The sequence below is a fragment of the Bradyrhizobium sp. 25ACV genome, assembly GCF_054863005.1.
In genome coordinates this window covers 56,943-114,613 of record NZ_JAVAYO010000001.1, presented here as the reverse complement: position 1 = coordinate 114,613, position 57,671 = coordinate 56,943, and the positions used below count along the sequence as shown (strand labels likewise).

50 protein-coding genes and 2 riboswitches (2 of these 52 cut by a window edge) are annotated in these 57,671 nt (G+C 65.1%); of the genes, 33 read left to right on the top strand and 17 right to left on the bottom strand.

The genetic code is table 11. The annotated features are described in order from the left end of the window. From cobA to cobT, 4 genes are all read left to right on the top strand, one after another. A protein-coding gene (gene cobA / locus RAD04_RS00505) for a uroporphyrinogen-III C-methyltransferase (protein WP_461622193.1) crosses the window boundary here: on the top strand, nt 1-288 show its 3' portion. 444 nt of this gene lie to the left of the window's left edge; only the last 288 of its 732 coding nucleotides appear in the window; its start codon lies off the left edge, out of view; the stop codon is at nt 286-288. 45 nt (nt 289-333) lie between these two features. Then, nucleotides 334-552, top strand: a riboswitch (cobalamin riboswitch). Between the two features lie 37 nt (nt 553-589). Further along, nucleotides 590-1,267: an energy-coupling factor ABC transporter permease gene (locus RAD04_RS00500; protein WP_461622192.1), complete on the top strand. Its 678-nt coding sequence runs from the start codon at nt 590-592 to the stop codon at nt 1,265-1,267. A gap of 46 nt (nt 1,268-1,313) precedes the next feature. Then, entirely contained in the window at nt 1,314-2,063 is a 750-nt protein-coding gene (gene cobF / locus RAD04_RS00495) for a precorrin-6A synthase (deacetylating) (RefSeq protein ID WP_461622191.1), read from the top strand. 10 nt (nt 2,064-2,073) lie between these two features. Continuing rightward, nucleotides 2,074-3,126, top strand: coding sequence for a nicotinate-nucleotide--dimethylbenzimidazole phosphoribosyltransferase (cobT, locus tag RAD04_RS00490; protein WP_461622190.1), 1,053 nt, complete (start codon nt 2,074-2,076; stop codon nt 3,124-3,126). Here cobT and RAD04_RS00485 read toward each other — a convergent pair. Next, nucleotides 3,119-3,691: a histidine phosphatase family protein gene (locus tag RAD04_RS00485; protein WP_461622189.1), complete on the bottom strand. Its 573-nt coding sequence runs from the start codon at nt 3,689-3,691 to the stop codon at nt 3,119-3,121. The two genes, cobT and RAD04_RS00485, sit on opposite strands and share 8 nt — an antisense overlap. Nucleotides 3,692-3,763: 72 nt before the next feature. After that, a riboswitch (cobalamin riboswitch) is annotated at nt 3,764-3,965 on the top strand. 117 nt (nt 3,966-4,082) lie between these two features. On the opposite strand from RAD04_RS00485, the gene RAD04_RS00480 reads away from it, so the two are divergent. The 8 genes from RAD04_RS00480 (at nt 4,083) to RAD04_RS00445 (ending at nt 15,332) form a co-directional block, all read left to right on the top strand. Continuing rightward, a complete protein-coding gene (locus RAD04_RS00480; protein ID WP_461622188.1) occupies nt 4,083-6,431 on the top strand; it encodes a TonB-dependent receptor in 2,349 nt (782 codons plus the stop codon). 12 nt (nt 6,432-6,443) lie between these two features. Next, nucleotides 6,444-7,865 (top strand): PepSY domain-containing protein, encoded by a 1,422-nt coding sequence (locus RAD04_RS00475; RefSeq protein ID WP_461622187.1) that lies wholly within the window; start codon nt 6,444-6,446, stop codon nt 7,863-7,865. Between the two features lie 103 nt (nt 7,866-7,968). Further along, nucleotides 7,969-8,115, top strand: coding sequence for a hypothetical protein (locus RAD04_RS00470; RefSeq protein WP_461622186.1), 147 nt, complete (start codon nt 7,969-7,971; stop codon nt 8,113-8,115). 596 nt (nt 8,116-8,711) lie between these two features. After that, the gene (locus RAD04_RS00465; protein WP_461622185.1) at nt 8,712-10,721 is read left to right on the top strand and encodes a hydantoinase/oxoprolinase family protein; all 2,010 of its coding nucleotides are present in this window, start codon (nt 8,712-8,714) and stop codon (nt 10,719-10,721) included. Then, nucleotides 10,718-12,298, top strand: a complete 1,581-nt coding sequence (locus RAD04_RS00460) for a hydantoinase B/oxoprolinase family protein (protein WP_461622184.1) — start codon at nt 10,718-10,720, stop codon at nt 12,296-12,298. The genes RAD04_RS00465 and RAD04_RS00460 overlap by 4 nt, the downstream gene beginning before the upstream one ends. A 10-nt stretch (nt 12,299-12,308) precedes the next feature. Then, nucleotides 12,309-13,604: an aminotransferase class III-fold pyridoxal phosphate-dependent enzyme gene (locus RAD04_RS00455; protein WP_461622183.1), complete on the top strand. Its 1,296-nt coding sequence runs from the start codon at nt 12,309-12,311 to the stop codon at nt 13,602-13,604. Between the two features lie 130 nt (nt 13,605-13,734). Then, nucleotides 13,735-14,667, top strand: coding sequence for an N-carbamoyl-D-amino-acid hydrolase (locus RAD04_RS00450; protein ID WP_461622182.1), 933 nt, complete (start codon nt 13,735-13,737; stop codon nt 14,665-14,667). Continuing rightward, entirely contained in the window at nt 14,664-15,332 is a 669-nt protein-coding gene (locus RAD04_RS00445) for a flavin reductase family protein (RefSeq protein ID WP_091952755.1), read from the top strand. Before RAD04_RS00450 ends, RAD04_RS00445 begins: the two co-directional genes overlap by 4 nt. Here RAD04_RS00445 and RAD04_RS00440 read toward each other — a convergent pair. Continuing rightward, nucleotides 15,329-15,991 (bottom strand): aspartate/glutamate racemase family protein, encoded by a 663-nt coding sequence (locus RAD04_RS00440; RefSeq protein ID WP_461622181.1) that lies wholly within the window; start codon nt 15,989-15,991, stop codon nt 15,329-15,331. The genes RAD04_RS00445 and RAD04_RS00440 overlap by 4 nt on opposite strands. Nucleotides 15,992-16,046: 55 nt before the next feature. On the opposite strand from RAD04_RS00440, the gene hydA reads away from it, so the two are divergent. The 13 genes from hydA (at nt 16,047) to RAD04_RS00375 (ending at nt 31,620) form a co-directional block, all read left to right on the top strand. Next, nucleotides 16,047-17,516: a dihydropyrimidinase gene (gene hydA, locus RAD04_RS00435; protein ID WP_461622180.1), complete on the top strand. Its 1,470-nt coding sequence runs from the start codon at nt 16,047-16,049 to the stop codon at nt 17,514-17,516. 16 nt (nt 17,517-17,532) lie between these two features. After that, nucleotides 17,533-18,507 carry an NAD-dependent epimerase/dehydratase family protein gene (locus RAD04_RS00430; protein WP_461622179.1) on the top strand — a complete coding sequence of 325 codons (975 nt, stop codon included), beginning with the start codon at nt 17,533-17,535 and terminating at the stop codon, nt 18,505-18,507. 1 nt (nt 18,508) lies between these two features. Continuing rightward, the gene (locus tag RAD04_RS00425) at nt 18,509-19,258 is read left to right on the top strand and encodes an SDR family oxidoreductase (RefSeq protein WP_461622178.1); all 750 of its coding nucleotides are present in this window, start codon (nt 18,509-18,511) and stop codon (nt 19,256-19,258) included. Further along, nucleotides 19,255-20,691: an NAD(P)-binding domain-containing protein gene (locus RAD04_RS00420; protein ID WP_461622177.1), complete on the top strand. Its 1,437-nt coding sequence runs from the start codon at nt 19,255-19,257 to the stop codon at nt 20,689-20,691. The genes RAD04_RS00425 and RAD04_RS00420 overlap by 4 nt, the downstream gene beginning before the upstream one ends. A 118-nt stretch (nt 20,692-20,809) precedes the next feature. Beyond that, entirely contained in the window at nt 20,810-22,429 is a 1,620-nt protein-coding gene (locus RAD04_RS00415) for an ABC transporter substrate-binding protein (RefSeq protein ID WP_461622176.1), read from the top strand. 28 nt (nt 22,430-22,457) lie between these two features. Further along, complete coding sequence (locus RAD04_RS00410; protein ID WP_461622175.1) at nt 22,458-23,492, top strand: ABC transporter permease; 1,035 nt, start codon at nt 22,458-22,460, stop codon at nt 23,490-23,492. Then, nucleotides 23,489-24,337, top strand: coding sequence for an ABC transporter permease (locus RAD04_RS00405; protein ID WP_018315991.1), 849 nt, complete (start codon nt 23,489-23,491; stop codon nt 24,335-24,337). Before RAD04_RS00410 ends, RAD04_RS00405 begins: the two co-directional genes overlap by 4 nt. Continuing rightward, nucleotides 24,334-26,004 carry a nickel ABC transporter ATP-binding protein NikE gene (gene nikE / locus RAD04_RS00400; protein WP_461622174.1) on the top strand — a complete coding sequence of 557 codons (1,671 nt, stop codon included), beginning with the start codon at nt 24,334-24,336 and terminating at the stop codon, nt 26,002-26,004. Before RAD04_RS00405 ends, nikE begins: the two co-directional genes overlap by 4 nt. Before the next feature lie 141 nt (nt 26,005-26,145). Beyond that, a complete protein-coding gene (locus RAD04_RS00395; protein ID WP_461622173.1) occupies nt 26,146-27,747 on the top strand; it encodes an ABC transporter substrate-binding protein in 1,602 nt (533 codons plus the stop codon). A gap of 17 nt (nt 27,748-27,764) precedes the next feature. Beyond that, complete coding sequence (locus RAD04_RS00390; protein WP_152103203.1) at nt 27,765-28,706, top strand: ABC transporter permease; 942 nt, start codon at nt 27,765-27,767, stop codon at nt 28,704-28,706. Then, nucleotides 28,703-29,626, top strand: a complete 924-nt coding sequence (locus RAD04_RS00385; RefSeq protein ID WP_461619036.1) for an ABC transporter permease — start codon at nt 28,703-28,705, stop codon at nt 29,624-29,626. Before RAD04_RS00390 ends, RAD04_RS00385 begins: the two co-directional genes overlap by 4 nt. A 15-nt stretch (nt 29,627-29,641) precedes the next feature. Beyond that, nucleotides 29,642-30,631: an ABC transporter ATP-binding protein gene (locus tag RAD04_RS00380; RefSeq protein WP_461622172.1), complete on the top strand. Its 990-nt coding sequence runs from the start codon at nt 29,642-29,644 to the stop codon at nt 30,629-30,631. Beyond that, entirely contained in the window at nt 30,628-31,620 is a 993-nt protein-coding gene (locus RAD04_RS00375) for an ABC transporter ATP-binding protein (protein ID WP_461622171.1), read from the top strand. The genes RAD04_RS00380 and RAD04_RS00375 overlap by 4 nt, the downstream gene beginning before the upstream one ends. A 90-nt stretch (nt 31,621-31,710) precedes the next feature. On the opposite strand, the gene RAD04_RS00370 is transcribed toward RAD04_RS00375, so the two are convergent. The 11 genes from RAD04_RS00370 to RAD04_RS00320 all read right to left on the bottom strand — a co-directional run bounded on the left by RAD04_RS00370 (nt 31,711) and on the right by RAD04_RS00320 (nt 42,588). Further along, the gene (locus RAD04_RS00370; protein ID WP_461622170.1) at nt 31,711-31,998 is read right to left on the bottom strand and encodes a YciI family protein; all 288 of its coding nucleotides are present in this window, start codon (nt 31,996-31,998) and stop codon (nt 31,711-31,713) included. 73 nt (nt 31,999-32,071) lie between these two features. Further along, complete coding sequence (locus RAD04_RS00365) at nt 32,072-33,046, bottom strand: sugar ABC transporter substrate-binding protein (protein ID WP_461622169.1); 975 nt, start codon at nt 33,044-33,046, stop codon at nt 32,072-32,074. A gap of 44 nt (nt 33,047-33,090) precedes the next feature. Continuing rightward, nucleotides 33,091-34,068 carry an ABC transporter permease gene (locus tag RAD04_RS00360; protein WP_461622168.1) on the bottom strand — a complete coding sequence of 326 codons (978 nt, stop codon included), beginning with the start codon at nt 34,066-34,068 and terminating at the stop codon, nt 33,091-33,093. Continuing rightward, the gene (locus tag RAD04_RS00355) at nt 34,065-35,015 is read right to left on the bottom strand and encodes an ABC transporter permease (protein ID WP_461622167.1); all 951 of its coding nucleotides are present in this window, start codon (nt 35,013-35,015) and stop codon (nt 34,065-34,067) included. The genes RAD04_RS00360 and RAD04_RS00355 overlap by 4 nt, the downstream gene beginning before the upstream one ends. Beyond that, complete coding sequence (locus RAD04_RS00350) at nt 35,008-36,531, bottom strand: sugar ABC transporter ATP-binding protein (RefSeq protein ID WP_461622166.1); 1,524 nt, start codon at nt 36,529-36,531, stop codon at nt 35,008-35,010. The genes RAD04_RS00355 and RAD04_RS00350 overlap by 8 nt, the downstream gene beginning before the upstream one ends. A gap of 10 nt (nt 36,532-36,541) precedes the next feature. Continuing rightward, nucleotides 36,542-37,936, bottom strand: coding sequence for an FAD-linked oxidase C-terminal domain-containing protein (locus RAD04_RS00345; protein ID WP_461622165.1), 1,395 nt, complete (start codon nt 37,934-37,936; stop codon nt 36,542-36,544). Between the two features lie 58 nt (nt 37,937-37,994). Continuing rightward, nucleotides 37,995-38,879 (bottom strand): intradiol ring-cleavage dioxygenase, encoded by an 885-nt coding sequence (locus RAD04_RS00340; protein WP_461622164.1) that lies wholly within the window; start codon nt 38,877-38,879, stop codon nt 37,995-37,997. A gap of 16 nt (nt 38,880-38,895) precedes the next feature. After that, on the bottom strand, nt 38,896-39,798 hold the full coding sequence (locus RAD04_RS00335) for an NAD(P)-dependent oxidoreductase (RefSeq protein WP_461622163.1): 903 nt from the start codon (nt 39,796-39,798) through the stop codon (nt 38,896-38,898). Between the two features lie 21 nt (nt 39,799-39,819). Then, nucleotides 39,820-41,184 (bottom strand): amidohydrolase family protein, encoded by a 1,365-nt coding sequence (locus RAD04_RS00330; protein ID WP_461622162.1) that lies wholly within the window; start codon nt 41,182-41,184, stop codon nt 39,820-39,822. Nucleotides 41,185-41,188: 4 nt separating this feature from the next. After that, the gene (locus RAD04_RS00325; RefSeq protein WP_461622161.1) at nt 41,189-42,268 is read right to left on the bottom strand and encodes a maleylacetate reductase; all 1,080 of its coding nucleotides are present in this window, start codon (nt 42,266-42,268) and stop codon (nt 41,189-41,191) included. Beyond that, a complete protein-coding gene (locus tag RAD04_RS00320) occupies nt 42,265-42,588 on the bottom strand; it encodes a Dabb family protein (protein ID WP_018316008.1) in 324 nt (107 codons plus the stop codon). Before RAD04_RS00320 ends, RAD04_RS00325 begins: the two co-directional genes overlap by 4 nt. A gap of 107 nt (nt 42,589-42,695) precedes the next feature. On the opposite strand from RAD04_RS00320, the gene RAD04_RS00315 reads away from it, so the two are divergent. The 7 genes from RAD04_RS00315 to RAD04_RS00285 all read left to right on the top strand — a co-directional run bounded on the left by RAD04_RS00315 (nt 42,696) and on the right by RAD04_RS00285 (nt 51,194). Then, nucleotides 42,696-43,619, top strand: a complete 924-nt coding sequence (locus RAD04_RS00315; RefSeq protein WP_461622160.1) for a LysR family transcriptional regulator — start codon at nt 42,696-42,698, stop codon at nt 43,617-43,619. Between the two features lie 12 nt (nt 43,620-43,631). After that, on the top strand, nt 43,632-45,077 hold the full coding sequence (gene xylB / locus RAD04_RS00310) for a xylulokinase (RefSeq protein WP_461622159.1): 1,446 nt from the start codon (nt 43,632-43,634) through the stop codon (nt 45,075-45,077). A gap of 130 nt (nt 45,078-45,207) precedes the next feature. Further along, nucleotides 45,208-46,731 (top strand): sugar ABC transporter ATP-binding protein, encoded by a 1,524-nt coding sequence (locus tag RAD04_RS00305; RefSeq protein ID WP_461622158.1) that lies wholly within the window; start codon nt 45,208-45,210, stop codon nt 46,729-46,731. After that, nucleotides 46,724-47,764 carry an ABC transporter permease subunit gene (locus tag RAD04_RS00300; RefSeq protein WP_461619022.1) on the top strand — a complete coding sequence of 347 codons (1,041 nt, stop codon included), beginning with the start codon at nt 46,724-46,726 and terminating at the stop codon, nt 47,762-47,764. The genes RAD04_RS00305 and RAD04_RS00300 overlap by 8 nt, the downstream gene beginning before the upstream one ends. A gap of 63 nt (nt 47,765-47,827) precedes the next feature. Next, nucleotides 47,828-48,775: an ABC transporter substrate-binding protein gene (locus RAD04_RS00295; RefSeq protein ID WP_104460935.1), complete on the top strand. Its 948-nt coding sequence runs from the start codon at nt 47,828-47,830 to the stop codon at nt 48,773-48,775. A 171-nt stretch (nt 48,776-48,946) separates the two neighbouring features. Beyond that, nucleotides 48,947-49,426 (top strand): MarR family winged helix-turn-helix transcriptional regulator, encoded by a 480-nt coding sequence (locus RAD04_RS00290; RefSeq protein WP_461622157.1) that lies wholly within the window; start codon nt 48,947-48,949, stop codon nt 49,424-49,426. Nucleotides 49,427-49,493: 67 nt separating this feature from the next. After that, the gene (locus RAD04_RS00285; RefSeq protein WP_461622156.1) at nt 49,494-51,194 is read left to right on the top strand and encodes an FAD-dependent oxidoreductase; all 1,701 of its coding nucleotides are present in this window, start codon (nt 49,494-49,496) and stop codon (nt 51,192-51,194) included. Here the strand turns inward: RAD04_RS00285 and RAD04_RS00280 are convergent. From RAD04_RS00280 to RAD04_RS00270, 3 genes are all read right to left on the bottom strand, one after another. Beyond that, nucleotides 51,177-52,712 carry a glucosamine inositolphosphorylceramide transferase family protein gene (locus RAD04_RS00280; RefSeq protein WP_461622155.1) on the bottom strand — a complete coding sequence of 512 codons (1,536 nt, stop codon included), beginning with the start codon at nt 52,710-52,712 and terminating at the stop codon, nt 51,177-51,179. The two genes, RAD04_RS00285 and RAD04_RS00280, sit on opposite strands and share 18 nt — an antisense overlap. A 29-nt stretch (nt 52,713-52,741) precedes the next feature. Continuing rightward, nucleotides 52,742-53,917 carry a glycosyltransferase family 4 protein gene (locus RAD04_RS00275; RefSeq protein WP_461622154.1) on the bottom strand — a complete coding sequence of 392 codons (1,176 nt, stop codon included), beginning with the start codon at nt 53,915-53,917 and terminating at the stop codon, nt 52,742-52,744. A 238-nt stretch (nt 53,918-54,155) separates the two neighbouring features. Then, nucleotides 54,156-55,502, bottom strand: a complete 1,347-nt coding sequence (locus RAD04_RS00270) for a lipopolysaccharide biosynthesis protein (protein ID WP_461622686.1) — start codon at nt 55,500-55,502, stop codon at nt 54,156-54,158. A 468-nt stretch (nt 55,503-55,970) separates the two neighbouring features. On the opposite strand from RAD04_RS00270, the gene RAD04_RS00265 reads away from it, so the two are divergent. Continuing rightward, nucleotides 55,971-57,194, top strand: coding sequence for an FAD-dependent oxidoreductase (locus RAD04_RS00265; RefSeq protein WP_461622153.1), 1,224 nt, complete (start codon nt 55,971-55,973; stop codon nt 57,192-57,194). A 27-nt stretch (nt 57,195-57,221) separates the two neighbouring features. Here RAD04_RS00265 and RAD04_RS00260 read toward each other — a convergent pair whose 3' ends face one another. Further along, nucleotides 57,222-57,671: the 3' end of a GNAT family N-acetyltransferase gene (locus RAD04_RS00260; protein WP_461622152.1), read on the bottom strand. 687 nt of this gene lie beyond the right edge of the window; 450 of the gene's 1,137 nt are visible here — the last part of the coding sequence; the start codon falls outside the window, past its right edge; its stop codon occupies nt 57,222-57,224.

Below are 57,671 nucleotides of genomic sequence, written 5' to 3'. Positions count from 1 at the left end.
ACCGGCGAGCTGCCGCCCAACCTGAACTGGGCGGCACTGGCCGACCCGGAAGCGACGACTGTGGTCTATATGGGCCGGCGCACCTTCCCGGCGCTTGTCGCAAACTTGATCGCGCACGGGCTCGCTGCGGATACCCCCGCGCTGTTCGCCGAATCCCTCGGACGCCCCGACGAACGGCTGGTCCGCACCACCATCGCCGAGCTTGCCGAGCAGCTTGCGCGCGGCGGCGCCGCCTCGACGGCCGCCGTGATCCTGTTTGGGGCGCTGGCGGGGGATTATCCGTCATGACGGCCTTGGCCGCCGTTCGCCCCTTGACGCAGGCTCAGCGAAAGGGGCACACAAGAGAGGCATGGTGCTCGACGCGGCGCAAAGCGCCGGAGCATAATCGGGAATGGGGGTGGGCGGACCCAGTTGCGGCGCCCAAAACCCCAGCCGCCCCCGCGACTGTAAGCGGTGAGGGACTCCGATCAGCCACTGGGCCGCAAGGTCCGGGAAGGCCGGAAATCCCGGGGAACCGCGAGCCAGGAGACCGGCCCTGCACGTTTTGAGGCCAAGGCCGTCGGGTGTGACGGCAGGAAGGAATTGAGCCATGCATATCGAACCCGGCATAGTGACGGGCGCCAAGCTCGTGTTGAGTTACGCAACCGGCATCGCCGCAGGCGGCGTTGCGCTGAAGCTCGCGGTGGAGACCGTGCGTGAGCAAGGCATCACGTCGTTCGCGGCGCGGACGCTCGCCACCACAGTCCTTGTCTTCACCTTCTTCGAGATCCTGCCGCACTTCCCGGTCGGCGTCTCCGAGGTGCACTTCATTCTCGGCTCGACACTGTTCCTGCTGTTCGGTGCGGCGCCCGCGGCCTTCGGCCTTGCGTTCGGTCTGCTGCTCCAGGGCGTGTTCTTCGAGCCCGCCGACATCCCGCAATACGGCATGAACGTCACCACGCTGCTGGTGCCGCTGTTCGCGATCCAGGCGATCGCCACACGGATCATTTCGCGCAACACCGCCTATGTCGATTTGAAGTATCGGCAGGCGTTGGCGCTCTCGACGACCTACCAGGCCGGCGTGATCGCCTGGGTGGCGTTCTGGGCGCTCTATGGCTCCGGTTTTGCCATGACCAATCTCGCCAACATCGCGACGTTCGCGGCGTCCTATGCGCTGGTCATCGTGATCGAGCCGCTCGCCGATCTCGCGGTGCTGGCGCTGGCGAAGTCGTTGCGCGGCGTCACCGCGCCCGGCCTCGTCACCCCGCGCCTGCATAACGCGGCCTGAGAGACAAGCGAACGGGCGGCCTGCAGGGCCGTCCGTCGCGTTCGCGATGCTCACGCTCTCTTTGATAGGCATCGGTTGCGGCGATCCCGACCAGCTCACGCGCGCCGCTGTTCAAGCGATCAATGCCGCCGATCTCATCCTGATCCCGCGCAAGGGGACGGCGAAGTCCGATCTCGCCGATCTCAGGCGGACGATCTGCGCCGATGTGCTCACCAGCGACAAGACAGCGATCGCCGAATTCGACCTTCCCGTGCGCGACGCAGCTGAAGCTGATTACCGCAAGGGCGTGGACCATTGGCACGATGCGGTTGCCGCGACTTGGTCGAAAGCGATCGCAAAGCATCTCGAAGGTGAGGGCAGGGTTGCGCTGCTGATCTGGGGCGATCCCTCGCTCTATGATTCCTCGTTGCGGATTGCGCGGCGGCTCAATCCGTTGCCGACGATCGAAGTCGTGCCCGGCATCACCTCGATCCAGGCGCTGTGCGCGGCCCATGCGCTGCCGCTCAACGACATCGGCGAGCCCTTTCTGGTCACGACCGGGCGGCGCTTGCGTGAAGGCGGCTGGCCGGCAGGTGTGAATACCGTTGTTGTAATGCTCGACGGCGGCACGGCGTTCCAGTCGCTCGATCCGGAAGGCTTTCAGATCTGGTGGGGCGCCTATCTCGGCATGCCCGACCAGATCGTCATGTCAGGCGTGCTCGCCGAGGTCGGCACTCGCATCGTTGCCACGAGACAAGAGGCGCGCGAGCGGCACGGTTGGATCATGGACAGCTACATTCTCAAGCGCAGGCCGTAAGCGAGGCAGCATGCTCCCCGAATGGGTCACCCAAAATTGCCCCGATGTCTCCGTAGTGCATCGCGAGGCGGCCATCGCGCGGCAGGCGCAATTGACAAAGCCGACCGGTGCACTCGGCCGGCTGGAGCAGCTCGCAATCGAGCTTGCGGGCCTGCAGGCGACCGAGCAGCCGCGTGCCGCGCGGGTGCCGATCATCATCTTCGCCGGCGACCACGGCATCGTCGCGCAGGGCGTCTCGGCCTATCCGCAAGCCGTGACCATCGCGATGATGGCGAATTTCGCCTCCGGCGGTGCCGCGATCTCGGTGCTGGCGCGTGAGCTTGGCTCGAGCCTGGACGTCGTCGATGCCGGCACGCTGGCGCAGGACGAGATGGCAGGTATCGTCACCGACAAGCCGCGCCATGGCACGCGCGATTTCAGCGTGGACGCCGCGCTGACGCCTGCGGAGCTGGCGTTCGCCTTCGAGGCTGGCCAGAGCGCCGTCGCACGTGCGGCGGCCCATCAGCCCGATCTTCTGATCTTCGGCGAGATGGGGATCGGCAACACGACGACTTCGGCGGCGATCGCGGCGAGCCTGCTTGGCATCAGCGCCGAGGAGATCGCCGGCAGCGGCACCGGCGTCGATGCGGCGGGTCGCGCGCACAAGGCCCGTGTCATCGATGCTGCGATCGCGCGTCACGGCGTTGGCGGCGCTTCGCCGGAAAAAATCCTATGCGCCGTTGGCGGCCTGGAGATCGCGGCGATCTCAGGTGCGATCATCGCGGCCGCGCAGCGCCGCATCCCTGTATTGATCGATGGCTTCATCGTATCGGTGGCAGCGCTCGCAGCAGTGCGGCTTAATCCGTCGTGCCAGCCGTTCCTGCTGCCGTCGCATCAATCGGCGGAGCAGGGGCATCGGCTGGTGTTGCGCGCGCTGAACGTGCAGCCGTTGATCAGCCTCGATCTCAGGCTCGGTGAGGGGTCGGGTGCTGCCATCGCGCTGCCGCTGGTACGGCTCGCCTGCAGCCTTCACAACGGCATGGCGACGTTTGCGCAGGCCAATGTGCCTGACAGACCTAACTGATCCGCTGATTGACGCAGACGACGCGCCAGCCGCTCGCAAGGCGATCAATCCGGGTCAGCGACAGCGGATCGACCACGAAGCGCAAGGCGGCCTGCGGCGTCAGATCCAGCGCGATGCAGAGCGCGGCGCGAATGGTGCCGGAATGCACGACGAGCGTGGCCGATCCGGCTGCGATCCGCGACAGGCCCAGCCGGACACGCGCGACCTGATCCGCAAAGCTTTCGCCGCCCGGCGGCCGTCCGCCAGCCGGATCGCTCCAGAACTGCGCATAGGCCTCGCCGCCGGTGGCAGCGAGCTCGTCATGGCGATGGCCGGTCCAGTCACCGAAATCCTGCTCGCGGAATTCACTGACCAGCTTCGGTTCGAGCCCCAGCGCGCGTGCCGTCTCGACCGTGCGCCGCGACGGGCTGGCATAGCTGGCGGCATCCCGCGGCAGACGCCGCCGCAGAGCGTCCAATTGCACGCGATCGCTGAGATCGGCCGGCGCGTCGGCGGCATGGATGGTGCCTGTGACGCCCGCGACGGGCGCGTGCCGTATCAACCAGAGGAAGGTCTCGCCTTCCATGCTCATCTCCAAGGAAGTTGGTCGTTGTGGCCATAACGCCGCAACTGGCACATTGACTCTGTCTTGATGGTAATCCTAGATGCTTGCGACGGTTTCCCCGAGAGGGGATGAAAAGGGAATACGGTGCGGGGACATTGTCCCCAACGCCGTGGCTGCCCCCGCAACTGTGAGCGGATAATCCTTCGTCAGAAGCCACTGGGTCCTCGGTCCCGGGAAGGCGACGAAGCGGTGATGACCCGCGAGCCAGGAGACCTGCCGTCAGCCGTGGTCACACGCGAAGATGTCGGTCGGGGAGTACAGACATTCGGCTTCATCGGACGGCTGAAGAGCCAAAAGGTGAGACCTCGTTCGCTGTGACGTGCCACTGACGTCATACCGAGGTCCGAAAACCGTGTCTTCCATCCGTATCTTACGACCGCGACAATTCCTGCTCGCCTCCGCGGCACTCACATCCTTTGCCGCTCTCGATCCGCCCGCTGCGCTGGCGCAGCAGGCCCGTGAACCCCTGCCGCCGGTCGAGGTGTCGCCGGCCCAATCCCGCAAGCAGGCCAATCCTGCCGGCCGGGAGGCGCAGAGCACGCGCCGCGCAGCAGCGCGCAGGTCGGCGGCCGCAGCAGCGATGCCGAAGCCCGTCGTGCCGACTGCGCCACCCCCGACGCCGCTTAACAGCAATGCCGTCGCCGAAAGCGCCTCGCGGCTCGGCTTGACGGTGCGCGAGACGCCCGCGACCGTCGAGGTGATCTCGGCCGAGACCATGCGCGAGCAGGGCTATCGCACCGTGTCCGACGTGGCGCAGGGGGCGGTCGGCGTCACCTCCGGCGATAATCCGGCCGAGCCTTCCGCCTTCTCGATGCGCGGCTTCACCAACAGCCAGATCAACACGCTCTACAACGGCATCAAGATCGGTCCGCAGAACATGACCTCGCGGATCATGGACACCGCCAATCTGGAGGCCGTGGAGTTCCTGAAGGGCCCGGCCTCGCTGATCTCGGGCGAGGGCGCCGCCGGCGGCGCGATCAACTTCGTCACCAGGCAGCCGCACACGGGACCGATCCGGAACGAAGCTGATTTCTCCTGGGATTCGCTCAACTCGTTCCGCGCGCATTACGGCTCGGGCGGCAGCACCAATGTGCAAGGCCTCGACTACCGCTTCGACATCAGCCGTTCCGCGCTCAACGGCTTTGCCGACGACACCAATACAAAGATGCTCGATGTGTCGGGCCAGCTCAACTATCGCATCTCCGACAGTCTCAAGATCTGGGGCGCGATCGAGTATCGCGAGGACCGCTCGAAAGCCTATTGGGGCGCGCCGCTGGTGCCGATCGCCTTCAGCGGCTCGCACGCGACGACGGGGATCGTTTCCGGCAACTACTTCAACAGGACCGACCTGGGCGCGGTCACGATCGACGACCGCACCTTCAACACCAACTACAATGTCCTCGACAACCGCAATGTCGCTCAGGAGGTGTGGCTGCGCGGCGGTTTCGAGCTGAAGCTGGCGCCGAACCTGACGCTGAAGAGTCAGGCCTATGGTTACGGCGCCGAGCGCACCTGGTTCAACAACGAGATCGAGGCGTTCGATTCCACCAACAACCAGGTGTATCGCGAGCGCTTCTTTGTCGCGCACAGCCAGCGGCTGGTCGGCAACATCACCGATTTGATCTGGGACGCGAATATCGCGGGCTTCGACAATCGCCTGGTCACGACGCTGTCGTCGAGCTATCTTGATTTCGTCAGGCCGGGCGCGGCAAACTTCCCGAACGATTATGTCTCGCTGGTCGATCCCAACCGCGGCTTCTACGGTCTGCTCACGACCAAGCAGCAGACCGCGCGTATCGACAACGAGGCGCTGTCGTTCGAGGACCGGCTGAAGCTGACGCGGACCTTCGCGCTGATCGGCGGCCTGCGCATCGAGCACATCGGGCTCGATCGCAACTCGACCGATACCGCCGGCCTGGTGAACGCGGGCTTTCCGTTCACGAAAGACTGGGCGCCGGTGACGGGCCGCATCGGTTACACCTGGGAGGCCGTGCCCGGCCTGACCTTCTTCAGCCAGTACGCCACCGGCGCCGACGTCTCCGCGAACACCAGTTTCCTGTTGTTGCCGACCCAACCGCTCGACCTGACGACCTCGCGGACCTACGAGACCGGCGTCAAGCATCTGTTCTGGGACAACAGGGCCGAGTGGTCGTTCTCGGCCTACGACATCGTGCGCAAAAACGTCTATGCCGCGGCCGGCGGCATGGCGCTCAACATCGCCGGGCGACAGGAGTCGAAGGGCGTCGAGCTTGCGGCGTCGGTCCGTCCGATCGAACCGCTGCGGCTGTGGGGCAACATCGCCTATGTCGACGCCCGCTATGCCGACTACAATTTCGCCGGCGGTTCGTTCTCCGGCAATACGCCGCCGAACGTGCCGCGCATCGTGGCGAATGCCGGCGCGTCCTGGCGGTTCTTCACCCCCTGGCCGGTGGAGCTCGGCATCACCGGCCGCCATGTCGGCGATCGCTACAATACCGATGCCAATGTGGTGACGATGAAGGCGTATACCGTCGCCGACGTCTACGCGTTCGTCGACATCCCGAAGACGGTGTTCAATGCGGTCGACCAGGCCCGCCTGACCTTCCGTGTGCGCAACATCACCGATAAGCGCTATGCGATCTGGGGCGATCCATTCTATCCCGACCAGATCCTGCTCGGCGCGCCCAGGACCTACGAGCTTTCGGCCGCGTTCAAATGGTAGGGCGCTGAACGGATGATGGGCGCGATCGTCCTGGTGCACCGCTGGCTCGGGATCGCGTTCTGCCTGCTGTTCGCGATGTGGTTCGCGACGGGGATCGTCATGCACTTCGTTCCGTTTCCGTCGCTGACGGAAGCGGAACGGTTTGCCGGCCTTGCGCCGGTGGATCGCGGAGCGGCGAGGATCCCGCTTGCGGAGGCGGTCGCGGCGAGCGGGGTCGCGGACGCCGTGCGCGTCCGGCTGATCCAGCGGAGCGATGCAGCGGTCTACATCGTGTCGGGACCAGCGCATTCGCGCGCGGTCCGCGTCTCCGACGGAGCGGATGCGTCGGTCGCAATGGCCGATACCGCGCTTGCCATCGCGCGGGAGCACGGGCGCAATCGCGGGCTCGATGCCGCGCAGGCCGCGGTCGTTGCGTTCTCGGACCATGATCAGTGGAGCGTGCCGAACGGCTTCGATCGCCACCGGCCGCTGTTTCGCGTGGCCCTCGGCGATGCTGCCGGGACGGAAGTCTATGTCTCCTCGGCCACCGGCGAGATCGTCCTGGACACGAGGCGGCGCGACCGGGGCTGGAATTGGGCCGGCAGTGTGCTGCACTGGATTTACCCGACGGTCCTGAGAAGCAACTGGTCACTGTGGGATCGCGTCGTCTGGACGCTGTCATTGCTGGCCTTGATCGCGGCGATGCTTGGTGCGGTGCTCGGGATCGCGCGGGTGCAGCTGCGACGGCGCCGGATGTCCTCGCCCTATCGTGGCTGGCACGCGTTGCACCACGTCATTGGCCTCACGGCAACAATGTTCGTGCTGACATGGAGTCTCAGCGGCTGGCTCTCCATGGATCACGGCCGGCTGTTCTCGCGCGGACAATTGACCGCGGCCGAATCCGGCGTGATGAACGCGTTGCCTGATTGGGCGGCTGCCTCATGGCTCGATCGGCAGCCGATATCACCCTCGGCCCGGGAGATCGAATGGTTTGCCTTCAACGGCGACGTCTATCGCCGCGATCGGGTGAGCCTTGACCATCAGGTCTTGATCAAGGCAGGGGACGCGTCCCGCGACGGACCAACGGAATTTCTGGACGTGCATGAGATCCAGAATCTGGTGGCGCGCCTCGCCGCCGGCTGCGGCGCGCCGTCCGTTCTTGCTGGCAACGACGACTACCCCGCGCAATCGGCTATTCCGGGTGCGCCCGTCTACCGCTCGCGCTGCGGCGACCTCTGGTTCGATATCGACGGTGCCGATGGCAGTGTGGTGCAAAGGCTGGATGCCTCGCGGCGGGCCTATCGCTGGTTCTACAGCGCGCTCCACACGCTCGATTTTCCGGTCCTGCTGGCGCATCCGCGTCTGCGCGATGTCCTGATCGTCGGACTGTGTGCGTTGGGATTGATGTTCTCCGTCACCGGGATCGCGATTGGCTGGCGGCGTCTACGGTCCTGACCGAGATCGGCGCATCCTGACCAACGGCCGGCGGTTACATCGGCTCTTCTTTAGTCCAGGCCGGTCTTCCCCGGTGCCCAATAGGCTTTTGCCCTGATCCGCGATGGACGGCCAGCTCCATGCCCTTGGTGACCATGTGGCCCCCGAAAGCGGCGACAGCGCGCGGCACGGTTTCTGGATCGAAATCCCCGAGATCATCGGGGTTCATATGGCCGTCGTTGAGCCGGAAGAAGGGCATGGCAGGCGATAGTCGATCCGAACATGACTGGCGGGTTCAGGAAATATCTGGCCCGCGATCGCGACTTTCAACGCAGGACGTCCGAATCTCGATGGTTTCTAACGAACTCGTCCCAATGGATGGCTGCGCTGTCGTCCATCGATCGGACCGGACGATATCCTCGCTTACTGACCGTACAATAAAGAAAGGCTGAGCCGCCTGCCGTGCATAGCTCATAGGCATCCGGACCTCACGCAGCGCTCTCCGATCGCCTGCAAATTAGACAGACGATTTTAGACGTTCGGATTGCAGTGCAACGGACGTGACGGTTTGCGCCGAAAAATCCGTGGTGCGATGCACTCTGCTGGCGTCCAGCAGTCCACATCTGCATGCTCTCCGCGCGGGCACAGCTGCACCAAAACGTGCAGCCGAATTTGCGGCTCGCGGAGCTGACCCGATGGTTTGCGACAACTCTGGCTCTATCCCGACCTGACCGCTCTGTCGCACACTCGCGGACAATGGCAAGACAAGGGATGCATGATGAGCGCTCTCGGTTGGGCATTGGATGTCGCGATGGACGGTAACAGCCCGGCGTCCGGTTCGGACCTCATCTGTCGCCGCCCCCGCACATGAGCTCCTCCGAATATCATTGGGAGGTGGGCACCGATATCGGCGGCACCTTCACCGATATCATCGCGATCCGGCGCGATTCATCGGAGGCACGGATCGCAAAGGTGCCGTCGCGCCCCGCCGCTCCGGTTCAGGCGATGCTGGAGGCGATCGAGGCGGTGGGCCTGCGCAGAAGCGAGGTCAAGCGCTTCGTCCACGGCACCACGCGCGTGACCAACGCTATCGTCGAGGGCCGGCTGCCGAAGGTGGCGCTGGTCGCGACCGAGGGATTTGCCGATGTGCTCGAGATTGCGCGTTATCGCCGTCGCGATCTCTACCGTCTCGACATTCCGCCGAAATCGGCGCCGCTCGTGCCGCCTGAGCGCTGCTTCGGGCTTGCCGAGCGCCTCGATCACGAGGGGCGTGTGCTCAAGCCGCTGGAGCAAGCGGAGATCGAGCGCCTGGTGGCCTGGCTGAAAGAGACCGGCGTTCAGAGCGTCGCGGTGGCTCTCCTTCACGCCTATGCCAATCCCGTGCACGAAAAAATGCTCGGCGAGCGCCTCAAGGACGTCGTCGCCCATGTCTCGCTGTCGCATGAGGTCAACCCCGAGGCACGCGAGTATGAGCGGACCTCGGCGACCGTGTTCAACGCGGCCGCGATGCCTATTGCGGTCGAGTATCTGAGCGAGCTGGAGCAACGCCTGCCGATTGGCCCCGGCCTGCAGGTGTTCCATTCCGCCGGCGCCATGATCCCGATCTCCGCGGTGAAACGTCGCCCGCTTGTGATGGCAATGTCGGGCCCGGCCGCTGGCGTCTCGGCGTCGGTCAGCATCGCGCGCCAGCTCGGCACGCCGCGCATGCTGACCTTCGACATGGGCGGCACCACGACGGACGTGTGCCTGATCGTCGACGGCCAAGCCGAGATGACCGACGGCCGCATGCTCGGCGACAAGCCGCTGCGCCAGCCGATGCTCGCGGTTCACTCCATCGGGGCGGGCGGCGGATCGATCGTGCGCAGCGGCCCGGGTGGCCTGACGGTCGGGCCGGAGAGTGCCGGTTCCGAGCCGGGTCCGGCCTGCTATGGCCGCGGCGGCGCCGAGCCAACCATCGCCGACGCCAACGCCGTGCTCGGCTATCTCAATCCCGAAACGAAGCTTGGCGACCGCATCGGCATCGACGTCCAGGCGGCCAGGCGCGTCATCGCGCCGATCGCGCGGGCGTTGGGGCTGAGCCTCACCGAAACGGCGCTCGGCATCATCAAGGTCGCCAACGCGACGATGGCCCGCGCGCTGCGCCGCGTCACGGTCGAGCGCGGCATCGACGGGCGCGACTGCACGCTGCTCGCCTTCGGCGGCGGCGGCCCCATGCATGCCGCGGGGCTCGCCGATCTCTATGGGATTGCAGAGGTCGTCGTGCCCAGCGCATCGAGCGCGTTCTCGGCGCTGGGCTGTCTCACCGCCGATTTCAGCTTCCTGCAGCAGCAGACCTTGCGCGCTGGCCTCGACGGCATCGATCTCGTACGCGTATCGGAGCGCATTGGGGCGCTCATTGACGATGCGTCGGCGCCCCTGATCGCCAACGGTGTCGCGCAGGCGGAGATCGAGGTCGAGCTGGTGGCGCTGATGCGTTACGCGGCGCAGAACGACGCCATTCCAGTCCCGCTCGCACTGCCCCTCGACGTGATCAGCCTCAAGAAGGATTTTCTGGCGCGGCATCACGAACTCTTCGGCTACGCGACGAGCGAGCCCTGCGTCATCGAATCCGTGCGGGTACAGGCGCGCCGGCCGTCGACGACGGTGGTGAGCCGGCCGGCGACGGCGGCGAGGGCGCTGTCGTCAGGTACGCGCCTCTGCTCGTTCGATGGCTTCCACGACATCGCGACAGGGATCATCGACCGTGCCTCGCTGGCCGACACCGTTCGCGGCCCGGCCATCATCGAAGACGCCTGGTCCACCGTGGTGGTGCCGCCGGGCTGGCAGGCGAGGCCGGACGTTTCAGGCAATCTGTTCCTGACGCGGAGGGCAACATGAAGCTCGATCCGTTCGTCGTCGAAGTCATCAGGCACGGGCTCTCCGCCGCGGCCGAGGAGATGAGCCTGGTGATGACGCGCTCGGCGCGCTCGCCGCTGCTGCGCGAGGCCGGCGATTTGTCGTCGGCGATCACGGACGGCCATGGCGGCCTGGTCGGACAGGGCCGCGACATCCCGATCCATCTCGGCGCGATGGCTTACACGGTCCCCGAACTGCTGAAGGTGGTGCCGCGCGACAGCCTGAATGACGGCGACGTCGTGATCTACAATGTCGGCGCGCTCGGCGGCAATCATCTCAACGACGTCAAGGTCGTGCGCCCCGTCTTCGTCGATGGCGAGATCGTGGCGTTCGCGGTCAGCCTCGCGCACTGGCCGGATATCGGCGGCACTTGGCCAGGCAGTTATTTTGCAAAAGCCATCGACACGTTCCAGGAGGCAATGCGGATTCCGCCGGTGCTGATCGCAACCTCGGCCGGCGTCAATGCGCCGATCGTGCAGCTGCTCAAGGCCAATATCCGCGACCCCGAATCCGGCGAGGGCGATCTGCTTGCGCAGATCGCGGCGACCAAGGCCGGCGAGCGGCGCATCGTCGATCTCTGCCGCGAGCACGGCAAGGCGGTGTTCACGGCGACGCAGTCGCGCCTGCATGACCTCTCCGAAATCGAGATGCGCGAAGCGTTGCGCGCCTTGCCGGATGGCGTCTACGAGGGCGAAGATCATCTCGACGACGGCAGCGTGAACGACGCGCCCGCGCGTATCCACGTCAAGATTACCATTGCCGGTGACGAGGCGACCTTCGACCTTTCCGGGAGCTGTGACCGCGTTTCGAATTTCTGCAACACGACGCCGTTCATGGCGCGCTCGGCTGTCGCCTATGCCGCGCGCATCATGAGTGGGCGCGACATGCAGCAGAATGCCGGCGCGCTCCGTCCCCTGACCATTATCACCCGCCCGGGCTCGATCCTGGAGCCGGGTTGGTCGGCCTCCGTCGCCGCCGGCAACCACGAGACGTCGATGCGCATCGTCGATGCGATCTTCCGCGCCATGCAAGACACCATCCCCGAACGATTGTCCGCGGGCGGCGCGACCACCGCGGGCGTCCTGTTCTTTGCGCAGCCGCGGCAGGACGGTTCCTGGAAGATGCTCTATGAGGTCCACGGCGGCGGCGAAGGCGCGCGTCATGACCGGGCCGGCATCTCGGCAACCCGGGTGCATCTGTCCAACACCTCGAACACGCCGGTCGAGGTGATCGAGGCGAACTACGCGATCCGCCTCGAGCAGCAGGCCATCCGCCGGCAATCCGGCGGCGCCGGCGCCTTCCGCGGCGGCGATGGCGTCGTACGCGCTTACCGCATTCTGGCTCCGTCGATGCATCTGACCACCTGCATCGAGCGGATGGTGATTCCGCCGTTCGGCATGCAGGGCGGTGAACCCGGCAAGGCCTGTCGCATCTCGCTTGTCAGGCAGGGCGCAAGCGTCGCGATCGACGGCAAATCTAACCTCGTGCTGCAGCACGGCGATCTCGTCACCGTCGAGACTTGCGGCGGCGGCGGCTACGGCGCTGAAGCTGCGGAGTGAAGGGATTGCGATGAGCAAATTGTTGCGAACCAGGCTGAACGCGGGCGACAGCGCGCCCATGGCCGTGGTCGGCGGCGAGGGCGTCTATTTTCATCTTGCGGACGGCCGCAAGCTCATCGACGGCAGCAACACCGGTGGCGGTCTCGGTCACCGTCATCCCGCGATGGTGGAGGCGATCCGCCGCGCGGCGGATACGCCCGTCGTCAACGAGGGCTGGACCTGGGTCGGCCGCGAGCAGGCCGCCGACGACCTGATGGCGATGGCGTTCGTCGGCGAAGAGGAATGGGTCGGCGCGGTGCGCTTCTGCATCAGCGGCAGCGAGGCCAACGACATGGCGCTGTCGCTCTGCCAGGCCTTGACGCAGCGCTCGGCGCTGGCGACGCGCGAGCGTGCCTATCACGGCATCACGGGCCTGTCGCGCAGCATGACCGTGCAGCCGCAATGGCATGGCGGCCTTGCGGTGTACTCCGGCGGCTCCAGGCTGCCGGCGCCGATGGCGCCGGTGCGAATCCTGCCGGCGCCGGAGGGCGCGATCTACGGTGGGCCGGCCAGCAACAAGCCGCCGAGCGAATATCTGGCCGACGCCACGCGTCTGCTGTCGGATACCGCGGCGACGATCATCGACTACACCCAGGGCGGCATCTATTACGACGGCGCCTATCAGGACGAAGTAGCGCGCTGCGCGCGACAGGCCGGTTCATACTGGATCGCCGACGAGGTCGTCACCGGGGCGGGGCGCGCCGGGCGCTGGTTCGCGTTTCAGGGCGCCGAAAGTCGCCCCGATATCGTGACGCTCGGAAAGTCGCTCGGCGGCGGTGCGGCCGCGGTGGCGGCGGTCGTGGTGTCGAAAGAGATCGTCGAGCGGTTGAATGGCACGAGCTGGCAGAATTACGGCACCTTGCGGGGCCACCCGATCAGCATGGCCGCCGTCAGCGCCTACCTGAAGGTCATCAGCGACGAGAAGATTCTCGAGCATGTTAAGAGCCTCGAAGAGCTGTTCAGCCGCCGCCTGCTCGCGATCGCGCAGAAACATCCCAGCGTGCAGCGCGTGGCGGGGCAGGGGATGCACTGGACGGTGGAGCTGCACGGACCGGACTGGCGCTCCTGGCACGCCGACACCACCGAAGTGCCGATCGCCTCGCGCGTCGCGACGCGGGCGCTGGAAGCCGGCGCGGTGATCGGAACCAGCGGCGAGCAGGTTTCGCTGTTCCTGGCACCGCCGCTCGTCATGTCCGAACGTGAGGCCGACCAGCTTCTGGACGCGCTCGACTACGGCCTCGATGTTGCCGATGAGGAGCACGGATGAGCGCCGATCACGCTACAAAAACTGTCCAGCCCATCCGGCTGGAAACCTTCGGCGGTGCCGCGTTATGCTGCACGCGCCGGCAATTCGTTGAAGCTTTCACTTCCTCCAAGAGATCACCGGGAAATCGCTGATGCGTATCGTCAATGTTGCCGCCGCCCAGATGGGTCCGATCCAGAAGGCCGATAGTCGCGAGGCCGTAGTCAAGCGCATGATCGCGCTGATGGACGAAGCCAAGAGCAAGGGCGCCGATTTGATCGTCTATCCGGAACTGGCGCTGACGACATTCTTTCCGCGCTGGTACGCGGAGGACCGCGCCGAGTTCGACATCTGGTTCGAGCGCGAGATGCCGAACGCGGCGACGAAGCCGCTGTTCGAGCGCGCGGCGCAGCACCAGATGGCGATGAACTTCGGCTATGCGGAGCTGACGCCGGACGGCCATCACTTCAACACGGCGATCCTGACCGACAAGTCCGGCAAGATCGTCGGCAAATATCGCAAGGTCCATCTGCCGGGCCATGTGGACTACGACACCAAGCGCTCGCACCAGCATCTGGAGAAACGCTATTTCGAGCCCGGCGATCTCGGCTTCAACGTCTGGCGCGAGCTGGGCGGCATCATCGGTATGGCCATCTGCAACGACCGGCGCTGGCCCGAGACCTATCGCGTGATGGGCCTGCAGGGCGTCGAGATGGTGCTGATCGGCTACAACACGCCCTCCGTCAATGCGGAGCGAAGCGAGGAGGGCGTCGAGAAGCGCCTGTTTCACAACCGTCTTTCGGTGCAGGCCGGCGCCTATCAGAATTCGACCTGGGTGGTCGCGGTGGCCAAGGCCGGCAATGAGGATGGCCATCCGCTGTTCGGCGGCAGCCTGATCGTCGATCCCAACGGCGAGATCGTCGCGGAAGCCAGCACGGAGGACGACGAGCTTCTGGTCCATCCCTGTGATCTCGACGCCACAAATTTCGGCAAGACCACGATCTTCAATTTCGCGCAGCATCGCCGGATCGAGCATTACGGCCTGATCACCAGCCAAACCGGCGCGGTGCCGCCGCCGGAGAAATGACGCCGATGTCGGATCATGGCATTTCCTTGCGCGAGCTTGATCCGCGCGATCGCTACAAGCTGCTCTGCGGCGTAATCGTGCCGCGCCCGATCGCGCTGGTGACGACGTTGGACGAGAACGGGGCGGTCAATGCGGCCCCGTTCAGCTTCTTCAACGTGTTCTCCGAGAGCCCCGCGCTGATCGTGCTCGGTCTTCAGCACAGGCCGGATCACAGCCCGAAGGACACCACCCGCAACATCCATCGCGACGGCGAGTTCGTCGTGCACATGGTGGATGAGGCGCTGTCGGTGACGATGAACGACTGCGCGGTCGATTTCCCCTCCGGCGACAGCGAGGTCGCCGCGACCGGGCTTGCAACGCTTCCGTCCGTCGATGTGAAAGTGCCGCGCCTCGCCGCCGCACCCTTCGCGCTCGAATGCCGGCGCCACGTGGTGCTCACCTTCTCGCCCGATCGCGAATTGCTGGTCGGCGAGGTACTCAGGGTTCACGCCCGCGAGGGCCTGGTGGATGAGGCCAACATGTATGTCGATCTTGACGCCTACCGGCCGATCGGCCGCATGTTCGGCAATCTCTACACCACCCAGCGGGATGTTTTTTCGCTGACGCGCGAGAGCCACGCGCAATGGCGCGCGCGGCAGGACGCCAAAGAGCTGAAGGACGCCTAGTGAGCCGAGAACTGCACCGTACCCAGCGCCATGGTGACCGCCGCCTGTGTCGGGTCGATCACGGGAATGCCGAGCGCGTCTTCGAGCGGACGGCGATGACGCGCCATGCCGGCGCAGCCCATCACGATGGTGCGAGCGCCATCTTCGTCGCGCAGCGCGCGGCCGATTTCGATCATCTTCGCCAGTGTGCCTTCGCCCGAGGCGGTCTCCGCGACGCTCATGTTGAGCGGCCGTTCGCCGGCGAGGCGATCGGTCAGTCCCATCTGCCTGAGATAGCGCATGTGCCGCGGGATCGAGCGCTGCGCGATGGCGATGACGCCAAAGGTCTCGGCGCGGGCGAGCGCCGTCAGCACGCCGCACTCGGCAATGCCGAACACGGGCCGTTCGGTGCCTTCGCGGCAGACCTGAAGACCGGGATCGCTGTAGCAGGCGATGACGAAGGCAGCCGAGCTGTTGTCACCTTCCACCAGCCGTCGCAGCGGCATCGCGACGCTGTCGACGTCCGCCTGGCTTTCGATGCCGAAGGGACCTTCGGCCAGCGTCTGGCAGACGAGTTCCGGCCCGCCCTCGAAACCGAGCGGCTTCAACGCATCCTCCAGCCCTTGCGTGACCGCAGGATTGGAGTTCGGGTTGATGACGAGAATGCGCGGCCGGGACATGATGGTCTTCCTGCGAAATGGAGATCATTTGCCCAAGCCTATCACGGAGTGCCTCATGACTGAACCCACTTACGATCTGATCATCCGCGGCGGACGCGTCGCCACCACGACCGACGTGTTCGAGGCCGACGTCGCCATCTCAGGCGAGACCATCGCAGCCATCGGCCGCGGGCTTCCGGCGGCCAGGCGCGAGATCGATGCGCGCGGCAAGCTGGTGCTGCCGGGCGGCGTCGACAGCCACGCCCATATCGAGCAGCTGTCCGCCGCTGGCATCATGAACGCCGACACGTTCGAGAGCGCGACGGTGTCCGCCGCTTTCGGCGGCACCACCACGGTGATCCCGTTCGCCGCCCAGCATGTCGGCATGAAGCTGCCGCAGGTGGTGGAGGATTATCACGCGCTGGCGAAGAAGGGCGCCGTGATTGACTACGCCTTTCACATGATCATCGCGGACGCGACCAAGGAGACGGTCGAGGAGCACATTCCGGCGCTGGTGAAGCAGGGCCACGCCTCGATCAAGATCTTCATGACCTATGACCGGCTCAAGGTCGACGACGAGCCATTGCTCGACATCCTGCTCGCCGCGCGCCAGTCCGGCGCGATGCTGTGCGCCCATGCCGAAAATCACGGCATCATCGCCTGGATGGTCAAGCGCCTGCTCGCGCGCGGCTACACGATGCCGAAATACCACGCCGTCAGTCATGCCCGTGTGTCGGAAGCGGAAGCCTTCACCCGGCTGATCGGAATGGCCGCGCTGATCGACCAGCCGATCATGATCTTCCACGTCTCGACCGCCGAAGGCGCCAGGGTGATCCGCGACTCCCGCGGGCAGGGGCTCAAGGTCTTCGCCGAAACCTGTCCGCAATATCTGTTCCTCACCGCCGCCGATCTCGACAAGCCCGGCGCGGAGGGCGCCAAGTGGATGTGCAGCCCGCCGCCGCGCACGCATGCAGACCAGGAGGCGCTGTGGCAGGCGCTGTCGCTCGGCGACCTCCAGACCATCTCGTCGGATCATGCGCCTTATCGGTTCGACGAGACCGGCAAGCTGCGCGCCGGCCCCAATCCCAATTTCAAGCAGGTCGCGAACGGCCTGCCCGGACTGGAGCTGCGGCTGCCGCTGCTGTTCGACGCGATGGTGTCGAAGGGGCGGCTGGGCCTGGAAAAGTTCGTCGAGCTGACGTCGACCGCGCCCGCCAAGATCTACAATCTGCACCCGCGCAAGGGCTCGATCGCGGTCGGCGCCGATGCCGATATCGCGATCTGGGATCCGAACCGCGAGGTCACGATTGCGGACGAGATGATGCACGATCTCACGGGCTATACGCCGTTCGCGGGCCGCAAGCTGAAGGGCTGGCCGGTGTCGGTGCTGTCGCGCGGCCGGGTCATCATCGACGGCAACAAGTGCCTCGCGGATGCCGGCAGCGGAAAATTCCTGGCGCGCAGCGGTGGCGAGGCAGCCAAGCCCACCGGCCGTCTCGTCGCCGACATGGACCCGGAACGCAATTTCGGGGCAAAACTGCTGTGATGGTGGATCGCGCGCGATGAGGATCGTCGTCTTCGGCGGCACCGGCTTTGTCGGCCTCAACCTGGCAGAGGTGCTGCTCGCGCGCGGGCATGAGGTGACGCTGTATGACCGGGCGGATCTGCCGCCAGCTGCGCAGCGATCGCTGGTCGATTATCGCGAGCGGCTCAAGGTCGTTCAGGGCGACATCACCGATGCGGATGGCATCGATGCTCTCATTGCCGGGGGCTGCGATGCGATTGTGCTGGGCGCGGCAGTTACGGCCGGTGAAGAGCTCGAGCGGGTGTCGCCGGCGCGCGTTCTCGAGATCAACGTGATGGCGCAGATTCCGATCCTGCAAGCCGCGATCCGCCATGGTGTTCGCCGTGTCGTCAATCTCTCGTCGGCGTCGGCTTACGGCGCTGCGGGCCAACGCTGTCAGGTGCTCGACGAGGAAACGCCCTGCGATCCCGTCTCGTTCTACGCCATCAGCAAGTTCACCTCGGAGCGCTCCGTGGCACGCCATGCCGAGCTCTTTGGCGGCGACTTTTTCAGCGTCCGCTTGAGTGCGGTGTTCGGTCCATGGGAGCGGCCCGGCTCCGTGCGGGACACGCCGAGTCTCCAGTTCCAGATTCTCGCCGAGTTCTTCCGCGGTGAGCCGGCGCTCCTTCCCGCGCCGGGCACGAAGGACTGGACCTATGCGCCGGACGCCGCGGAGGCCGTGGCATTGCTGATCGAAGCCGAGCGGCCGCGCCACCGGCTCTACAACATCTCCAGCGGTGCGGCCTGGTCGGCGCTGCAATGGGGCGAGGCGTTTGCGGCCTTGCATCCCGGGCTGGTGTGTCGGCTCGCGTCTCCCGGAGAGAAGACCTTCATCAAGCTCCACGGCGGGGATCGGGCGCCGATGTCGGTTAAGCGGATGGCCGATGAGTTTGGCTGGCGCGCCCGGTTCGGCTGCGCGGAGTCGGCCGCTGCGATGAGCGCTTGGTGGATGCAGCACAAGGACGGGATCTGACATGCGGCTGCACGGGCGCACGGCCATCATCACCGGAGCGGGCTCGGGCATCGGCCGGGCCAGCGCAAAGCTGTTCGCGGAGGAGGGCGCGCGTCTCGCTCTGGTCGACCGCGATGCCGCGGGACTTGAAGAGACGTTGCGCTTGGTGGGCGAGGCCGCGACGCATATCGGCGACGTCGGCAAAGCCAGCTTCGCCGAGACCGTCGTCAGCGACATCGTGTCCCGGCACGGCCGGCTCGATATCCTGATGACGGCGGCCGGATTTTCCGTCGGCGGCACGGTGCTGACGACGAGCGTGGACGACTGGGACGCCGTGTTCCGTACCAATGTCGATGGCACCTGGCTGTGGGCGCGGGCCGCAGTGCCGCAGATGCAGCGACAGAGCAGCGGCTCGATCATCACGCTGGCGTCGCAACTTGCGATCGCGGGCGGCAAGGGCAACAGCGCCTACATCGCCGCCAAGGGCGCCATCGTCAGCCTGACGCGCACGATGGCGGTGGATTTCGCCGCGGACGGCATCCGCGTCAACGCGATCGCGCCGGGCGCAATCGATACGCCGATGCTTCGCCGCAGCTTTGCCCGGCACGCCAACGCGGACGAGGTGCGCGAAGCCTCACGCAACCGCCATGCCATGAAGCGGTTCGGTGTGGCCGAGGAGATCGCGCAGACCGCGCTGCATCTGGCGAGCGATGCATCCTCGTTCACGACCGGCACGGTGATGGTGGTCGACGGAGGTTGGCTCGCGGCATGAGTGATGCGCTGACAGAACTCGAAGCGGGCATTCGCGGCGATCTCGCCAGGATCGCGCATCCCGGCGCCGCCTGGCTCGAACCGAAGATGGGCCCGGACGGCAAGCCTGCGCTGGACGTGCTCATCGTCGGCGCCGGCCAGTCCGGCGTGGCCATCGGCTTCGGCCTGATGCGCTCCCGCGTCAGCAACATCCTGCTGCTCGACAAGGCCGCGGAGGGCAAAGAGGGCCCGTGGCTGACCTATGCCCGCATGCCGACCTTGCGCAGCCCGAAGGATTATACGGGGCCCGACCTCGATATCCCGAGCCTGACTTATCAGTCCTGGCATGAAGCTCGCTTCGGCAAGGAGAGCTGGCAGGGGCTTGGCCTGATCGAGCGCGAGCATTGGGCGGACTATCTGCTCTGGCTGCGGCGCACGATCGCGTTGCCGGTGCGCAATGGCTGCGCGCTTCTGAAGATTGCGCCAGCGGCCGACGGCCTGCTGGCTGCCGTCGTGAAAAGTGCCGATGGCGTCGAGACGCTCCATGCGCGCAAGATCGTGCTGGCGACGGGACAGGAGGGCATGGGCGGCTGGATGATCCCGGAGCCGCTGCGCGATTTGCCGGCACGCTCGGTCGCGACCGTCGCCGACGAGATCGATTTCGAAAACCTTCGCGGCAAGCGCGTCGCCGTGATCGGTGCCGGCGCATCAGCGTTCGACAATGCGGCAACCGCGCTGGAGGCAGGCGCGGCCGAAGTGCACCTGCTGTGTCGCCGCGCGCAGATCCAGGTGATCCAGCCCTATCGCTGGCTGACCTTCCGCGGCTTCCTGCGCCACCTCAGCGATCTCGATGATGCCTGGCGTTGGCGCTTCATGCGCACCATCCTCGAAATGCGGGAAGGATTTCCGCAGGCGACCTACGACCGCTGCGCGCGCCACGCCAATTTCACACTGCACGAGGGCGCGCCGATCGAAGCCGCGCGCGCGACCGGAAAAGGCATTGAATTGCACACGCCGCTTGGCGCCATCGCGGCGGACTTCGTCATATGCGGCACCGGTATCGACATGACCTTTGCCGCGCGCGGCGAGCTCAGCCGATTTGCCGGCAATATCGCGACCTGGGCCGACCGTTACCTGCCGCCGGACAACGAGCGCAACGCGCGGCTCGGCCGCTTCCCCTATCTCGCCGACGACTACGCCTTCACCGAGCGCGTGCCGGGTGAGACGCCCTGGATTTCCGACATCCATCTGTTCGCTATCGCCTCGACCATGAGTTTCGGCCCGTCGGGTTCATCGATCAACGCGATGACGACCGCGGTGCCAAAGCTGGTCCACGGCCTGACGCGTAGCCTTTTCCGCGCCGATGTTGCGCGGCACTGGGCCTCGCTCAGCGCCTATGACGTGCCGCAGGCCGTGGTCACGCGGCCAGCGCGAAACAGTGGGGAATTGCGATGATCATCCATGCGCCACCGCGACGAAGCGTCCGCGACAGCGCTCCATGAGACTGGCGCGCAACTTGCTTCTTTCTTAACCTGCCTTGTTGACGTTGTTGTCGAAATCTTGGGGAAAACGAATGCGTTTTGTGTCTTTCAGGCCGGCGTCCTCCGTGCTCGCCGCCACTGCGCTGTTGCTCATCGCCACCGCGCCTTCGCAGGCGCAAACCCGGGCGGAGACGCTGCGCTATGTCACCGGTGCATCCGTCAATACGCTCGATCCCAACATCCCCGGTTCGACGCGCGAGTCCTTCGCACTGAGCATGAGCACGTACGACCGGCTGGTGGCCTTCGGCCGCAAGCAGCTCAACGGCAAATGGGTGTTCGATCTCGACAAGATCACCGGCGAGCTCGCCGAATCCTACGACGTCAGTCCCGACGGGTTGAAGCTCACCTTCCGCCTGCGCAAGGACGCGAAGTTCCAGGACGGCTCGCCGGTCACCGCCGAGGACGTGAAATGGTCGCTCGATCGTTGCGTCACCGCGCCGATCCTCGGCAAGGCGCAGCTGCTCACGGGCTCCCTGACGTCGGCCGATCAGTTCAAGGTGATCGATCCCATCACGATCGAGGTGACGTTGCCGAAGCCCGACAAGCTCGCGCTGCCAAACTTGGCCACCGTCTATCCCATGATCATCAATTCGAAGGTGGCGAAGGAGCACGCCACCGCGGATGATCCCTGGGCCACCGCCTGGCTGAAGGAGCACACCGCCGGCAGCGGCGCTTACATGATCGAGACGTTCAAGCCGGGCGAGCAGGTGATCGTCAAGCGCAACGAGGCCTGGAATCGCGGCTCGCCCGACAAGCCGGCGTTCTTCAAGCGCGTGATCATCCAGTCGGTGCCGGAGCCGGCGACCCGCGCCAATCTGGTCGAGCGTGGCGATGCCGATCTCGTCGTCGATCTCCAGGCCAGCGACGTGCAGTCGTTGGAGGCCAAGGGCAAGTTGAAGGTGATCTCGACGCCGCAATACAATTCGATCACCTTCGTCTCGATGAACAACCAGATCCCGCCCTTCGACAACGTCAATGTCCGCCGCGCCGTCGCCTTTGCGCTGCCCTATGACGACATGTTCAAGGCCGCTCTGTTCGGTCGCGGCGCGCCGCTGTTCGGTGCGAGCTGGCCGGACGGCAAGCCGCTGAACGGGATCTATCCGTTCCAGCAGCCCGTCAAGATCGATCTCGACAAGGCTAGGGAATATCTCAAGGCCGCGGGGCTCCCCGAAGGCTTCTCGACCACCTTCAGCTTCAATGTCGGCCAGGCCTCGACCGCCGAGCCGATGGCGGCGCTGGTCAAGGAGTCGCTCGGCAAGATCGGGATCAAGGTCGACATCCAGAAGCTGCCGGATGCGCAGATGTCGACGCAGATCAACGAGAAGAAGCTGCCCTTCTACACTGAAGGCATCGTCGCCTGGTTACCGTCCACGGACTATTTCTACCGCAACTTCTACACCGGCAATCAGCGCTGGAATTACAGCTCGATCAACAACCCGGACCTTGCCGCGATCGCGCAGGAAGCCCGCTTCGAGCCGGATAAGGCGAAGTACGAGGAAGCAGGCCGCAAGCTCAACGCGATGCACTTCGATCTGATGCCGCAAATCATGCTGTGGCAGCCAAACCAGGATGCGGTGATGGCGTCGTCGATCGAGGGCTACACCTACGAGTTCCACCGCCAGGTCGACTATCGCGATGTCAGCCGCAAGTGATAGCGTCAGACCAAAGGAGCTCTAGAAGGTGAGGACCGGTCTTGGCGCAACGATGGTGCGGGCGGGCAGGCGGCTTCTGTCGTCGCTGCCGGCGCTGTTCGGCGTGCTGGTCTTCACCTTTTTGCTGATGCGCGTCCTGCCCGGTGATCCCGCGGTGTTCTTCGCCTCGGGGCCCAATGCCGGAAAGGAGGAGATCGAGCAGATCCGCAAGCAGATGGGGCTCGACAAATCGGTGCCGGAGCAGCTCGTGTTCTATCTCTCCGACATCGGCCGCGGCAATCTCGGCCGCTCCATGATGACCGGGCAGCCGGTGTTGAAGGATCTGCGCGAGCGGTTGCCGGCCTCGCTCGAGCTCACCTTCACCGCGCTCCTGATTGCACTGATCGCCGCGGTGCCGCTCGGCGTGGTCGCGGCCTTGAGGCCGGGCTCCGTCGTCGATCACGGCGTCCGGCTGTTCTGTGCGCTCGGCGTATGCGTGCCGACCTTCGTGTCAGGCCTGCTGCTGATCTATGTCTTCTACTATCTGCTCGGCCTTGCACCCGATCCGACAGGGCGGATCGACGTCTTCACGTCGCTGCCGCCGCAGCGCACCGGGTTTCTCTCGATCGACTTTCTGCTCGCCGGCGATTTCGAGGGCTGGTGGGCGGCCTGCAAGCAATTGATCCTGCCGGCGGTGAGCATGGCGCTGTTCGTGATCGCACCGCTGGCGCGGATCACGCGTGCCTCGATGCTGGTCTCGCTCGGCAGCGACTTCGTGCGCACCGCGCGCTCGGTCGGGTTGTCGTGGCGCAAGGTGGTCGTGACCTACGCGCTGCGCAATGCGATCCTGCCCGTCATCACCATCGCCGGCATCGTGTTCTCGACCATGCTGGGCGCCAATGTGCTGGTGGAGAAAGTGTTCTCCTGGCCCGGCGTCGCCTCCTACGCGCTCGATGCTCTGCTGTCCTCCGACTATGCGCCGGTGCAGGGCTTTGTGCTGCTGATGGCCAGCCTGTTCGTGCTGGTCAACCTGGTCGTGGACATCTGCTACGGCATTGCCGATCCCAGGGTGTCGATCGGATGACCAGCGCAACCCTCCGCCATTCGGTCTGGATCCTGCGCGGCAACCCGCTCACCGCCGTTGCCGCCACCGGCGTGTTGCTATTCGTGCTGGTCGCGATCTTCGGACCGTGGATCGTGCCTTACGATCCCGTGGCCTCGAATGTCTCGGAGGCATTGCTGCCGCCGAGCGCGGCGCACATCGCCGGCACCGACCAACTCGGACGCGACGTGTTCAGCCGTCTCATCATTGCCGCGCGGCTTGATCTTGCCATTGCGGTCTCCGCCGTCGGCATCTCCTTCGCGATCGGTGCTGTGGTCGGTTCGTTCTGTGGCTATGCCGGTGGTCGGCTCGATCGCGGCGTCGGCCGCTTCGTCGACGTGATGATGGCCTTTCCGCTGTTCGTGCTGGCGATGGCCATGGTCGCAGCCCTCGGCAACCGGATCGAGAACATCGTGATCGCGACCGCGATCATCAATCTTCCCTTTTACATCCGCTTCGCGCGGGCCGAGGTTAATGTCCGCCGGAATGTCGGTTGGGTGGAGGCGGCGCGCGCCTGCGGCGAGAGCCATTTCTCGGTAGTGCTGCGCTTCCTGCTGCCGAACATCCTGCCGGCGATGGCGGTGCAGATCTCGCTCAACCTCGGCTGGGCCATTCTCAACGCCGCGGGCCTGTCCTTCATCGGTCTGGGCGTCAAGCCGCCGACACCCGAATGGGGCATCATGGTCGCGGAAGGTGCCCGCTTCATCTCGACCGGGCGGTGGTGGCTGGTCGCATTTCCGGGGCTGGCGCTGATGATGGCCGTGCTGTGCTTCAATCTCCTTGGGGACGGGATGCGGGACATTCTCGACCCCCGCATGCGCACATGAGCGAGGCGCTGCTCAGCATCGACGACCTCCACGTCGCATTCTCGACGCGCCGCGGCATGGTCGAGGCCGTGCGCGGCGTGACGCTCACGGTCGAGAAGGGCGAGATGCTCGGCCTCGTCGGCGAGAGCGGCTCGGGCAAGTCGGTGACGGGCTTTGCCACGACGCGGCTGCTCGACGCGGCGGGGCGCGTCACCGGCGGCAAGATCCTGTTTCGCGGACAGGACGTGACAAAACTCAGGGGCGACGACCTTCGTCAGCTCCAGGGCGCCGCGATGTCAATGATCTTCCAGAACCCGCGGGCGGCGCTCAATCCGATCCGGGCCATCGGCCTGCAGATCGCGGATGCGATCCTCACCCACAAGCGCATCTCGAAAGAGGCCGCGCGGAGCGAGGCGCTGGACTTGCTGCGCGCCGTGCAGATCCGCGAGCCCGAGGCGCGGATGAACGCCTATCCGCACGAGCTCTCCGGTGGCATGTGCCAGCGCGTCATGATCGCGATCGCGATCTCCTGCAATCCCGCGCTGCTGATCGCGGACGAGCCGACCACCGGCCTCGACGTCACCACGCAGAAGGTGGTGATGGATCTCCTGGCGGATATCGCCGCCGCGCGCGGCATGGCCACGATCCTGATCACGCACGATCTCGGGCTCGCCGCACGCTATTGCCGCCGCATCGCCGTGATGGAACGCGGCCGCATCATCGAGGAGGCGAGTCCCAGGACACTCTTCAGCGCGCCGCAGCACGCTTATACCAGGCGCCTGGTCGCGGCATCGCCGACCGCGACGTCCCGTATTGAAGACCTTGTGACGGAAGAGGAGAGGGAGCGCTACGCGGCTGTCGTCAGCAGGCCCCGAGCGGAACTCGTACACGGCACGCCGCCGCTGCTGGAAGTGCGAAAACTGGCAAAACGCTTCGACCAGGGCTCTGCTGCGGTGGCCGACTTCTCGATGACGATGGCCGGCGGCGAGAGCGTCGGTCTCGTCGGCGAGTCCGGGTCCGGCAAGAGCACGACGTCGCGGATGATCTGCCGCCTGATCGACCCGAGCGAAGGCGACATCGTGTTCGACGGGCATTCGATCGGTCACGTGGCCTCGCGCGACTTTCACCGCTCGCCCTTGCGCAAAGACATCCAGATGGTGTTTCAGGATCCGAACGAGAGCCTCAACCCGCGCTTTACGGCGTTCGATTGTATCGCCCACCCTCTGATGCGGCTCGATGGCATGCGTGCGGGTGAGGCGCTGCGCGAACGGGTCGAGGAATCTGCCGTGCGGGTTGGATTGCCGCTGGATCTGTTGCCGCGGTTTCCGCACCAGCTCTCCGGCGGCCAGAAGGCCCGCGTCGGCATCGCCCGCGCCATCGCCTGCCGGCCGCGGCTCCTGGTGCTGGACGAGCCGACCGCCGCGCTCGACGTCTCGGTGCAGGCGGTTGTGCTGCAACTGCTCGATCGCCTCAGGCGCGAGAACGACATCGCGCTGCTGTTCGTCAGCCACGATCTCAACGTGGTGCGCATGCTCTGCGACCGCACCATCGTGCTGCGCAATGGCGGAATCGTCGAGCAGGGCGAGAGCCGGGCGCTGTTCGACAATCCGAAGACGGACTACACGCGCAAGCTGGTCGAGGCCATCCCGCATATCGAGACCGGCGAGATGCTGGCGGCAGCTCTGTGAGGCCTGGGCCGGTCCAAAAGACGTTGAGATCGCGCTGGCAAGGGTCCGGTCAGTGGCATACCATTTGCACGCCAACGGGTTCTGGTTTCACCTGCTCTTGGCCAACGATGGCCGGCATCACGGCATTACTGGGAGGACTTCATGGATCGCAGGACCGTATTGAAGGGACTGGCTGGCGCGGGCGGTCTGGCATTGACGGGCCTCTCGGCCCCCGCGATCGCGCAAGGCGCTTCAGCCCGCACCCTCCGCTTCGTGCCGCAAGCCAATCTCGCCAATTTCGATCCGATCTGGGGCACGCAATATGTCGTGCGCAATGCCGCCGCGCTGGTCTGGGACACGCTTTACGGCATCGACGCGCAGTTGCAGCCGCAGCGGCAGATGATCGAGTCCGAGGAGACTTCCGACGACGGCAAGACCTGGACGTTCCGCTTGAGGCCCGGTCTCAAGTTCCACGACGGCGAGCCCGTGCTGGCCAAGGACGTCGTTGCGAGCCTGTCGCGCTGGGTTGCGCGCGATCCGATGGGGCTGATGATCATTTCGATCCAGCAGGAATTGACCGCCATCGACGACCGCACCTTCAAATGGGTCTTGAAACAGCCCTTCCCGAAGATGCTCTACGCGCTCGCCAAGAACAACGCGCCGTGCTCCTTCATCATGCCCGAGCGTATCGCCAAGACCGATCCGTTCAAGCAGATCACCGAATATGTCGGCTCGGGTCCGATGAAATTCGCCAAGGGCGAATGGGTCCCCGGCGCCAAGGCTGTGTTCGAGAAATTCGCCGATTACGTGCCGCGGCAGGAGAAGGCCTCCTGGCTTGCCGGCGGCAAGCAGATCCTGGTCGATCGCGTGGAGTGGATCGTGATGCCGGATCCGGCCACCGCGGCGGCCGCATTGCAAAACGGTGAAGTCGACTGGTGGGAGAATCCGATCGCCGATCTCGTGCCCGTGCTGAAGAAGAACAAGAACATCAGCGTCGACATCGGCGATCCCCTCGGCAATATCGGCTCGTTCCGAATGAACCATCTGTTCGCGCCCTTCAACGACGTGCGGGCGCGACGCGCGGTGCTGGTGGCGCTCAGCCAGGAAGATTATATGCGCGCGATCGTCGGCGACGACAACGCATTGTGGAAATCGCTGCCTGGCTTCTTCACGCCGGATACGCCGCTCTACAGCGAGTTGGGCGGCGAGATCCTGAAGGGCAAGCGCGATTTCGACGCGGCCAAGAAGCTGCTGGCCGAAAGCGGCTATTCCGGCCAGCCGGTGACTTGTCTGGTGGCGCAGGATCAGCCGATCACGAAGGCGCAAGGCGACGTCACCGCGGATCTCTTGAAGCGGCTCGGCATGAATGTCGACTTCGTCGCGACCGATTGGGGCACGGTCGGCTCCCGCCGGGCGCAGAAGACCCCGCCCGGGCAGGGCGGCTGGAACATGTTCCACAGCTGGCATGCCGGCGCCGACTGCATCACGCCCGCCGCCTACACCGCCATCCGCGCCAATGGCGAAAAGGCCTGGTTCGGCTGGCCCAATAGTCCGAACACCGAGAAGGAGATCACGACCTGGTTCGACGCCAAGAATCTCGAGGAAGAGAAGGCGGCGATCGGGCGGGTCAACAAGGCGGCGCTCGAGGATGTCGTCTATGCGCCGACCGGGTTCTTCCTGACCTACACGGCCTGGCGCAAGAACGTCTCCGGCATCACCAAGGGGCCGCTGCCGTTCTTCTGGGGCGTGTCGAAGTCTGCATGATCGTGCGTTGAGGCCAGATGCTCTCCTACATCCTCCGTCGCATCGTCGCGACCCTGCCGGTCATGGCAATCGTCGCGCTGTTCGTGTTCAGCCTGCTCTACATTGCGCCGGGTGATCCCGCCGTGGTGATCGCGGGCGACCAGGCGAGCCCGGAGGATGTGGAGCGCATCCGCCAGAGCCTCGGTCTCGATCGTCCCTTCCTGGTCCAGTTCGGAGGCTGGGTCTGGCGCATCCTGCACGGCGATCTCGGCACGTCGATCTTCACCAACCTGCCGGTGTCGGCGATGATCGGACAGCGCCTCGGACCGACGCTGTCGCTGATGATCGTCACGCTGCTGCTCACGATCGTGGTGGCAGTGCCGCTCGGCGTGGTGGCGGCCTGGAAGGCCGGCAGCCTGATCGACCGCGTCATCATGGGCTTTGCCGTGTTCGGCTTCTCGCTGCCTGTCTTCGTGGTCGGCTACATGCTCGCCTACATCTTCGCGCTCGAACTCGAATGGCTGCCGGTGCAGGGCTATACGCCGCTCAACCAAGGCTTCTGGCCGTGGCTCGAGAACCTGATCCTGCCCGCGATCGCGCTCGGCTGCGTCTATATCGCCCTGGTCGCGCGCATCACGCGCGCCGCGATGCTCGAAGTCCTGCAGCAGGACTATATTCGCACTGCCCGTGCCAAGGGCCTCGGGCAGGGCGGCATCCTGTTCATTCACGCGCTGAAGAACGCGGCGGTACCGATCGTCACCGTGATCGGGATCGGCATCGCGCTGCTAATAGGCGGCGCGGTGGTGACCGAGAGCGTGTTCGCGATTCCCGGCCTCGGCCGGCTCACGATCGACGCCATCCTGCGCCGTGACTATCCCGTCATTCAGGGCATCGTCCTGCTGTTCAGCTTCGTCTACGTCCTCGTCAATCTGATGATCGACGTCATTTATACGCTCGTTGACCCGAGGATCCGCTATTGACCGACACGACCGTCAATCCGCAATCGCTCCCGGCCGGCCTCGTCCTTGCGCCACAACTCCCTGAAATCCTGCGGCCGGTCACGATCCGGCGTGGCTTCATCGGGTTCTTGCGTGGCCATCCGACGGTCGCGATCGGCGGCGCGCTGCTGCTGGCGCTCGTCCTGATCGCGATCTTTGCGCCCTATCTCTGGACGGTCGATCCGACAGCGCTCGCCCCCGCCAAGCGCACCCGGGCGCCGTCGGCCGATTTCTGGTTCGGCACCGACGTGCTCGGCCGCGATATCTATTCACGCGTGCTGTTCGGTGCGCGGGTCTCGCTCACGGTCGGCCTGTCGGTCGCGATCTTCGCATCGGTGGCCGGCTTGGCCATCGGCATGGTCTCCGGCTTCATCCGCTGGGCCGACGGCATCCTGATGCGCTTCATGGACGGCTTGATGTCGATCCCGCCGATCCTGCTGGCGATTGCGCTGATGGCGCTCACGCGCGGCAGCGTCGGCAACGTCATCCTCGCCATCACCGTCGCCGAGATCCCGCGCGTCTCGCGCCTCGTACGAAGCGTGGTGCTGTCGCTGCGCGAGCAGCCCTATGTGGATGCCGCGGTCGCCTGCGGCACGCGCACGCCGATGATCATCCTGCGACACATCCTGCCCAATACGCTCGCGCCCATGCTGGTCCAGGCGACCTATATCTGCGCCAGCGCCATGATCACCGAGGCGATCCTGTCCTTCATCGGCGCCGGCACGCCGCCCACCATTCCATCCTGGGGCAACATCATGGCCGAGGGCCGCGCGCTGTGGCAGGTCAAGCCCTACATCGTGTTCTTTCCGGCAGCGTTCCTCTCGGTCACCGTGCTAGCGGTGAATCTGCTCGGCGACGGTCTCCGCGATGCGCTCGATCCGCGCATGGCCAAGCGTCTCTGACCGGGGTTGATCGCGATGGCGCTGCTCGAAGTCGATAACCTCCAGACTCATTTCCGCACCCCTGGCGGCATCAACCGCGCGGTGGACGGGGTGTCCTTCCATGTCAACGAGGGCGAGACGCTCGCTATCGTCGGTGAATCCGGCTGCGGCAAGTCGGTGACGTCGATGTCGCTGATGCGGCTGATCCCGGAGCCGCCGGGCAGGATCGCAGGTGCGATCCGCTTTGCGGGCAGGGACCTGTTGCAACTCTCCGATCGCGAGATGCGCGCGATCCGCGGCAACGACATCTCGATGATCTTTCAGGAGCCGATGACCAGTCTTAATCCGGTTCTGACCGTCGGCCGCCAGATCCGCGAGACGCTGATGATCCATCAGGGCCTGGACAAACAGGCCGCCGAGGCGCAGGCGATCGAGATGTTGATGCTGGTCGGCATCCCCGAGCCGAAACGGCGCGTGCGCGAATATCCGCACCAGCTCTCCGGCGGCATGCGCCAGCGCGTGATGATCGCCATTGCGCTGGCCTGCAATCCCAAGCTTCTCATTGCCGACGAGCCGACCACCGCTCTCGACGTGACGATCCAGGCGCAGATCCTGAAGCTGATGCTGGACCTCAAGCGGCGGGTCGGCGCGGCCATCATCCTGATCACCCACGACCTCGGCGTCGTCGCCGAGATCGCCGAGCGCGTCATGGTGATGTATGCGGGCCGCAAGGTCGAGGAGGCACCGGTCGCGGAACTGTTCCGCTCGCCGCGTCATCCCTACACGCAGGGCCTGTTAGGCGCGGTGCCGCGGCTCGGCTCGTCGCTCACGGGCACGGCAAGACGGCTCGCCGAAATTCCCGGGCAGGTGCCCGATCTCAGAAAGCCGATCACCGGCTGCGTCTTTGCCGGCCGCTGCGCGCTTGCGACCGATCTCTGTCGTCAATATGCGCCGGGGCTCGAAGAGAAGGGCCCTCGTCACGTCGCCGCCTGCCACTACGCGGCCAAGGGAGCCGTCGCGGCATGAGCCCTCCGCTGCTCCAGGTCAACGACCTCAAGAAGCACTTTCCGGTCAAGTCCGGCCTGTTCGGCCGCAAGTCCGAGTTCGTCTATGCGGTCGACGGCGTCTCCTTCGAGATCGCACGCGGCGAGACGCTGTCGCTGGTCGGTGAGTCCGGCTGCGGCAAGTCGACGGTCGGGCGCGCCATTTTGCGGCTGTTCGACATCACCGCAGGCCAGGTCATCCTCGACGGCCAGCGTATCGACGACGCACATCCGGGCACGATGCGCCAGATGCGCCGGCGCGTGCAGGTGGTGTTCCAGGATCCATTCTCCAGCCTCAATCCGCGAATGCGGGTGCGTGACATCCTGGCCGAGCCGATCCGGAATTTCGGCCTCGCCAAATCCGCCGAGGATCTCGAAGTCCGCGTCACCTCCCTGATGGACACCGTGCGCCTGCCGCGCGAGGCGCTGAACCGCCGGCCGCACGAATTCTCCGGCGGCCAGCGCCAGCGCATCGGCATCGCCCGCGCGCTCGCGGCCGAGCCCGAGCTGATCGTGTGCGACGAGGCGGTCTCGGCGCTCGACGTCTCGGTCAAGGCGCAGATCGTCAATTTGCTGCAGGATCTCCAGAGCGAGTTCGGCCTCGCGTTACTGTTCATCAGCCACGACCTCGCGATCGTCGAGCACATGACCCACCGCGTGGCCGTCATGTATCTCGGCAAAATCGTCGAGATAGCGCCGCGCCGAGAGATCTTTGCCGCGCCAAGGCATCCCTACACCAGAGCGCTACTGTCCGCGGTGCCGCTCCCCGAGCCCGGCGCCCAGCGCAATCCCATCATCCTTAGGGGTGACGTGCCGAGCCCGATCAATCCACCGAAGGGATGCCGCTTCCACACCCGCTGTCCGTTGGTGTTCGATCGCTGCCGGCTCGAAGAGCCGGTGCTTCGCGCAGTTGGGACCGAGCAGTGGGTGGCCTGTCATCTCGAAGACGGAGCGACGGCGACGAGCGGCTGAAGGGGGAGATTCGCGCCGGAAATTCGTCAGCAAAAACAACCCCATTCTACTGTGCATGGGGTTGTTTTCGCATTTTTGATTTGGCCGGCCTCAACCCTGCCGGCGCAGGAAGCCCGTGATCGTGACCTTCTCCCAGATGCCGGCCGCGGCAAAGGGATCGGCGCGGTTGAAGGCCTCGACGTCGCCACGGCCCGGCGCCTCGATCAGGAACAGGCTGCCGATCATCGTTTGACCATCGTCGGAGACGAGCGGCCCCGACATCACGATCTTGACGCCGAAGCGCGAGGTGTCGCTCAGGAACGTCTTGTGGGCATCGTAATTGGCAAGCCGGGTCGGCAGCGCGCCGGTGCGGTCGACGGCGTGAATGGCGAACAGCATGGTGGTCTCCGTTTCCTAGCTCAGTTCTTGGGACGGCCGCCGCGACGGCCGTCCGAGATTGTCGTGAATGCGCTTACTTCGCGCTGAGCTTGCCGGCTTCCTCGAAAGTCGGGCAGGTCCGCTGCTCCAGCGGCACGTCGAACGGCCCGAAATTGTCCCTGGTGATGACGGTCGGCTTCAGCACGATCTCGGCGATGACAGGCTGATTGCGCAGGGACCGGATCGCCATCATGGTGCCGAGGCAGCCTTGCGCAAATCCGTTGTAGTCGCCGCTGGCGAGCAGCTTGCCGGACTTGATCGCGTCGATCGCCTCCTTGGTTCCGTTGATGCCGATCACCTGGGCCTTGCGGTTCGCGCCGTCGAGCGCCTCGATCGCACCGACCGCCATGGCGTCGTTGGCCGCCAGCACGCCGTCGATCTGCGAATTCGACTGCATCAGATTCTCCATGACCTGGAGCGCCTGGAGCCGCTGGTAGTTGCCGGGCTGCGAGGCCAGGAGTTTCGCACCGGGGGTCTCCTTCAGCGCGTCGTTGAAGCCGCGGACACGGTCGACATTGGTCAGCGAGCCCTTGACGCCCTCGATGATGACGATGTTGCCCTTGCCGCCCAGCGTCTTGAGCAGGTAGCGCGCGGTCTCCAGGCCAAGGCTGTAATCGTCGGCGCCGACGAAGGACAGGAACTTGCCGCCGGCAGAGCGGTCGGTGATGTTAACGACGGGGATCTTGGCTTCGTTGATCTTCTCGACCCCGGGCACCATCGCCTTGTAGTCGACCGGCGTGAACACGATCGCGCTCGGCTTCTTCACCACCACGTCCTCGATCTGGCTCAGCTGCTCGGGGATGCTGTCGGGCTTGGTCGGGATGTATTGCAGCGTCTTGGCGTTCAGCGTCTTCGCCATGTTGTCGGCGCCGACCCGCACCGTCTGGAAGAACGGGTTGGTCTGGTTTTTGGTGAAGACGGCGATGGTCTCGCCGTCGGCACGCACCTCGCTGGTGAGCGCAGCCGCCATCAGCAGCGGCAGCGCCAGATAGCCCAGTTTCTGTCTCATATTGCCTCCATCCCTCGTTTTGCTTGTTGGATATCGAAAAACACTTACTGCGCGCGGCGGCGGGTCTTCATGTCGAGCCAGACCGCGAGAATGACGATGATGCCTGTCACCAACGGCTGCCAGTTGGCGCTGACCGAGAGCAGGTTCATGCCGTTCAGCACCAGCGTCAGGATCAGCGCGCCGATGAAGGTGCCGAACACGGTGCCGACGCCGCCGAACAGCGAGGTGCCGCCGATCAGCACGGCCGCGATCGCCGGCAGCGTCAGGCTTTCGCCGATGTCGGCCTCGGCCGAATTGAGCCGCGACAGGAAGATGATCGATGCAAGTCCCGCCATGGTGCCCGAAACCGCATAGACCAGCAGCAGGCGGCGCGCGACGGGAATGCCTGATAGCCGCGCCGCGACCGGATTGGCGCCGATCGCATAGATCTCCTGGCCCCAGATCGTCCGCTGCGCAAACAGTGTCCCGATCCCGAGGAACACCAGCAGCAGATAGACCGGGATGGGAAGGCCGAACAGATAGCCGCTACCGATCTGGCGGAAGCCTGCCGGGAAACCGTGAAGGGTCTCGCCCGCCATGTACCAATAGGTGAGGCCGTTCAGCACCCAGAGCATGCCATAGGTGGCGATGAAGGAGGGGATGCGCAGCGCGGTGACCATGATGCCGTTGAGCAGGCCAACGATGCCGCCGCAGGCAAGCCCGGTGAGGATACCGAGCGCGGGCGAACCGGTCTTGTGGATCACGGTGCCGGCGATGCAGGCCGATAGCGCAACATTGGCGCCGACGGAGAGATCAAGGCCGGCCGTCAGCACCACCAGCGTCAGGCCGGAGGCGATGAAGAAGGTCAGGCTCGCCTGCCGGAGCACGTTGAGGATGTTGCCGAGACTCAGGAAGGAGTCGCTGAGCACGGCGAGCACCGCGCAGATCAAGAGGGCTGCGAGCAGGCGATAGAACATCTGGATCGCATCCTGCGACAGGAAGGAACGGGGCGGCATCATCGCCTCTTTGGTGATATCGGTCATGCGCGGCTCCTGAGGCCATCGAGGAACAGCGCGACGATGACGAGGACGCCGACGCTTGCGACCTGCACCGAGGACGGCAGCGAGATCAGGTTCAACCCGTTACGCAACACGCCGACCGAGAGGACGCCGAGCAGGGTGCCGAGCAGCCAGCCATTGCCGCGCTCGAACGAGGTGCCGCCGACGGCAACGGCGGCGATGGCGTCGAATTCAAGTCCGAGACCGGCGGTGGGGTGGCCGGAATTCATCCGCGCGGTCATCAACAGGCCCGCGATGCCCGCCATGGCGCCGCCGATCGCGTAGACCGCGATCAAGAGCCGGTTCGGCGAGAGCCCAGCATAGCGCAGCGCCTCGCGGTTGCCGCCGAGTGCGAAAATGTAGGTGCCGAAGCGGGTATGATAGAGCAGGCCGTGAAACGCGGCGTAAGTCACGAGCGCCATCACGATCGGCACGGGCACGCCCAGCAGCGTCGCCGAATAGATGTCGCGGACGCTGTGGGGGATGCCGACCACGCTCTGGCCGTCGCTGACGATCAGCGACAGGCCCTGCGCCATGCCGAGCGTACCGAGCGTGGCAACGAAGGGAGGAATGCCCAGGATCGCCACTAGCCAGCCGTTGGCGACGCCGAAGGCCGCGCCGACCAGCAGGCCGGCGCCTAAACCGAGCAGCATCGATTTGGTCGCGAGCGACACGATCGCGACGCAGAGGGATGTGAGGGTCAGCACTGCGCCCATCGACAGGTCCAGCCCCTCGGTCATGATGATCAGCGTCATCGGCAGCGCGAGCATGGTCAGGATGGTCGACTGCACCAGCACGTTGGAGAGGTTGGCGACCGACAGGAAGCCGGGGGCGATCGCGCTGAACAGCGTGATCAGGAGCACCAGCACGATGGCAACGCCGGGAATGCGTTGCAACGGATTGGGCTGTGAAACGACCGCGGCCTCACGCATGATGCATCCCCAGTCGCACGATGTTCTCCTCGGTCAGTTCGTTGCGGTTCAGATGGCCGGCGATGCGCCCCTCGCGCATCACATAGGCGCGGTCGCAGACATGGCAGATCTCGACCTGCTCGGACGAGATCATCAATGCCGCCGCGCCTTCCGCGACCAGGCGGTCGATCAGCGCAAAAATCTCAGACTTGGCGCCGATGTCGATGCCGCGCGTCGGCTCGTCGAAGATGAAGAGCTTTGAGCCGGCCGCTAGCCATTTGCCGATCACGACCTTCTGCTGGTTGCCGCCCGAGAGCAGGCCGACGGTTTGGCGGGCGCTGGGCGTCGCAATGCGCAGCTGCCGGATTAGACCATCGGAGGTGCGCTGCGCACCGCGCTGGTCGAACAGCCCGCTCGGGAACAGTTTTCGCAGCGCCGACACCACGAGATTGTCGCTCACCGAGCGCAATAGCGCGAGGCCTTCGCTCTTGCGGCTCTCTGGGATCAGCGCGATGCCGCGGCGGGCGGCAAGGTCCGGCTCGCCGGAAATGGTCTTGCCGTCGAAGATGATTTCGCCGGCGCTGACGGGATCGGCGCCGAAGATGGCGCGTGCGACTTCGCTGCGGCCGGAGCCGACCAGGCCACACAGGCCGACGATCTCGCCCCGGCGCACCTCGATGTTGATGTCGGAGATGCCGGTCGAGGCGGTCAGGCCCTTGACCTCGAGCAGCAGCTCGCCGGGCTTGTCGGCAAAGTTGCGCGGATAGGTCATGTCGACGTTGCGGCCGACCATCATGCGGACGAGCTGGTCCGGCGTGACGTCGGCGGGCCGGACGCCGTCGATGCGGCGGCCGTCGCGCAGAACGGTGATGCGATCGCCGAGTGCGAACACTTCGGCCATGCGGTGCGAGATGTAGACGATCGAGACGCCGTCGGCCTTCAGCCGTGCGATCAGGGCAAACAGCAGCTCGGTCTCGCGGTCGGACAGCGCGGCGGTCGGCTCGTCCATGACGAGGATGCGGGCGTCCTGGCTGATCGCCTTGGCGATCTCGACCATCTGCTGCTGCGCGACGCCGAGCTTATCGACGATGGTGGAGGGATCGATGTCGAAGCCGATGGTGTCGAGCACGCGCTTTGCGTCGGCCAGGATCTTGCGGCGGTCGATGGTGCCGGGGATGTGGCCTTTCGGCTCGCGGCCGAGGAAGATGTTCTGTGCGATATCGAGATAGGGGACCAGCGAGAATTCCTGGAAGATCACGGCAATGCCGAGCTTCTGCGCATCTGCCGTCGAGGAGATCGCGACCTTCTCGCCCTTGTAGTAGAACTCGCCGGCGTCGGCGCGGTAGGCGCCGCACAGCACCTTCATCAGGCTCGACTTGCCGGCGCCGTTTTCGCCCAGCAGCATGTGGACTTCGCCGGGGAAGACGGCAAAGGACACGTCATCCAGCGCCTTGACGCCGGGAAACTCCTTGCTGATGCCGCGCAGCTCCAGCAGCGGGGTGGGCGAGGTGACCTCGATCGGAAGCGCGTCGCTCATGCCTTGTCACTCATGCCTTGGCTCCGCTCGCAAAGATCTTTCCGGGGTTCATCAGACCATTCGGATCGAGCGCGGTCTTGATGGATCGCATCACATCGACGGCTTCGCCGAGCTCGTCGGTGAGATAGTCGATCTTGCCGAGCCCGATGCCATGCTCGCCGGTGCAGCTGCCGTCCATGGCGATGGCGCGGGCGACCATGCGGGCCTGAAGCGCCTTGGCGCCTTCGGCCTCCTCCGGCTTTGTCGGATCGATCAGGATCAGCATGTGGAAATTGCCGTCGCCGACATGGCCGACGATCGGCGCGGTGAAGCCGTGCTCGTCGGCGTCGCGCCGCGTCTCGGTGAGGCATTCCGCCAGCCGCGAGATCGGCACACAGACATCGGTGATCACGGCGCGCGCGCCGGGCCGGAGGCCGAGGCCGGCATAGAGCGTGTTGTCGCGGGCGTGCCAGAGCCGGCTGCGGTCTTCCTGTGCCTTGGCCCAGGCAAAGCCATGGCCGCCATGGTCGGCCGCGATCGCCTGTGCCGCCTCGGCCTGCTCGGCGACGGATGTCTCGGAGCCGTGGAATTCGAAGAACAGGGTGGGTGCTTCGCGGTAGCCGAGCTTGGCGTAGGCATTGATGCCGCGCATCATGACGTCGTCGAGAAGCTCGATGCGCGCCACGGGGATCGCGGACTGGATCACGGAGATCGCGGTATCGACGGCGTCGTGCAGAGCGTCGAAGCTGCAGACCGCGGCCGAGATCGCCTGCGGAACGGGATGCACCTTCAGCGTGATCTCGGTGATGATTCCGAGCGTGCCCTCCGCGCCGACGAACATGCGAGTGAGGTCATAACCGGCGGCCGACTTCCGCGCACGCTTCGCGGTCCGGATCACGCGGCCGTCGGCCAGCACCACCTCCAGCGCCATGACATTGTCCTTCATCGTGCCGTAGCGCACCGCCATAGTGCCGGAGGCGCGCGTGGAGGTCATGCCGCCAATCGAGGCGTCGGCGCCGGGGTCGATCGGGAAGAACAGGCCGGTATTGCGCAGCTCCGCATTCAGCTGCTTGCGGGTGATGCCGGGCTGCACCACGACATCCATGTCGCTGTCGTGCACGCTGAGCACCTTGTTCATGCGCGCGAAGTCGAAGCAGACGCCGCCCGCGACCGAGGCCGCATTGCCTTCGAGCGAGGTGCCGGCGCCGAACGGGACGATCGGCATGCCCGCGCTCGCGCACAGCTTGACGATCTCCGCGACCTCCTGCGTGGTCTCAGGGAAGACGACGATGTCAGGCGGCAAATTGCGATAATGCGACTCGCTCTGCCCGTGCTGATCGAGTACGCCGCGCGCAACGCTCGCGCGCGGGCCGATCATGCCCGTGAGGCGCTCGGCCAAGATGCTCGTGCTGACCCGCGGTCCCATCCTCAGCTCCCGTCTGCTCCCTGTTGCCGGACTCTTGCTGGTCCGTCGCCGCTCTAGCTTAAGCGGCTCTTGCGTTGCTCGCGACCTGCTTCAGGCCGAAATCATAGTTGAGATGGAAATACTCGCTGTCCACCATGCGACCATCCGGCGCACGGCCGGCCGGATGCCTGGTGAATTCGCGGATCAGGCCGTCTTTGACGCCGAACACGACGTCCGAGTCGAGATACTGGTCGCCGGCGACGAACACGTGTGTCACGAGCTGCTCGAAGCCGGGCGCGGAAATCATGAAATGCACATGCGCGGGGCGCCAGGGATGGCGGCCCTGCGCCTCCAGCATCTCGCCGACCGGGCCGTCATGCGGAACGGGATAGGCGGCCGGCTTGATCGACCAGAAATGGAATCTGCCGTTGGCGTCGGTGTGGAAGCGCGCGCGCATCGCGAGATCGCCAATGGCGTCGAGCTGCTGCACGTCGTAATAGCCGTCATCGTCGGAGTGCCAGACGTCGACGACGGCACCCACGAGCGGCTTGCCGTCGACGGTCGACACCGAGCCGGTGACCAGCATCGGATCGCCCTCCATCGGACCGGAGATATCCGCGCCGCTGTCCTTCTCCGGTGCGGCCTGGACGAAGAACGGGCCGAGCACCGTGGTCTCGGTCGCGCCTTCCGGCACCGGATGGTTGATCGCATCGACCAGCATGGAGACGCCGAGCGTGTCCGACAGGAGAATGAACTCCTGGCGCTTGTCGTTGCACATGTGGCCGGTGCGGGTCAGATAATCGATGCCGTATTCCCATTCCTTTTGGGTCGGACGGATCTCGCGGACGAAGGCATGAAGGTGGCGCACCAGCGCTTCGCTGACCTGCTTGATGCGCGGATCGGTTGCGTCCTTGATCCGCTCCAGCACGGCGTCGGTGATCGTGTTCTCGTTGAAATTGCGCATATGTGCCTTCCGCCGATCAGAGTTTGGGCTCGCCGAGCCCGGACAACCGTTCGAGGTGCTTGACCGTCGCGATGAAGTCGGTGTCGCCGTCGCCTTGCGCGACCAGCGAGCCATAGGTCTCGCGCACTTGCGCCGCCAGCTGCAACGGCACGCCGACGGCATGTCCGGCCCCCAGGATTAGGTCGAGATCCTTGGCCATCTGCTTGCACGAGAAGGTCGACTCGAAATCGCGGGTTCGCAGCGGCGCGGTCTTGTATTTCACCATCGGCGAGGCAACCGCGCTGTCGTCGAGCACCTTCAAGATGTCCTGCCAGGCGATGCCGCCCTTGCGCGCCAGCGCCAGGCTCTCGGCCATCATCGCGGCCGACACCGCGATCATCAGATTGACCGAGAGTTTTGCGTAACGGGCTTCCTCAGCTGGTCCAAGATAGGTCTGCGCGCGGGTGAAGGCGGCGAACAGCGGCTTTGCATTTTCGAAGGCGTCTTTCGGCCCCGAGACGAAGCAGGTCAAGGCGCCGGTATGAACGATGCTGGCATTGCCGGAGACCGGTGTTCGCAGATAGGCAATCCCGCGGGCGTGTGCCGCGGCGGCAACTTGAGTGGAAGCCTCAACACTGACAGTGCTGGTTTCGATCAAAATGGCGCCCGGCGCCATCGCGGCGATGACGCCGGTGGGGCCGAGCAGGGCGCCGTGCAACGCGACGTCGTCGGGCAGGGACGTGATGACAGCGGCCTTGCCGGCCACGGCCTCGGCCAGCGATGCGGCGATCGCAATACCTTGCGCGCGTGCCTCGTTGATCCGCCCCGCGCTCTGGTCGAATGCCGTGACGGCAAAACCGGCCTTGGCGACGAGCGTCGACATCGGCAACCCCATCTTGCCGATCCCGATGAAAGCGACGTTTTTCGAGGTATCTGTCATTGTTGTTATCCATTGGCGCCTTCAGGCGGCACGTCCCTGTCGTTCGATGTCCTGCACCAGCCGCCGGCCGGATTGCGCCAGCAGCTCTTTCTTGGTCTCCAACCCCTCAGCCAGCAGTCGGCCGTTCCGTTTCTTCCACGCGCCGCCGATCATGACGGCCTCGATATTAGCCAGGCTCGTCTGCATCACGACGGTGGCGACGGGATCATGAACGGGGACAAGGTTGAGATCGGAGGCGTTGATGATGACGAGATCGGCGAGCTTGCCTGGCGTCAGCGAGCCGATCTGGTGCTCGCAGCCGAGCATGCGGGCGCCTTCCGTCGTGATCCAGCGCAGCGCCTCGCGCACGGGAATCGTGGTCGTTGCGGGGATGGTGCCGCTGGTCTTGCGGGACTCCGCGTTGTCGAGCGCCCGTTGCATCGAGAGCGCAACGCGCGCCGCGGAGAAGAGATCGCCGGCCAACACGGATTCCAGATCGATCCCAATGGTAGGCCGAACGCCACGCTTGAGCAGCCGCCCGGTGATTGGAAAACCGTGGCCCTGGATCATCTCGTTCTCCGGCGTCACCGAGAACGATACGCCGAGATCGACGAGACGATCGAGCAGATCGTCGGGCAGATCATTGCCATGGACGATGTTGATGCCAGCGCCGATGAGGCCGGCCTCGATCAGCTTCTCCCAGCCGCCCGGCGTCTTGGCCGGTCCGCCGCCCTGATGCATCGATGCGATCAGCTTGTGCTCCCGCGCCAGGCGGAAATCCTGCATGGCAACGTCGAGGGTCGAATAATGCGGGCCGAGGATCGCAAGGCCCAGCGTGACGAGGCCGTCGCGGTCGGCGAGGGGACCCGCGAGCAGCCGTTCGACCTCGCGGCGCGGATGCGGCACTTCCGAGAAATGCGGCTCGCCGGGCTTTGGCTCAGGCTTTGGCGAGCCATGGAAGAACGCGGCGCGAATGCCGCTCTCGATCAGGCCGCGCACGGCGGCGTCGGTATGATCGGGGGTCGGATTGTTGTGGCACCAGTCAACGAGCGTGGTGGTGCCGCAATTGATTTGGTTCTGTGCGCCGACCAGCGTCGCGATATGGATATCCTCGGGCCGGAACACGGTGGCCAGCCCGGCATGCATGCGGCGGAAATATTCGAGCAGTGTCCAGTTCGCGGCATAGCCGCGCAAGCCGGTCTGCCAGGTGTGCATATGCGCGTTGATCAGGCCGGGGATGACGATGCGATCCTTTCCGTCGATGATCTCCGTGTCGGCTGCGACATCGATCGATGGTCGCACCTCGAGGATCCGGTTGCCCTCGACCAGCACGTCGCCGGTGCCGAGGTCGCCGATCGCGTCATCCATGCTGATGACGGTCGCGGATCTGATCAGCGTGCGCCGCATGGTCTCACGCCGCCGTTTTGACAGCGCCCGGCGGCTCGCCGGCCCAGGCGCGTGCGATCAGGTCGCGGATGGCGCCGCGCTCGAGCGGGCGCGGATTCCAGTAGGCGTTGGTGACGGCAAGATCAGCCGCCTTGTCGATGCCGCTCTCGGGCATGCCGATATCGCGCAGCGCCGTCTTCGCACCCAGCCGCTTCGCAAGTTCGAAAAGTCCCTGCGATGCATCGGCGGCGCCGATTGCGCGCGAGATGCGTGCCATCGCGTCGGGCGCGGCTGGCGCGTTGTAGGCGAGCGCATGCGGCAGCACGATGGTGTGAGTCTCGGCGTGCGGCAGATCGAAGGTTCCGCCGAGAGTGTGGCAGAGCTTGTGATGCAGCGCCATGCCGACGGTGCCCAGGCAAACACCGCACAGCCAAGCGCCATAGAGCGCTTCGGTGCGAGCTTCGCGGTCGTCGCTTTTGGCGGCGATGGCGGGCAGGGCGCGGGCCAGTGCGCGGATGCCTTCTTCCGCCATCAGCGACGTCACGGGATTGGTGTCGCGCGCGTAAAGCGCTTCCACCGCGTGGGCGATCGCGTTGATGCCCGATGTCGCGGCGAGACCCGCCGGCAGCGTCGAGGTGAGATCGACATCGTAGATCACGGTCTCCGGCAGGATAGCCGCATCGCGCACCGTGGTCTTCAGGCCGTTCTCGGTCTGGCCGACGATCGGCGTCATCTCCGAGCCGGCATAGGTGGTGGGAATGCAGAGCTGGTTGATTCCGGTGCGCAAGGCCAGCGCTTTGCCAAGGCCAGTGGTCGAGCCGCCGCCGAGCGAGACGACGCAGTCAGCCTCGCACGCCTTCATCGCCGCGAGCGCACGCTCCGTGACCTCGACCGGCGTGTGCATGGTGGCGCCGGGAAAGATGCCGGCATAGAGCGAGCCGAGCGCCGCCCCAAGGCTCTTGCCCTGCGCCTCCTGCTGCGGTGTCGTCAGCACAAGCGCGCGCTTGCCGCCGAGCCGTTCGACCTCGGCCTTGGCGCTAGCCAACGTTCCGCTGCCGAACACGACGCGGCAGGGCAGGTTTTCAAAGGTGAACGAACCGATCATGCGCCGGTCTCTTTGATGGGATAATCGACCTGGAAGCGCCCGATCCGCAAGTCGCCCAGCGCCTCGCGCACGCGCAGATGTTCCGGATGGTTGGCATAGGCCGAGAGCGCGGCCTGGTCGGTAAATTCGGAGAACAAAACGACGTCGCAGGCGTAATCCACCGCGCTGACATCAACGCCGACCTCGATATGGGTGAGGCCGTCGATCCTGCCCTTGAGGCCTTCGAACAAGGTCTTGACCTTGACCCGGGCGGCGGAGCGCTCCTCGGGGCTTTCCCCGCGCAACCGCCACATCACGATGTGCCTGATCGGGCCCGACATTTCCTGATTTCCTCGCCTGCGATTATGTCTCGTTGCGGCTATTTTGCCTTGCAAAAAACGGAAATAAAGGCCAAAATTTGTAAGTCTCTTTTCCTGTTTTCGCAAAAATGGACCGGCTGCTCCAACTCGAAGTCTTTTCCAAAACCGCTGAGCTCGGCAGTCTGTCCAAGGCGGCCGAAATCCTGCGGATGTCGAACGCGGCCGCCAGCCGCCACCTCAGCGCGCTGGAGGAGCGGCTCGCAGTCCGGCTGATCGAGCGCAACACGCGCCGGCTATGGCTGACGGAGGCCGGGCAGGAGCTCCTGCAGCGCTGCAGCACATTGTTGAACGAGCTCGCCGAAGCCGAGGATGCCGTCTCCGACCGCGCGCTGTCGCCGAAGGGCATGCTGCGCGTGACGAGCTCGCTGTCCTTTGCGATGATCTATCTCGCGCCGATGCTGCCCGCCTTCCGCGCGCTCTATCCTGATCTCAGCGTGCAGATCATCAGTGCGAACCGCTATCTGGACTTCATCGAGGCCGGCATCGACGTGGCGATCCGCACGCGCGAGCACGAGCCGGATTCCAACATCATCGTCCGCCGCATCGGCCAGATGCACCGCGTGCTCGCGGCGGCGCCGTCATATCTGGAGAAGCACGGCCGGCCGGAGCACCCTGCCGATCTCGCCCGCCACAACATGCTGATCTACAATCTCGCCAACGATCCCTATTCGCTGCGGCTCAGCCAGGGCAGCACGACGCAGACGGTGCGGATCGCGCCGACGCTCGACAGCAATGATGGCCAGATCATCTGCGGTGCGGCACGCGCGGGGCTCGGCATCCTGATCCAGCCGCTTTACATCGTGCAGAGCGACATCGCGGCCGGCCGGCTGGTGCCTGTGCTGGAGGGCTGGGAGCTGCCGCTGCTCACCATGAACATCGCCTATCAAAACCGCGTCCGGCTGCCCGCCAAGATCAGGGTGTTTTCCGACTTCCTGGTCAGCCACATCCGCGAGCATTCCGAGCCGGGGATCTGGATCGACGCGGCGAAGTGAGCGGAAGCAGTCATGTATCTCGGCATCGATCTCGGTACCTCCGCAGTCAAGGCCGTTCTCGTCGACGGTGCCCAGCGCGTGATTGCAAGCGAGAGCCGGCCGCTGACGATCACCTCGCCGCAATCAGGTTATTCCGAGCAGGATCCCGCGCAGTGGATCGAGGCGACCTTCGCCACGCTGGATGCCCTGAAGGTATCGCATGGAAAAGAGCTCGCGGCAGTCGAAGGCATTGGGCTGTCCGGCCAGATGCATGGCGCGACGCTGCTCGATGCGAGCTCGAGGCCGCTGCGGCCCTGCATCCTCTGGAATGACGGACGCGCCGCCGCCGAGTGTCGCGTCCTGGAGCAGCGCTGGCCCGCCTTGCGTGCCGTGACGGGCAATAAGGCGATGCCAGGCTTTACTGCGCCGAAACTGCTCTGGGTCGCGACGCACGAACCTGAAGTCTTTGCAGCGACGAAGTTGGTGCTGCTGCCGAAGGCCTATCTGCGCCTGGTGTTATCAGGCGAAGCCATCGAGGACGCCTCGGACGCATCGGGATCCCTATGGCTCGACGCCGCGCGCCGGGACTGGTCGGACGAGGCCTTGGCCGCGACCGGGCTGTCGCACGATCACATGCCGCGTCTGGTCGAGGGATGCGCGCCGGCAACAACATTGCGCAGCGACCTCGCGCAGCGCTGGGGCATGGTGAGGCAACCGGTGATCGCGGGCGGCGCTGGCGACAATCCGGCGGGCGCCGTCGGCATTGGCGCGATCCGACCGGACACCGCGTTCGTATCTCTGGGAACCTCGGGTGCCCTGCTGGCGCCGACCAGCACCATCGCCGCTAATCCGGACCGTGCGGTGCATACGTTCTGCCACGCCATTCCCGGCATGTGGATTCAGGCCGGCGCGATCCTCTCGGCTGCCTCCTGCCTCGCGTGGGCCGCGCGCCTGTTTGGGGTCACCGAGGCCGAGTTGCTGGCGCCGCTTGGATCGCATCCACAGGCGCCGTCGCCGGTGAGCTTCCTGCCTTATCTCGCGGGCGAGCGGACGCCGCACGACGATCCCGTCGTGCGCGGCATGCTCGATGGTTTGAGCCATGGCACCGATCGCGGGGCTATCGTGCAGGCGGTGCTGGAAGGCGTTGCCTTCGCGCTGGCCGATTGCCGCGAGGCCCTCGCCGATGCTGGCATTGTGATTACGGAAGCCGATGCTATTGGCGGTGGTTCACGGTCCGGCTTCTGGCTCTCGGTGCTGGCCAACGTGCTGAATGTTCCGATCCACCGCTTCGCCGGAGGTGAGACCGGCGCCGCGTTCGGTGCGGCAAGATTAGGGCGACTTGCTGTCACCGGTGAGGCGATTGCCGCCGTGTGCACGCGACCGCAGCGCATCGAGACGTTCGAACCTGACACCGGGCTGACTGATGCTTATGCCGAACGGCTTCCCGCGTGGCGCGAACTGTATCGGCCCCGCCACTAGCATCGCCTCGGTGCTACATTCCCGTCTGTTCGGTATTGCCCTGTGCCGCGGCCTTTTGTTTAATGCGCAAGCCGCGCTGACAGAATGATTGAGACGCGGGTGGGAAACGCATTGTGCGCCGGGAGGCACGATGAACGATCCGATCCTCGAGATGCGCGGGGTCTCAAAATCCTTCTTCGGCATCAAGGCGCTGCGTGCCGTCGATCTCACAGTCTATGCCGACGAAATTCATGCCCTGATGGGTGAGAACGGCGCCGGCAAGTCGACGCTGATGAAGATCCTGTCCGGTGCCTACAGACCCGATCCCGGCGGCGAGATCCGCATCGAAGGACATCCGGTACGGATCGAAGGCCCGCTTGGCGGCCGCGCGGCGGGCATCTCCATCATTTATCAGGAGCTGTCGCTCGCTCCCAATCTCAGTGTTGCCGAGAATATCTATCTGGGACGGGAGATATCGCGGACAGGCTTGCTGGCGCGGGGCGCCATGCGCGAGGCCGTCGGTCCCATCCTGAAGCGGCTCGGCGCGGACTTCCTGCCGTCGACGCTGGTGACGCATCTGTCCATGGGACAACGGCAGCTGGTCGAGATCGCACGTGCGCTGCACGCGAGATCGAAGATCCTGATCATGGACGAGCCGACCACGGCGCTGTCGGCCGGCGAGAGCGCACGGCTGTTCGCGCTGATCCGCCAGCTTCGCGCCGAGGGCCTCGCCATCATCTACATCTCGCATCGCATGGACGAGGTCTACGCGCTCGGCGACCGCGTCACCGTGCTGCGCGACGGCCGGCTGGTCGGCTCGCTCGATAAGGCCGAGATCCGTGCCGACACCATCGTGCGGCTGATGGTCGGGCGCGACGTCTCATCGTTCTACAAGAAGGACCATGATCCGGAGGCAGGACGCGGCCATCCCGTGCTCGCCGCGATCGACATGGCCGATGGCCTGCGCGTCAAGGGCTGCTCGCTGACCGTGCATGCGGGTGAGGTGGTCGGTCTCGCCGGCCTGATCGGCGCAGGACGCACCGAGCTTGCGCATCTCATCATCGGCGCATTGCCAAAAACCTCCGGCCGGCTCGAGCTGGAGGGGCGCCCGGTCGAGATCCGCACGCCGGGTGAGGCGCTCGAGGCCGGGATCGCCTATCTGACCGAGGACAGGAAGGCGCTCGGCCTGTTTCTGGACATGTCATGTCTGGACAACATCAACCTCGCGGTGCTTGGCCGCGATGCGAAGCTCGGCTGGTTCCTGGATCGTGACAAAGCACGCGAGCGCGCCGATCGAGCCTTCGCAGGGCTCAGCATTCGAGCCGCCAATGTCGGCGTTCCCGCCGGTGGCCTATCCGGCGGCAACCAGCAGAAGCTGCTGTTGTCGCGGCTTCTTGCCATTGCGCCAAAGGTGCTGATCCTCGACGAGCCGACGCGCGGCGTCGACGTCGGCGCCAAGTCCGAAATCTATTCGATCATCGACAATCTCGCCAAGGCCGGCACCGCGATCCTCGTCATCTCGTCCGATCTGCCGGAGATTATCGGCATCTGCGACCGCGTCGTCGTGATGCGAGCCGGGCACATCGCCGGTGAGGTCAGGCGTGAAGCTGCGGTCGCGCTGAACCAGGAAGACATCATGGCGCTTGCCACGGGGATGGAGCATCTCGATGCCTGACAATGGTGCTTCGCAGGCCAAGGCGGCATCGACGGCGACCAACGGTGCTGCCGCAGAGTCAAAGCGCCAGCGGGTGAGGGTGCTGATCAGCGCGCTCGGTATGTTGCCGGTGCTGCTGATCCTCTGCGGCGGCTTCCATTTCCTGTCCGAGGGCCGCTTCTTCACCGGACAAAATCTAGGCATCGTGCTGCAGCAGGCCGCGGTGAACACCGTGCTCGCCGCGGGCATGACCTTCGTCATCCTCACCGGCGGCATCGACCTTTCGGTCGGCTCGATCCTGGCGGCTTCCGCGATGGCCGGGTTGACGCTCTCCAAGATGCCGGAGCTCGGAATGCTGTGGCTGCCGGCCGCGCTGCTCACCGGCCTTGGCTTCGGTGTCGTCAACGGCGCGCTGATCGCGCTGCTCCGATTGCCGCCCTTCATCGTCACGCTCGGCTCTCTCACCGCGGTACGCGGCCTGGCGCGACTGCTCGGTGCCGACACCACGGTGTTCAATCCCTCGATTCCCTATGCCTTCATCGGCAACGGCTCGCTGACGCTCGTTCCCGGCGTCGCCTCGATCCCATGGCTCTCGGTGATCGCCTTGCTCGTCATCCTCGTCTCGTGGCTGGTGTTGCGCCGGACCGTGCTCGGCGTGCACATCTATGCGGTGGGCGGCAATGAAAGCGCGGCACGGCTTGCCGGCATCAAGGTCTGGGCCGTGCTGATCTTCGTCTATGGCGTCTCCGGGCTTTTCGCCGGGCTCGGCGGCGCGATGCAGGCGGCGCGGCTCTATGCGGCCAACGGCCTGCAGCTCGGCCAGTCCTACGAGCTCGACGCCATCACCGCCGTGATCCTGGGCGGCACCTCATTCGTCGGCGGCATCGGCTCGATCTGGGGTACGCTGGTCGGCGCGCTGATCATCGCGGTGCTGTCGAACGGCCTCATTCTCGTCGGCGTCTCCGACATCTGGCAATATGTGATCAAGGGCCTGGTGATCATCGGCGCTGTTGCGCTCGATCGCTACCGGCTGCAGGGCTCCGCCAGAACATGAAAGGTTCCGGTGCGGCTACTGGTCTGCCGTGCCTGACATGAAGACAGACCAGGGAGGAAGCCAATGTTGAAGACGATCACGCTCGCCGGCGCCGCGACGGCGCTTGCCCTAAGCGCCGCGCCATCCTTCGCCAAGGAGCTCAAGTCGATCGGCGTCTCGCTGGGGTCGATGGGCAATCCGTTCTTCGTCGCGCTGTCGAAGGGCGCCGAGTTCGAGGCGAAGAAGACCAATCCCAATGTGAAGATCACGACGGTCGGCTTCGAATACGACCTCGGCAAGCAGGTCACCCAGATCGACAATTTCATTGCCGCCGGCGTCGACCTGATCCTGCTCAACCCCGGCGATCCCAAGGCGATCGGGCCGGCGATCAAGAAGGCGCAGGCGGCGGGCATCGTCGTCGTCGCGGTCGACACCGCGGCCGAAGGCGCCGATGCCACCGTTACCACGAACAACGTGCAGGCCGGCGAGATCTCGTGCCAGTACATCGTCGACAAATTGGGTGGCAAGGGCGACGTCATCATCGAGAACGGGCCGCAGGTCTCGGCGGTGATCGACCGCGTCGTCGGCTGCAAGAACGTCTTCTCAAAGAATTCCGGCATCAAGGTGTTGTCCAACGACCAGGACGGCAAAGGCTCGCGCGAAGGCGGCCTCACCGTCGCGCAGGGTTATCTGACCCGCTTCCCCAAGATCGACGCCATCTTCGCGATCAACGATCCGCAGGCGATCGGCACCGACCTTGCGGCGCGCCAGCAGAACCGCAGCGGCATCGTCATCACCGCGGTCGACGGCGCGCCCGATATCGAGGCCGCGTTGAAGGATCCGCAGTCGCCGCAGATCCAGGCCTCGGCTTCGCAAGATCCGTTCTTCATGGCGCGGCGGGCCGTGCAGGTGGGCGTCGGCATTCTCAATGGCCAGAAGCCGGCCTCGACCGTCGAGCTGCTGCCGTCCAAGCTGGTGACCAGGGACAACGTCGCCGAGTATAAGGGCTGGACCTCGGATCGTTCCCAGTAAGATGCCGTCCTTTGCCGGGAGCGCTTGAAACGGGGATGGCGGGCGGCGTTTGAAACCACGCCGCCCGTCATGCCAAAGCCAATGCACGCGCCGATCTGCCGTCCGAGCGGGCGGGCTGCTTCTTGTGTTAGCCTCGCGCAACCTCGACCGGTCGAATCGGAAGCAGATCTCGTGAAATCCAGGACATCGGGCACCGCATCCGGCACCGCGTGGCGTCACGCCAATGTCGGGCGTCTGCTCAACAATGCGGTACGCCGCTTCGAAGGCCGCGTGCTCGAATTGATGAGCGAACGAGGGCACGACGAGACGCGCATTGCGCATGTCAGCCTCACCCGCAATCTCGACGTGGAGGGGACGCGGCTCACGGAGCTCGCCCGCCGGGCGTCCATGAGCAAGCAGGCGATGGGCGAGCTGGTCGATCAATGCGCCGAGCTCGGGCTCGTCGATCGGATCGCCGACCCGACCGACCGGCGCGCGCGCATCGTGATGTTCACGCCGGCCGGGCGCAAATGGCTCGATGCGTTCCGCGACGCCGTCGACATTGCCGAACGGGAGATGCGTACCGAGCTTGGCAAGCCCGCCATGGACGCGATCCTGAAAGGGCTGGCGGTTTATGGCGAGCGCTTCGACACGCTTGAGGATGCCGATTAGTCAGGTGACTTGACGATATTGTCAGGCAACCTTACCATGCAGGATCGTGCTGGTAGGGAGAAGGGCTTTGGAAACACGTCTGACGGCCTCGGTGCTCATCGTGGGCGGGGGGCCCTGCGGGCTGATGCTGGCCAACGAGCTCGGCCGGCGCGACGTGTCCGCGATCCTGGTCGACGAGAAGCCAGGCACCGCATTCAATCCGCAAGCCAACGCGACGCAGGCGCGCTCGATGGAGCACTACCGGCGGCTGGGTTTTGCCGACGAGATCAGGCGCGAAGGTCTGCCCGCCGATTACCCGACAGACGTTGCGTATTTCACGCGCTACACCGGCTACGAGCTGGCGCGCTTTGCGCTGCCGTCATCTTCACGCGCGGGCGAGCTGATCAAGGGCCTGTCGGGCTCCTGGAGCGCCGCCGAGCTGCCGCATCGCGTCTCGCAGAAATATGTTGAGGCGGTGCTGCGTCGCCATGCCGAACGGCTTCCAGGCATCACGCTGAACTATGGCCACCGGCTGGTCAGCTACGTCGAAAGCGACGACGGCATCGTCGGCGAGATCGAATGTCTCGACAACAGCCGCCGCTTTCAGGTCCGGGCCGACTTCCTCGTCGGGGCCGACGGGCCGCGCTCCCACGTCCGCCAGTCGCTCGGCATCGTCTATGGCGGCGAGACCGGGACGCAGCGCGATTTCATGGGCGGCCGCATGCTGGCTGTGTATCTCCGCTCGCCGGAGTTCTACGCGAGCATCCCGCACGCCAAGGCGTGGATGTACAATTGCTTCAATGGTGAACGCCGGGCCTTCATGGCCTCGGTGAACGGACGCGACGAATTCGCGTTTCACACCCAGCTGCGGCCGGGTGAAGACGAGAGTGCGATCACGGTCGACGAGGCCAAGGCCGCGTTCCAGCGCGCCTGCGGCGCTCCGATCGAATGCGAGGTGCTGTCGTTCCTGACCTGGACCGCAGGTCACGCGCTGGTCGCGAACGGCATGCAGCGGGGCAGGGTGTTCCTCGGCGGCGACGCGGCGCATCTGTTCACGCCGACCGGCGGGCTCGGCTACAACACTGCGATCGAGGACGCGGTCAATCTCGGCTGGAAGCTTGCAAGCGTCGTCAAGGGCGTAAGCCCGGTATCGCTGCTCGACAGCCACGAGGTCGAGCGGCGTCCGGTGGCGCTCCGCAACACCGACTATGCCCGGCGCTTCGCGGATTCCCTTGGTCTCTTCGCGCCCGCGCCAGACATCGAGGACGCCACGGACGAAGGCAACGAAGCGCGGCGGACGGCAGGCAACTATCTCGAACAGCACGCCCGTGCCGAATTCAACATTCCCGGCGTCACCTTTGGCGGGCGTTACGACGGCTCTCCGATTATCGTCTCCGACGGCAGCCAGCCGCCGCCTGATGCTGCGAATGTCTACATTCCCAGCGCCTGTCCCGGTGGCCGCGCACCGCATGCGTGGCTGGAGAACGGCGTGTCCTTGTATGATTTGTTCGGATTCGAGTGGACTTTGCTCCAGTTCGGCGAGGTTGCGCCGGCGCCCGCTGCGGTCTCCGACGCCGTCCGCGCGCTCGGGGCGGATGTGAAGCTGGTCACGCTGCCGGGATCCTTGCGCGAGCTCTACGATGCCGACCTTGCTTTGATACGTCCCGACCAGATCGTGGCCTGGCGTGGCAGCGCGTCACAAGCCGGAACGATCGGGCGTGTCCTCGCCCGCGCGCTTGGGTACAGCGCAGGCGAGGGCGCGCCAGCGGCTTCAGCCGGCGGTGTATGAACTGGTGCGCGGAGACTGAACGGTGGACGGAAGCTTGCTCGCGAAAGCGCGGGTCTTGGGCTGGACACGAGATCCGTCGATCACCTCGAGCCGGCCGCAGCGGTTCAGGGTGTGCAGCTTTCTGCCGGGCCACACCGGTCCGGGCTTGAGAGAATGGCGGACGATCTGCTTGAAGGCCGTCGGCGACAGCTCGATCACTTCCGCCAGCGCGAGCGCCGCACCGTATCCGTCGGCACAGTTCTGGACCGGGCGCCACAATCGATCATTGATGGTCACGAAATTCCCCGCCGGCCGCGTGCTGGCCCGATCAATCAGGACCGGATTGCTGGCATGGGGCACCCAGGGGCCCAGGAGGTGCTCGGCGTAATAGATCGCCAGCGAGTCCGAATAGCCGCCGGTGCCGTCGCGCCAGGCGCCGAACAGATAATGCAGGCCCTTGTGCCGCGTGATCGTGACGTCGGCCAGCTCGAGGCCTGACAGGAGCGTCGCGAACCGCTCCCACCTGTCCGGGAACCGAACGCATTTGTAGAGGGCGACGTCGCCGTGGATCGAGCTCTCCGGGATCATCCACAAATCGCCGCCGTCTTCGATCAGGAAGGGATAGGAGAGGTGCCAGGGCTCCTCCAGCACGGGCACGACCTCGCCGGTCGGCCCATAGTCGCCGAACTCGATCGCCGAAATGATGCCCTTTCCAACCCGGTGATCGAGGTCTTCGAAGAAGACGAATGTTCGGCCCTGCCACGTGACGGGAAAGGGATCGGCGTAGAAGTGATTGCCGGGATCGGGAAGAATGTTCCAGCCTGGTCCAGACAGGTCGCCCGTCTGCCAGACGCCTCCACCCGTGTTGAAGCGCCATCCGACATGCCAATGCGGGGCATAGCAGCAGAGGCGATAAATCTCCTTGGCTATCGACACGGCAAGGCCGCGCGCGACATACCCAGCGGGACCCCGGCGCGGGCCCTCTTCGGCGGGACGCGCCAGTTGCGGCACAATCCGCGGTCGTCCCGACAGGATTGCCGCCACCATGGTCAGCGTTCGCGTCATGACGGTTTCGAGTGCGCCGCTGAGGCCTGCGGCAATTTCTCCGGATGGATGGCCGCTATCGACGAGCGAGCCGTCGACTTCGTTGACGATGTCGATCACCGGCAGGTCGCCGGCCAGAATGGCGGCGAGCGCGGCGTTTTCGCCTGCAACTCCATTGAACAGCGGACGGAGATACAGCCGGGCGGAGTTGTTCGGATCGCGCGCGGCTCCGGTGAAGTCGACGACCACGTCGGCCGTCCCGGTGCGAACCTGCGTCTGTTCCGGAGCGATGTTCAGCCTGTTGGCGCCGCTGTGTTTGCCCTTGTGCAACACCAGGCGTTCGAGCTCGAACAGGGCGTCGAGACCCGCGGGGCGCGGCTCTGCAGTCGCCGTCCACGCGATTTGAACCGGAACTTCCCGGCCGTCGATCAACAGCGTCTCGCGGCCCATCCACCGCCGCGCATGCTCACGTTCACAGCGAAACTCGATGATCATGTCGAGCCAATCTATTCCAACGTATCAGGTCAAATGACCTGGCCGAGAATCCGAACGTATTCCTCCACCATGGCATCTACCGAATAGCGCAGCCGCAGGCCTTTGGCGTTTTGTCGCAGTTCGTCGCTTAAATGTTTGTCCGTCAGCAGCCTGGAGACGGCTGCAGAGAGCCTCGCATGATCGGAGGCGTCGACGAAGAGCGCAGTCGGTCTTCCTTCGTAGGACAACACTTCGTGCAGGACGGGAAGATCGGTGACGACGGAGGGAACACCGGCGTTCGCAGCCTCGACTGCGGCCAGACCGAAGGTCTCGGCCTGTGTCGGGAATACGAACACGTCCAGGCAGGCGAGAAAGTCCGCCATCCGGCTGGGGGGAATCTCCCCGAGCAAATGCAGCCTGTCCGACACCTTCAGTTCATTCGCCAGCAGCTTCAGCCGGGCCTCGTCGGCTCCCTGGCCGGCGAGCGCGAGGTGCCAGGACGGTTGATCCGGCAGCAGACGTATCGCCAAGTCGAGCCGCTTGTGCGGATGCAGCCTCGCTGCGCAGCCGAGCAATATGCGATCCGGCGGCAGGTTGAACTTTTGTCGTGCGGCTTCCTTCGACAGGGTAAGGGCCTTGTCGTCGAAGCCGTGCGGGACATGCACCATGCGCGACCGGTAGGCCGCGGGGTAGCGCGAATATTCGCGCTCCATGTCCTGCGAATTGAGCGTGATGCGGTCGAAGAAGCCGAGGCTGCCCATGACGATGTCGGCGGTGCGGACCGGCCAGCTCATCGAAAGCGCAGATGACACCTGATTGGCGATGACAGGTGCGCGGCTGACGAGGCGCGTCACGCCGCCGCCGATGACGTTGCCGAAATGCTGGAAGGTCAGGACGGCGTCGGGCTTGATGGTGCTGATATGGCGGCCGAGTGTCCACAGCATCCGCAGCAGCGCCATCGGATTGCCTGGCCGGCTCGGCGCGCAATAGAGCGTATCGGGCGGCTCATCGAAGGAATCCGATTTACGGAAGAAGAAGAGATTGGTGACGCGGTAGCCGCGCGCGGTTAGCCCGGCGCCAAGAAGCCTGGAGATCTCCTGCGCTCCGGCGTTCTCGGCCTGGGTTTGCGCGAGAAGCACGTGCAGCTTTCGTCCGCTGCCGTTCGACCGCGCGGGTGCCGTCGCGGTCGTCTCGCCCAATTCCTTATTCGGCTGATAGTGGAGCACCGATCCCGACCCGCTAAAGAAAGGAAATCTTCACCTTCTTAACTCCGTACCTATCATGTGGGCATCGCGCGGACACCGACTAGCAACAAACGGAGTTAATGCCAGGGTTGGCAGTCGACATCGTTCCCGCAGCCATTTCACTGGTTCCCGATTGCTGCGCAGCGAGCGCGTTAACCAATCGATCTTGCGCGCGGCCAGCGCGTGATCGCGGACCACCGGGCGACGGCGTGATTGAGGCCTAGTCGCTGGAGTCGGCGCCGCGCACTGCATAATTGCCGCGCTTCAAGGCGGAGAAGCGCAGCAGCACGAGGATCGAGGGATCCACCCCTGTTCGCCGGCGGCAGAGGACGTTCAGGGCAATGGTCGCGAGCGCCAGTGACACGGTCGCCGAAATCGCCGCGCCAAGCAGGCCGAGCCAGGGAATGAGGATGAGAAATCCCACGAGCCGCAGCGCGACATTTGCAGCAACGACCGGAACGTAGATCCGTTCGTGGCCGGTCAGCTGAAGGATTGCAGCAGACGGGCCGCCTGCGGCCTGGATGGCCGTCCCGATTGCGAGCACGATCAAGACCGAGTGCTGCGCGGTGAAATGAGGTCCGAACAGGTTGAGGAGATAGGGGCCGCCGATCCAGATCGTTGCGAGCCCGGCGACCACGCATAGCGCGGTCACCTCCGCCATCAGCTGCAAGGTTCGCTCGAACTCCTGGTGGTTCTTGCTGAAATACAGCGAGGGAAGCCGGCGGGCTCCGAACGTGTATAGCGCCGCAGACAGCATGGCGAAGATATTGGCAAGGCGCGATGCGGCAAAGTAGATACCGGCAGTCACTGGATCCAGCATCCAGTACACCAGAATGACGTCGAAATACTGGTTTGCGGCTTCAAGAATGGATGCAAGCCAGAAGTGCAGGGCGCTCGAGCGCCAGCGGGACGTTTCGGAGCGCGCCGGCGTACCGCGCAAATCCGGCAGCACGCGCGCGATCGAAACGATCTGCGCAACCAGGCCCACCGATATGGCAAGTGTCATCACCGCCATCAACTCGGCGGGATCGAGTTGCCGATGACCGAGCAGCATGGCGAGCAGAAACAGGACAACGATGACTCGCCAGAAGAACTCGCGATTCCCTTCGCCCGTGAGAATGCTGACCAGCGAGCGTGCGATCTGGCTGCCAAGCATCACGCCGGCAGTCGCGGCCGTGTAGGCCGACACCGCAAGTATGAGCAGCCACCCCTCGCCTCTCACGTTCGCCGCGATGGCGATCCCGGCGATCACAATCAGCATTGCGACCGAGGTAATCTTGAAACTCGATAAGAGGACACCTTTGGTGAGATCCGGCCTGTCGCCAACCTGATACTCGTTCAGGAATCGCACCAGCAACGATTCCTGGCCGACCAGTCCCACGACGGCGGCGATCTGGGCAACCGAAAGCCAGGTCGCAAAGATACCGAAGCCGTCGGGCGACATCGTTCGTGCCGCCAGCGAAAACAGCGCAAACGCGAGCGCGCCGCTACCAACCTTGAGCAGGATGGTCCCGACGACACCGCGCGTGACGTCGCGCCGCATGAGCTGAAGGATGGATTTGATCATGAAGTTTAAGGAGCTGCTCTCTCCTGAAGAGACATGTTCCGATATCGGTGACAACCTAGCATGCCGAAAAAATGCGAGTGTTAATGCAGGGCATCCAGGATCTCGCCTGCGGCGTCGATATCGCGGATATGCCGGTTGCTTCACTGTGGAACATCGCCGTCCCCATTGTCCCAAATAGAGCAAGGCCCAGCTCAGGCCGGCTGACGGCATAGTGCCGCATCGACGGCCGAGAAAGGCGAGATCAGCCGCTTGAATGCGGAATGGCTCGCCGGGATCGGCCGCAGAGCTGCCAGAAGCTAGAATTTACGGAGAATCCCGAGCAAGAGGCGTGCCGGATTTCGCCTGGGCGGCCCGGCTCCCAGCTTCATTAACCTCGATACAGAGAAATGATCGCGTTTGGTCCTGCGATGCGACATCAGGCCGGAGAATTGCACGTGCGGCTTTGGTTGACCCGTGGGAGCCTGGATCATGACGGCGGATAGAACTGTGACCGAGCCGATCGGCGCAGCTGGCGCTTCGACGATCGTTGCGGACATCGCGATCGTCGGTGGTGGCCTTGCGGGATCGCTTGCGGCGGCCGTGCTGGCGCGGGCAGGGCATCGCATCGTCCTGATCGACAAGCGGGCAGTCTATCCGGACGAGTTCCGGGTCGAAAAGATCGGCGGCCATCAATTGGCGATGCTCCGCAAGCTGGGCTTCCTCGACGCGCTCGAAAATGTCGCTTGTCGATATGATCAGGTGCTCAATATCCGGGAAGGCAAGGTGGTCGATGTCAGCGTCGGCCAGGCCTACGGATTTCCCTATGCTGATCTCGTTGCCATGGCACGCAGCCGGATACCCGATTCATCCGATCTGATCGTCGACGAGGTCACCGCGATCAGCTGCAGCGACGACGTCCAGCATCTCGAGCTGGCCTCCGGACGGCGCGTTACTGCGCGTCTCGTCGTTCTCGCCACGGGCATGGCGGCGGCTCTCGGTTATAAACTCGGCATCAAGCGGCAGATTCTGGCCGAGCGCCATTCGGTGTCGTTCGGCTTCACGATCGCCCGCCGCGATGGCGCGCCGTTCGATTTCGAGGCGCTGACCTGCTATGGCGAGCGCACGGCCGATGGCATCGACTATCTCAGCCTGTTTCCGGTACGCGCCGGCATGCGGGCCAATCTCTTCATGTTCCGCGACCCGACCGATCCGATCATGCGCGAGCTGCGCCGCGAACCGGAAGCGACAGTTCTGCGTCTGCTGCCGGGATTGCGGCCCTATCTCGGCGATTTCCGCGTCACCGACCGTGTCCAGAACTGGGTGATGGATCTGACCGTCGTCGAGGGACATCTCCAGCCCGGCATCGTGCTCATCGGCGATGCGTTCCAGACCAATTGTCCCGCCGCCGGCACGGGCGTCGCGCGCCTGCTGGTGGACGTCGATCGTCTGTGCACCGAATATGCTCCGAAGTGGCTCGCGACCCCAGGCATGGACCAGGAGAAGATTACGCAGTTCTATTCCGATCGCGACAAGATCGCGGCGGATCAGCAGTCTCTGAAGATGGCGCGTTTCCGCCAGGCCCTGACGTCACGCAACGATATCGGCTGGGATGTTCGGCGCCGGCTGCACTTCCTGCGGCGCAGCCTGGCACACCGCGTCGATCAAATGCATCCCGGCTGGCTCGGGCGTGTTCGCGGGGCGTTGCGCGCCTGAATTTCGCGGCCCTTCGCCTGCCGTCCTTCAGCGCGTGGGCGTCGGAGTGCGGGCGGGCAGGAGCCGCAAATCCGACAGCCGCTTGGCCGCCAGTTTGAGCCAGGGAGCCTGCTTTAGCGCGAACAGGGCGATGGCACCTGCGGTGCTGCCGGCCTTCGTGATCGCCCACATCGGCGAGGGCTGTCCGCCGAACAGTTTCTTGTATGGCTCGTCACCAATGGTGAAATCGAGCATCTGATCGCCGCGCTCGATGCAATCCCGCGCTACCTGCTCGAACATCAGCGCGCCCAGGGACTGGCTCTTGTACCCGGCAATGTCGAAGGCGCTCATGATGATGAGGAAGCTGCCCTGATGGCAGAGGCCGAGCACGGCGGCGATCACTTCGCCGTCCATCTTCATGGCATAGAGACGTACAAAGGAGCCGAGACCACGAAGGGCCACGTCGGAATAGAAACCGAAATATTCGGGACGCTGGAG

Bases quoted from the DNA above. Each gene is read 5' to 3' on its own strand.
- RAD04_RS00500 (WP_461622192.1), top strand. From the start codon at position 590: ATGCATATCGAACCCGGCATAGTGACGGGCGCCAAGCTCGTGTTGAGT.
- cobF (WP_461622191.1), top strand. From the start codon at position 1,314: ATGCTCACGCTCTCTTTGATAGGCATCGGTTGCGGCGATCCCGACCAG.
- cobT (WP_461622190.1), top strand. From the start codon at position 2,074: ATGCTCCCCGAATGGGTCACCCAAAATTGCCCCGATGTCTCCGTAGTG.
- RAD04_RS00485 (WP_461622189.1), bottom strand. From the start codon at position 3,691: ATGGAAGGCGAGACCTTCCTCTGGTTGATACGGCACGCGCCCGTCGCG.
- RAD04_RS00475 (WP_461622187.1), top strand. From the start codon at position 6,444: ATGATGGGCGCGATCGTCCTGGTGCACCGCTGGCTCGGGATCGCGTTC.
- RAD04_RS00470 (WP_461622186.1), top strand. From the start codon at position 7,969: ATGGACGGCCAGCTCCATGCCCTTGGTGACCATGTGGCCCCCGAAAGC.
- RAD04_RS00465 (WP_461622185.1), top strand. From the start codon at position 8,712: ATGAGCTCCTCCGAATATCATTGGGAGGTGGGCACCGATATCGGCGGC.
- RAD04_RS00460 (WP_461622184.1), top strand. From the start codon at position 10,718: ATGAAGCTCGATCCGTTCGTCGTCGAAGTCATCAGGCACGGGCTCTCC.
- RAD04_RS00455 (WP_461622183.1), top strand. From the start codon at position 12,309: ATGAGCAAATTGTTGCGAACCAGGCTGAACGCGGGCGACAGCGCGCCC.
- RAD04_RS00450 (WP_461622182.1), top strand. From the start codon at position 13,735: ATGCGTATCGTCAATGTTGCCGCCGCCCAGATGGGTCCGATCCAGAAG.
- RAD04_RS00445 (WP_091952755.1), top strand. From the start codon at position 14,664: ATGACGCCGATGTCGGATCATGGCATTTCCTTGCGCGAGCTTGATCCG.
- RAD04_RS00440 (WP_461622181.1), bottom strand. From the start codon at position 15,991: ATGTCCCGGCCGCGCATTCTCGTCATCAACCCGAACTCCAATCCTGCG.
- hydA (WP_461622180.1), top strand. From the start codon at position 16,047: ATGACTGAACCCACTTACGATCTGATCATCCGCGGCGGACGCGTCGCC.
- RAD04_RS00430 (WP_461622179.1), top strand. From the start codon at position 17,533: ATGAGGATCGTCGTCTTCGGCGGCACCGGCTTTGTCGGCCTCAACCTG.
- RAD04_RS00425 (WP_461622178.1), top strand. From the start codon at position 18,509: ATGCGGCTGCACGGGCGCACGGCCATCATCACCGGAGCGGGCTCGGGC.
- RAD04_RS00420 (WP_461622177.1), top strand. From the start codon at position 19,255: ATGAGTGATGCGCTGACAGAACTCGAAGCGGGCATTCGCGGCGATCTC.
- RAD04_RS00415 (WP_461622176.1), top strand. From the start codon at position 20,810: ATGCGTTTTGTGTCTTTCAGGCCGGCGTCCTCCGTGCTCGCCGCCACT.
- RAD04_RS00405 (WP_018315991.1), top strand. From the start codon at position 23,489: ATGACCAGCGCAACCCTCCGCCATTCGGTCTGGATCCTGCGCGGCAAC.
- nikE (WP_461622174.1), top strand. From the start codon at position 24,334: ATGAGCGAGGCGCTGCTCAGCATCGACGACCTCCACGTCGCATTCTCG.
- RAD04_RS00395 (WP_461622173.1), top strand. From the start codon at position 26,146: ATGGATCGCAGGACCGTATTGAAGGGACTGGCTGGCGCGGGCGGTCTG.
- RAD04_RS00390 (WP_152103203.1), top strand. From the start codon at position 27,765: ATGCTCTCCTACATCCTCCGTCGCATCGTCGCGACCCTGCCGGTCATG.
- RAD04_RS00380 (WP_461622172.1), top strand. From the start codon at position 29,642: ATGGCGCTGCTCGAAGTCGATAACCTCCAGACTCATTTCCGCACCCCT.
- RAD04_RS00375 (WP_461622171.1), top strand. From the start codon at position 30,628: ATGAGCCCTCCGCTGCTCCAGGTCAACGACCTCAAGAAGCACTTTCCG.
- RAD04_RS00370 (WP_461622170.1), bottom strand. From the start codon at position 31,998: ATGCTGTTCGCCATTCACGCCGTCGACCGCACCGGCGCGCTGCCGACC.
- RAD04_RS00365 (WP_461622169.1), bottom strand. From the start codon at position 33,046: ATGAGACAGAAACTGGGCTATCTGGCGCTGCCGCTGCTGATGGCGGCT.
- RAD04_RS00360 (WP_461622168.1), bottom strand. From the start codon at position 34,068: ATGACCGATATCACCAAAGAGGCGATGATGCCGCCCCGTTCCTTCCTG.
- RAD04_RS00355 (WP_461622167.1), bottom strand. From the start codon at position 35,015: ATGCGTGAGGCCGCGGTCGTTTCACAGCCCAATCCGTTGCAACGCATT.
- RAD04_RS00350 (WP_461622166.1), bottom strand. From the start codon at position 36,531: ATGAGCGACGCGCTTCCGATCGAGGTCACCTCGCCCACCCCGCTGCTG.
- RAD04_RS00345 (WP_461622165.1), bottom strand. From the start codon at position 37,936: ATGGGACCGCGGGTCAGCACGAGCATCTTGGCCGAGCGCCTCACGGGC.
- RAD04_RS00340 (WP_461622164.1), bottom strand. From the start codon at position 38,879: ATGCGCAATTTCAACGAGAACACGATCACCGACGCCGTGCTGGAGCGG.
- RAD04_RS00335 (WP_461622163.1), bottom strand. From the start codon at position 39,798: ATGACAGATACCTCGAAAAACGTCGCTTTCATCGGGATCGGCAAGATG.
- RAD04_RS00330 (WP_461622162.1), bottom strand. From the start codon at position 41,184: ATGCGGCGCACGCTGATCAGATCCGCGACCGTCATCAGCATGGATGAC.
- RAD04_RS00325 (WP_461622161.1), bottom strand. From the start codon at position 42,268: ATGATCGGTTCGTTCACCTTTGAAAACCTGCCCTGCCGCGTCGTGTTC.
- RAD04_RS00320 (WP_018316008.1), bottom strand. From the start codon at position 42,588: ATGTCGGGCCCGATCAGGCACATCGTGATGTGGCGGTTGCGCGGGGAA.
- RAD04_RS00315 (WP_461622160.1), top strand. From the start codon at position 42,696: ATGGACCGGCTGCTCCAACTCGAAGTCTTTTCCAAAACCGCTGAGCTC.
- xylB (WP_461622159.1), top strand. From the start codon at position 43,632: ATGTATCTCGGCATCGATCTCGGTACCTCCGCAGTCAAGGCCGTTCTC.
- RAD04_RS00305 (WP_461622158.1), top strand. From the start codon at position 45,208: ATGAACGATCCGATCCTCGAGATGCGCGGGGTCTCAAAATCCTTCTTC.
- RAD04_RS00300 (WP_461619022.1), top strand. From the start codon at position 46,724: ATGCCTGACAATGGTGCTTCGCAGGCCAAGGCGGCATCGACGGCGACC.
- RAD04_RS00295 (WP_104460935.1), top strand. From the start codon at position 47,828: ATGTTGAAGACGATCACGCTCGCCGGCGCCGCGACGGCGCTTGCCCTA.
- RAD04_RS00280 (WP_461622155.1), bottom strand. From the start codon at position 52,712: ATGATCATCGAGTTTCGCTGTGAACGTGAGCATGCGCGGCGGTGGATG.
- RAD04_RS00270 (WP_461622686.1), bottom strand. From the start codon at position 55,502: ATGATCAAATCCATCCTTCAGCTCATGCGGCGCGACGTCACGCGCGGT.
- RAD04_RS00265 (WP_461622153.1), top strand. From the start codon at position 55,971: ATGACGGCGGATAGAACTGTGACCGAGCCGATCGGCGCAGCTGGCGCT.